Genomic DNA, 54,212 nt, shown 5'->3' with positions numbered 1-54,212 from the left:
AATGACGGATCAGATATTATATCAGTTCTGCTGATTTAACCGCTGAGAAGTTCGCCACAGCGATCCGAAATCACTGGCACGTGGAGAATAAGCTGCACTGGCGTCTGGACGTGGTAATGAATGAAGACGACTGCAAAATAAGAAGAGGAAATGCAGCAGAATTATTTTCAGGGATACGGCACATTGCTATTAATATTTTGACGAATGATAAGGTATTCAAGGCAGGGTTAAGACGTAAGATGCGAAAAGCAGCCATGGACAGAAACTACCTGGCGTCAGTCCTTGCGGGGAGCGGGCTTTCGTAATCTTGCCCTGCAACACCCACTCACCACAACCTAAACTCATCCGCATCCCGCCATGCCGGAAACTTTTCTCTATATTCCCGTAATGCCACCATCGACAGCTCCGCATCAATGCGTGTAGCCTGGTGCGGTTCGGCAGTAGCGATAATCTCGCCCTGTGGATTAATCACCCGGCTGTCACCGCGATAATGACAGCCGTTGCCATCGCTGCCGACGCGATTACATCCCGCCACATACGCCTGATTCTCAATCGCGCGGGCCGTCAGCAATGCCTGCCAGTGCAGAGAGCGCGGAGCAGGCCAGTTGGCGACGTACAGGGCGAGGTCGTAATCGTTGAGATTGCGCGACCACACCGGAAAACGTAAGTCGTAGCACACCAGCGGCAAAATACGCCAGCCGCGCCATTCCACAATCACTCGCGCATTGCCCGCTTTATAATGCAGATGCTCATCTGCCATTCGGAACAGATGACGCTTGTCATAAAAATGCACCTTGCCGTCAGGCTCAACCAGCAAAAATCGATTAACCGAACCAGACTCCGTTTGTAATGCAACACTGCCTGCAATCAGCGCATTGCACTGCTGCGCTTTGGCTGTCATCCAGTTCACTACGTCATCTTGTGCTAGCGACGAAGCTGCCGCTTCCATGGCAAAGCCGCTGGTAAACATCTCCGGTAGAACGATCACATCGCGCCCGGTAATACCTTCCAGTTGACGATCAAAATGACGCAGGTTGGCAGGACCATCCATCCACACCAACGGTTGCTGCAAAAGCGTAATCTTCAAACCAGGCACAGTGTACAACTCCTTTATGCGAAGGGTTTTATAACTTTAACACCTTATCAGGCTATTACCTTACTGCGGAATAAATTGATAACAAATGCTGATATTGGAAATATCTGATTTGCAAATTATCGTGTTATCGCCAGGCTTTAGGGCGTTAATAACATGGGCAGGATAAGCCCGGGAGGAATGATGTTTAAGGCAATTACGACAGTCGCCGCTCTGGTCATCGCCACCAGTGCAATGGCGCAGGATGATTTAACTATTAGCAGCCTGGCAAAGGGCGAAACCACCAAAGCTGCATTTAATCAGATGGTGCAAGGGCATAAGCTGCCTGCCTGGGTGATGAAAGGCGGTACTTATACTCCCGCACAAACCGTAACGTTGGGAGATGAGACGTATCAGGTGATGAGCGCGTGCAAACCGCATGACTGTGGCTCGCAACGTATCGCTGTGATGTGGTCCGAGAAATCTAATCAGATGACGGGGCTGTTCTCGACCATTGATGAGAAAACGTCGCAAGAGAAACTCACCTGGTTGAATGTGAACGATGCGCTTTCGATTGATGGTAAAACGGTGCTGTTCGCGGCGTTGACCGGCAGCCTGGAAAACCATCCGGATGGCTTTAATTTTAAATAATTAGCGGATAAAGAAACGGAGCCTTTCAGCTCCGTTATTCAATTACGCGGCTTCAACTTTTCGCACTTTCTCCGGCAACTTTACCGGCTTCGTCGCCAGCTCTTCCGGATCAAAGTCATCAACGTTAATACTACGCAGACGGCTTTCTTCAGCTTTCACCAGAATAGCGGCTTCATCTTTATCAATCAGCCCCTTCGCCAGCGCGTTGTGCGCCAGTTCATCCAGACGGGTAAATGGCAGGTTTTTACCCAGCTCTTTACAGATCCGCTGATGAATCGGGTCGGCGGCAATCACATCCACCAGCGCCTCTTCCAGTAAACCAACCGGGTTATGCTCGCTCGGCGTCAGGTACTGACCGCGACCAATGCGGGAACGGGTGGCGTTCGGCACTTGTAAAATCTTCGCCACCTTATGATCCAGCTTGTCAGAAGGTGCCAGATAATGACGTCCGGTCGGGAAGATCACCACATTCAGCAGCCCGGCAACCACGCGGTTCGGGAAGTTTTGCAGTAAATCATCCATCGCCTGTTCTGCCTGATACAGCGCATCCTGTACGCCCCAGTGCACCAGCGGCAGGTCGGCTTCATTACGGCCTTCGTCGTCATAACGCTTCAGAACGGCAGAGGCGAGGTAAAGCTGGCTTAAAATATCACCCAGACGGGCCGATATGCGCTCGCGACGTTTCAGGCTGCCGCCCAGCACCGCCATCGAGACATCAGAAAGCAGGGCGAGGTTGGCGCTCAGGCGGTTCAGGTGCTGATAGTAGCGTTTAGTGGCATCGCCGGTTGGCGTGCTGCTGGTTAAACCGCGCGTCAGGCCCAGCCAGAAGCTGCGAACTTTGTTGCTACCGACGTGACCGATATGTTTGAACAGCAGTTTATCGAACGCGTTGACGTCATTATTCTTCGCCGCTTCCATCTCTTCCAGCACGTACGGATGGCAACGAATCGCCCCCTGGCCGAAGATCATCATGCTGCGGGTCAGAATGTTGGCCCCTTCAACGGTGATGGCAATCGGTGCGCCCTGGTAAGCACGCGCCAGGAAGTTGCTCTGCCCGAGCATAATGCCTTTACCGCCGGTAATATCCATCGCATCAATAATCGACTGCTGCCCGCGGTGGGTACAGTGATACTTAACGATAGCCGACAGCACGGCAGGTTTCTCACCGAGCATAATGCCGTAGGTAATCAGCGATGCCGCAGCATCCATTACGTACGCATTACCGGCAATACGCGCCAGCGGTTCTTCAATCCCTTCCATCTTACCGATAGAGATTTTGAACTGACGGCGAATGTGCGCATACGCGCCCGTTGCCAGCGCAACCGACTTCACGCCGCCGGTTGAGTTGGAAGGCAGGGTGATGCCGCGGCCTACCGAGAGACACTCCACCAGCATCCGCCAGCCTTGCCCGGCCATTTTCGGCCCGCCGATGATGTAATCGATCGGTACGAACACATCTTTACCGCGCGTCGGTCCGTTCTGGAACGGTACGTTCAGTGGGAAGTGGCGACGACCAATTTCCACGCCCGGCGTGGTGGTCGGGATCAGCGCACAGGTAATACCTAAATCTTCTGCGCCACCCAGCAGTTTTTCCGGGTCGGAGAGTTTAAACGCCAGACCAAGCACGGTGGCAATGGGGGCCAGCGTAATGTAGCGTTTGTTCCAGGTCAGACGCATACCCAGCACCTGCTGGCCCTGCCACTCACCCATGCAGACAATCCCGGTGTCCGGAATCGCGCCCGCATCGGAACCCGCTTCCGGGCTGGTCAGTGCAAAGCAAGGGATCTCCTGACCACGCGCCAGACGCGGCAGATAGTGATCTTTCTGCTCATCAGTGCCGTAATGTTGCAGCAGCTCGCCCGGGCCTAATGAGTTCGGCACGCCGACGGTAATCGCCAGGATCCCGCTCACGCCGGAGAGTTTTTGCAGCACGCGAGACTGGGCATAAGCTGAGAACTCCAGCCCGCCGTACTCTTTTTTGATGATCATCGCGAAGAAGCGATGCTCTTTAAGGTACGCCCACAACTCCGGCGGCAGATCCGCCAGCTCATGAGTAATCTGGAAATCATTCGCCATCCGGCAGGCTTCTTCTACCGGGCCGTCGAGAAACGCTTGCTCTTCGGCAGTCAGGCGCGGCTGCGGATAGTTGTGCAGCTTTTTCCAGTCCGGCTTGCCCTGGAACAAATCGCCTTCCCACCATGTGGTGCCTGCGTCGATCGCTTCTTTCTCAGTGCGCGACATCGGCGGCATCACTTTACGGAAACCGCGAAATACCGGCGCGGAAATCATCGACTTACGCATAGGCGCAAAGTTAAATGGCACGAGGATAATGGCCAGAGGCACCAGTACCCACGCCGACCACAGACCAGCAACGCCGAGGGCGGCTGTCCAGGCGAGCAAAATCAGACTGCTGATAAATAAGCTCACGCGGTGATAGAACAACGCGCCGAGCAGGACAACCGTAGCGAGAATACTCAAAATCATCATAACGAAAAGCCCCTTACTTGTAGGAGGTCCGACCACTTGTGATGATATGGTTGTAGTGGATGTAAAAACATTTAGCAATGTGTTTACAATATAATTACAACGGAGCTCACATTGTTGCTGTTTTTATCCGCACTTCGGGTCAAAAAGTCCTGGTCATTCCACCGCGCTGGTCTTCTCGCTTTTGGTGGTATCCGGTACACTGCATTTTGTCTAATTCATTTATGCTGAAGGATATCCTCATGTACCAGGATCTTATTCGTAACGAACTGAACGAAGCGGCGGAAACGCTGGCTAACTTTTTAAAAGATGACGCCAATATTCACGCCATTCAGCGCGCGGCGGTCCTGTTAGCAGACAGCTTTAAAGCCGGTGGCAAGGTGCTTTCCTGTGGCAACGGCGGCTCCCATTGCGACGCCATGCACTTTGCAGAAGAACTGACCGGTCGCTACCGTGAAAACCGTCCGGGCTATCCGGCGATTGCCATTTCAGATGTCAGCCACATCACCTGTGTTGGCAACGATTTTGGCTTTAACGATATTTTCTCCCGCTACGTTGAAGCAGTAGGACGCGAAGGCGATGTGCTGCTGGGGATCTCCACCTCTGGTAACTCTGCAAACGTGATCAAAGCGATTGCGGCGGCGCGTGAGAAGGGGATGAAAGTGATCACCCTGACCGGTAAAGACGGCGGCAAAATGGCTGGCACGGCGGATATCGAAATTCGCGTTCCGCACTTTGGTTATGCCGACCGCATTCAGGAGATCCACATTAAAGTGATCCATATCCTGATCCAGTTGATTGAAAAAGAGATGGTTAAGTAAGTCTGGCGTAGGCCGGATAAGGCGTTTACGCCGCATCCGACCTGAAAATTCTTAAATCAATCTTCGCCGGGGGCCATGCGCTCCCGCTGTTGTGGAGGTTACCGATGTGTGAATTGCTCGGGATGAGCGCCAACGTCCCTACCGATATCTGCTTTAGTTTCACCGGGCTTGTGCAGCGTGGTGGTGGAACCGGGCCACATAAAGATGGCTGGGGCATCACCTTTTACGAAGGTAAAGGCTGTCGCACATTTAAAGATCCACAACCCAGCTTTAATTCCCCCATCGCCAAACTGGTCCAGGACTACCCGATAAAATCCTGTTCGGTTGTGGCTCATATTCGCCAGGCTAATCGGGGCGAGGTGGCGCTGGAAAATACTCACCCGTTTACCCGCGAGTTATGGGGACGCAACTGGACTTATGCCCATAACGGGCAACTGACGGGCTACAAATCACTGGAAACCGGCAACTTCCGCCCGGTAGGTGAAACCGATAGCGAAAAAGCCTTTTGCTGGCTGCTGCATAAATTAACGCAGCGTTACCCGCGCACGCCGGGCAACATGGCAGCAGTGTTTAAATATATCGCCTCACTGGCGGACGAACTGCGGCAGAAGGGCGTTTTCAACATGCTGCTTTCGGATGGGCGCTATGTAATGGCGTATTGCTCGACCAATCTGCACTGGATCACCCGCCGCGCGCCGTTTGGCGTGGCAACGTTGCTGGATCAGGATGTGGAAATCGACTTCAGCTCGCAGACCACACCGAATGATGTGGTCACGGTGATTGCGACACAGCCGCTGACGGGCAATGAAACCTGGCAAAAGATTATGCCAGGCGAATGGCGCTTATTTTGCCTCGGGGAGCGTGTAGTTTGATGCCAGCTGTGGTTGCACCACTTCGTGGCTCAACGGCTTGCTGACCACGTAACGACCATTGACCACAGAAACGGTCGGTGGCTTACGGGTCTGTTCAAAGTAGTCATAGCCCGGCTTCAGTTGCTCCCAGAAGTCCTTAAAGTTGGAATACTTATGACGCTGCATGTTGGCGTCGGTCATGCGAAATGGGTAAATGCTCACCTGCACACTTGACTGACCAAACACCAGCGCACCAGTAACGAACTGGAAGATCTCATCAATACCCTGATTGGTCATTGCGTAGCAGCCGATGGAAACACAATCGCCGTGGATCATCAGGTATTTCCCTTCATAACCATGCGCACGGTCATAGGCATTGGGGAAACCAATATTAATCGCTTTGTAGTAACGGCTGTCTGGTTTTAACTGATTACGCTGAACGCTATAAAACCCTTCCGGACTTTTAAAATCGCCCTGACGCTGTTTTGGTCCTAACCCGCCGGAATATTTACAGATTTTATAACTGTCGAGCAGCTGATATTGCTCGCCCATTTTGACGTAGAGATCGAGCGTACGTTCTTCCTTGAAGATCTGGATGTAGACAGGGGATCCCATCAACTGCTGCTTATACTCTTTGCTCACTGGCGTGGTAGAGCTACTGCTGCCCAGCAAACCGGCGAATGAAACGCACGGGATCAACAACATCGCAAGAATTAATGCGATTTTACGCATACTGCTTATTCCTTGATAAAACGGTTACACACGCCAGGACGGCAAAATAGATCCCAAATCGGAATAGTCTGGATTTGGAAGGCTCACATTATCACCAAAAGAGTTTTACGCAAGTCTGTCGGCGCTGGGTTTACAAATTTAGCATAAGTGGCGATTTTCAAAAGTCCGAAAAGCGCATGTAAAGCGGGTTTATTTCTTATTTCCTAAGGTTATGAAACCTCGATAGTAATATGCAAATAAGCAATTAATAATCCCGCTTCTCCTTCCTTTCCTCTAATATTCTCATCTTCATTCAGCCGGTTTATATCCTTCATGTATTTGTTCTCTCACGACAGATTGCTGCGCCTGGGCGTGTTTTCTTTGTCCCTTTTGCTTCCTTTACTTGCCAGCGCCACCACATCACATATCTCTTTCAGCTACGCCGCCCGCCAGCGGATGCAAAACCGTGCGCGTTTATTAAAACAGTACCAAACCCATCTGAAAAAACAGGCCAGCTATATTGTGGAAGGCAATGCCGAAAGCAGAAGGGCGCTACGCCAGCACAACCGGGAGCAGATAAAACAGCATCCAGAATGGTTTCCTGCGCCGCTAAAGGCGAGTGACAGACGCTGGCAGGCGCTGGCGGAAAACAACCACTTTTTAAGCAGCGATCACCTGCATAACATCACCGAAGTGGCGATTCACCGCCTGGAGCAGCAGATTGGCAAGCCTTACGTCTGGGGCGGTACGCGGCCCGATCAAGGCTTCGACTGTAGCGGGTTGGTTTTTTATGCCTACAACAAGATCCTCGATGCGAAGCTCCCGCGAACGGCCAATGAGATGTATCACTACCATCGGGCAACGATTGTGGCGAACAACGATTTGCGCCGGGGAGATTTGCTGTTTTTCCATATCCACAGCCGCGAGATAGCCGATCATATGGGCGTGTATCTGGGCGATGGGCAATTTATCGAGTCGCCACGTACCGGCGAAACCATTCGGGTAAGCCGGTTAGCCGAACCTTTCTGGCAGAACCATTTTTTGGGCGCGCGGCGGATTTTGACGGAAGAGACGATTTTGTAGGACGGATAAGGCGTTCACGCCGCATCCGGCGGTTGTACGCGGATGCCTGATGCGACGCTGGCGCGTCTTATCATGCCTACGAGTCCGCGAATATTTGCGAGCCGCTTTCCCGATATAAAACAACCTCATTGCCGACCTTTCCTTTTCTTCTTACCGTTGAGAAAAAGGAGTCGCTATGTCTGAATATCGTCGTTATTACCTCAAGGGGGGAAGCTGGTTTTTCACGGTGAATTTACGGAATCGTCGAAGCCAACTTTTGACTACCCAGTACCAGACGCTCCGTAACGCCATTATTAAAGTTAAGCGAGCCAGACCTTTTGAAATTAATGCCTGGGTCGTTTTGCCGGAGCATATGCACTGTATCTGGACATTACCTGAAAGCGATGATGATTTTTCCTCTCGCTGGCGGGAGATTAAAAAGCAATTCACCCATGCTTGTGGATTGAAAAATATCTGGCAACCACGTTTTTTGGGAGCACGCCATCCGCAATACCAAAGACTATCGCCATCATGTTGATTATATTTATATAAATCCAGTAAAACATGGCTGGGTAAAGCAAGTGAGTGATTGGCCATTCTCAACGTTCCATCGCGATGTGGCGCGAGGGTTATATCCCATTGATTGGGCGGGAGACATAACGGATTTTAGTGCCGGGGAGCGTATCATTTTATAATTGTGCGCTGGTGCCGGATGCGCTTACGCTTATCCGGCCTACGAATCGTGCCTTAACAGTAGGACGGATAAGGCGTTTACGCCGCATCCGGCGGTTATGTACCGATGCCTGATGCGACGCTGCGCGTCTTATCATGCCTACAAACCTGTGCCGGATCGGTAGGCCGGATAAGGCGTTCACGCCGCATCCGGCAGTTGTGCACCGATGCCTACATCAACGCCCCCATAATCTTCAACTCCAGCTCATCCGGCACTTCGTTATACGACAGCACATGCAGCCCCGGCGCAAACAACCTTGCATAACGCGCCAGCAAAGGACGCAACTGCGGTGGCACTAGCAGCACCGGATCTTTCCCCGCCGCTTTCATCTGCTCTTTTACCTGCGGCATCGTACTCTGGAACTGGTTGAGCATATTCGGGTCCACCGGCACGCTGTCGAGCATCACTTTCCCGCCCTGCTGCGCCTGATTCACCACATTGGTCAGCAGATTTTCCAGCTCATTATTCAGCGTATACACCGCCAGCTCCTGCTTGCGAACGAACGGATGGGTAATGCTGCGCCGCAGCGCCAGGCGTACATCGGCCGCCAGCAGAATATGATCTTTGGTCACTGTGCTACTGGCGACCAGCACGGTGGCGATGGTGACGATATCACGCAGGGAAACGCCTTCGGTCAGCAACGCCCGGTACACTTTCAGCAACTGGCTGTAATTCAGCGCCGCGCTCAAATCTTCCGCCAGACGCGGTGCCGTCGACGACAAACGGTTATGCAACTGCGTAATATCGTCATAGTTAAATAAATCAGGAATATAGCTGCGCACAATCTTGTTCACATGCGTGGCAATCACGCTGGCGCTGTCGATCACCTGATACCCCATATTCAGCGCCTTCGCTTTCTGCGCAGGCTGGATCCAGGTGACCGGCATCCCGTACGCCGGGTCGTTCCCCAGCACGCCGTCTATCTCGCCGTAGGTTTCGCTGGAGGGCAGGGCCATCAGTTTATCCGCCGGAATATCCGCTTCATCAGCCTTAATACCGTTGATGAAAATGGCGTACTGGCTGGGCTTGAGGCGGAAATTTTCCCGAATACGGATCTCCGGCAGCAGCACGCCGTTACCGTCGGATATCACCTGCCGCACGCCGCGAATACGCTGGGTGAGCGGGTTGCCCTGCGCTTTATCCACCAGCGCCACCAGCTTGTAGCCGAGGCTTAAGCTGATGGGCTCGATCAGCGGAATGGTTTCCCAACTGACCTGTTGCTCGCTGGTTTCGGTGATGGTGCGGGTCAGCGTTTCGAGGCTTTTCTCTTCCGCCTCCGCCGCCTGCGGTTGTTTGCTCATTCGCCAGCCGGTAAAACCCAGCAGGGCGCTGAACAGCAAAAACGGCAGGTGCGGCATCCCCGGCACCACCGCCAGCACAAACATAATCCCGGTGGCAGTGTAGAGTACCGACGGGCTTGCCAGCAACTGGTGGCGCACGTCATGGGCGATATCGCCGTTGTCGCTGACGCGGGTGACGATAATCGCCGCCGCGGTGGAGAGCAACAGGGAAGGGATCTGCGCCACCAGGCCGTCACCGATGGTCATCAGCACATATTGCTGGAAGGCGGCGTCGGCGCTCAGGTTGTATTTAAAGATCCCAATACAGACGCCGCCTATCAGGTTGATCGCCAGAATCATCATCCCGGCGATGGCGTCCCCGCGCACAAACTTCGATGCCCCGTCCATTGCGCCGTAGAAATCAGCCTCGCTGGCAACATCTTTACGCCGGGTTTGCGCCTGCGCCTGGTTGATCAATCCGGCGTTAAGATCGGCGTCAATCGCCATCTGTTTGCCGGGCATCGCGTCCAGAGTAAAGCGGGCAGAAACCTCGGAAATACGCTCGGCCCCTTTGGTGACGACGATAAAGTTGATTGTCAACAGCGTCAGTAAATCCGAGCGTGAAAGCATTATCGCCGCGCTGCACGGGCAGTCGATTTTTAACGGTGGTGGCTGTCGCCGTTAAATAAAATCAGCCCGTCTCATCCGCCAAAACCTGCCACCGTGGCGGTGCCGGAAGAGACGGAGAAAAAAGCGCGCGACGTCAACGAGAAAACGGCGCTGCTGAAGAAGAAATCCGCCACCGAGCTTGGCGAGCTGGCAACCAGTATCAACACCATTGCCCGTGATGCGCATATGGAAGCGAATCTGGAGATGGAGATTGTCCCGCAGGGATTGCGCGTGCTGATTAAAGATGACCAGAACCGCAATATGTTTGAACGCGGCAGCGCGAAGATTATGCCGTTCTTTAAAACGCTGCTGGTGGAGCTCGCGCCAGTGTTCGACTCGCTCGATAACAAAATTATTATTACCGGGCATACCGATGCGATGGCCTACAAAAACAATATCTACAACAACTGGAACCTTTCGGGCGATCGCGCGCTTTCGGCTCGTCGGGTGCTGGAAGAGGCCGGAATGCCGGAAGATAAAGTGATGCAGGTGAGCGCGATGGCGGACCAGATGCTGCTGGATGCCAAAAATCCGCAAAGCGCGGGCAACCGGCGCATTGAGATTATGGTGCTGACCAAAAGTGCGTCCGATACGCTGTATCAATACTTTGGTCAGCATGGGGATAAAGTGGTGCAGCCGCTGGTGCAAAAGCTGGATAAGCAGCAGGTGCTTTCGCAGCGAACGCGTTAAATGCTGAATCTTTACGCATTTCTCAAACCCTGAAATCACTGTATACTTTACCAGTGTTGAGAGGTGAGCAATGCGTAAAATCATTCATGTGGATATGGACTGCTTTTTCGCAGCGGTGGAGATGCGCGACAATCCCGCCCTGCGCGATATCCCTATTGCTATTGGCGGCAGCCGCGAACGTCGGGGGGTGATCAGCACCGCCAATTATCCCGCGCGTAAATTCGGCGTACGCAGCGCTATGCCGACAGGGATGGCGCTCAAATTATGCCCGCATCTCACCTTGCTTCCGGGGCGCTTTGACGCCTACAAAGAAGCCTCGAATCATATCCGCGAAATTTTCTCGCGTTACACTTCGCGCATTGAACCACTGTCGCTGGATGAAGCCTATCTCGACGTCACCGATAGTGTCCATTGCCATGGTTCTGCGACCCTCATCGCCCAGGAAATCCGCCAGACGATTTTCAACGAGCTGCACCTGACGGCGTCTGCGGGCGTTGCGCCAGTTAAGTTTCTCGCCAAAATCGCCTCCGACATGAATAAACCCAACGGCCAGTTTGTGATTACTCCGGCAGAAGTTCCGGCATTTTTACAAACCTTACCGCTGGCAAAAATTCCTGGCGTCGGCAAAGTCTCGGCGGCAAAACTGGAAGCGATGGGGCTGCGGACCTGCGGTGATGTACAAAAGTGTGATCTGGTGATGCTGCTTAAACGCTTTGGCAAATTTGGCCGCATTTTGTGGGAGCGTAGTCAGGGGATTGACGAGCGCGACGTTAACAGCGAACGGTTGCGAAAATCCGTCGGCGTGGAACGCACGATGGCGGAAGATATTCATCACTGGTCTGAATGTGAAGCGATTATCGAGCGGCTGTATCCGGAACTTGAACGCCGTCTGGCAAAGGTGAAACCTGATTTACTGATTGCTCGCCAGGGAGTGAAATTAAAGTTTGATGATTTTCAGCAAACCACTCAGGAGCACGTCTGGCCGCGGCTGAATAAAGCTGACTTAATCGCCACCGCGCGTAAAACCTGGGATGAACGTCGCGGCGGGCGCGGTGTGCGACTGGTGGGGCTGCATGTGACGTTGCTTGACCCGCAAATGGAAAGACAACTGGTGCTGGGATTATGAATAACATACAAATAAGAAACTATCAGCCTGGCGATTTTCAGCAACTATGCGCTATTTTCATTAGAGCGGTTACGATGACCGCCAGTCAGCATTATTCTCCACAACAAATTGCCGCCTGGGCGCAGATTGACGAATCTCGCTGGAAGGAGAAACTCGCGAAATCACAAGTGTGGGTTGCGGTCATTAATGCACAACCGGTTGGTTTTATTTCCCGCATTGAACGTCATATCGATATGTTATTTGTTGACCCTGAATACACCCGCCGCGGGGTTGCCAGCGCCTTGTTAAAACCTTTGATTAAGTCTGAATCCGAACTTACGGTGGACGCCAGCATAACCGCAAAACCCTTTTTTGAACGTTATGGTTTTCAGACAGTTAAGCAGCAGCACGTTGAATGCCGGGGAGCGTGGTTTACTAATTTTTATATGCGATATCAACAGCAATATTAAATCCAGCTTGCAATGAAAATAACGCCCGCCTAGTATGTGCGCGTTTTCTTATTCCACAAACTGCAAGGAGGTAAATCATGACAAATCCTTTATCAATGACTCTTTGCAGACCTTTCCAGGATTAATTCTTTTTTTCTTGCCCTGGATTCGTCTGCCATTTCTTGATTTTTATTCATAAATGGAATGGTACATGGGCAAATATATTCGTCCCTTATCCGATGCGGTATTTACCATCGCATCTGATGACCTGTGGATCGAGAGTTTAGCGATCCAACAATTACACACCACGGCAAATTTACCCAACATGCAGCGCGTAGTGGGGATGCCAGATTTACACCCCGGACGCGGCTACCCGATTGGCGCAGCGTTCTTCTCTGTTGGTCGTTTTTACCCGGCACTGGTCGGCAATGATATCGGCTGCGGCATGGCGCTATGGCAAACAGATATTCTCGCTCGCAAATACAACGCCGATAAGTTTGAAAAGCGATTATCAGCTTTGGATGAAGTTGCTGAAGAAAGCTGGCTGGAGGAAAACCTGCCGTCAGCATTTGCACAGCATCCGTGGCGCAGCTCGCTTGGCTCTATCGGTGGCGGTAACCACTTCGCTGAACTGCAACAAGTTGATCAAATCATCAACGCTGAGTTGTTTGCACTGGCAGGTCTGGATGCACAACATCTGCAACTGCTGGTTCATAGCGGCTCGCGTGGTTTGGGGCAGTCTATTTTACAGCGGCATATTGCCTCGTTTTCGCATCATGGTTTGCCAGAAGGCTGTGACGACGCGCTAAGGTATATTGCGGAACATGACGATGCGCTGGCGTTTGCGTGTATTAATCGCCAGATGATCGCTTTGCGCATAATGCAACAGGTGAAGGCCACCGGAAATTCGGTTCTGGATGTGGCGCATAACTTTGTTAGCGCGTGTCAAATCGGCGATCAACAGGGCTGGTTGCATCGTAAAGGTGCCTCGCCGGATGACAACGGTCTGGTGATTATTCCTGGTTCACGCGGTGATTACTCCTGGCTTGTACAGCCTGTTGCGAACGAAAAAACGCTTCACTCGCTGGCGCATGGGGCAGGGCGTAAATGGGGGCGCACCGAGTGTAAAGGGCGTCTGGCAGCGAAATACACGGCGACGCAACTCTCGCGTACTGAACTTGGCAGTCGGGTAATTTGTCGCGATAAACAACTCATCTTTGAAGAAGCGCCACAAGCCTATAAATCGGCAGAAAGCGTGGTGCAATGTCTGGTGCAGGCCGGTTTAATTATTCCTGTCGCGCGGCTGCGTCCGGTGCTAACGCTCAAAAACAGTGGAGGGAAAAAAGGATGATCTTGCTACAACTCTCCTCAGCGCAGGGGCCGGAAGAATGTTGTCTCGCAGTGAAAAAGGCGCTGGACAGGTTGATTAAAGAAGCTACCCGACAAGATGTCGCGGTAACGGTGCTGGAAACAGAAACGGGCCGCTACTCTGACACGCTGCGTTCGGCGCTGGTTTCTCTGGATGGTGACAACGCATGGGCATTAAGCGAAAGCTGGTGCGGCACTATTCAGTGGATTTGTCCGAGTCCGTATCGGCCTCATCATGGGCGCAAAAACTGGTTTCTGGGCATTGGGCGTTTTACCGCTGATGAGCAGGAGCAATCTGACGCGATCCGTTATGAGACGCTGCGTTCGTCGGGGCCGGGCGGTCAACATGTCAATAAAACCGACTCGGCGGTACGCGCCACGCATCTGGCTACCGGAATTAGCGTGAAGGTTCAGTCAGAGCGCAGCCAACATGCCAACAAACGGCTGGCGCGATTGCTGATTGCCTGGAAGCTGGAACAACAGCAACAGGAAAATAGCGCGGCGCTGAAATCACAGCGGCGAATGTTCCATCACCAGATTGAACGTGGCAACCCGCGACGAACGTTCACAGGGATGGCATTTATCGAAGGATAATGAAGGATGAAACTGCCGGAAGGCGATTAAACGCCATCCGGCAGCAAATCAAATAATTACTTCGCCGGAATTTCTTTCAGCAGTTCAGTCAGCAGTGTCCAGTAATGACCTACGCTTTCGATGTGAACTTGTTCATCCGGAGAGTGTGGACCGGTGATTGTTGGCCCGATAGAAACCATGTCCATTTCCGGATACGGTTTTTTGAACAGACCACATTCCAGACCCGCATGGATAATCTGGATGTTCGGCGTCTTGTTGAACAGACGCTGATAGGTTTCACGTACCAGATGCATCACCGGAGAATTAGCGTCCGGCTGCCAGCCAGGATATGCGCCTTTCGCTTCGGTTTTCGCGCCAGCCAGTTTACCCAGCGAATCCAGCATGCTCACCACGTAGTCTTTACCGCTGTCGATAAGAGAACGGATCAGGCAGTGAATTTCTACGTTGTTGTCGGTCATGGTCACCACACCGACGTTCAGGGAGGTTTCAACCACACCTTTGGCTACATCGGAGTTGCGGATCACACCGTTCGGGGTGGCGTTCAGCAGACGAATAAAGGTATCGCGAGATTGCGCAACCAAGGCAGCTTTATCGTTCGCAACAGGGTCCAGCAACAAGGCCAGGTTTTTCTCTTTCTCTGCCAGTTCGTTTTTCAGGATGTCCTGATAGGTATTCACCAGAGATTTCAGTGCGTCGACTTTATCAGCTGCGACAGCAATGGTCGCAAAGGCTTCACGCGGGATGGCGTTACGCAGTGTGCCGCCGTTGAAGTCGATAAGGCGCAGGTCCAGTTCTTCTGCATGACCCGCCAGGAAGCGAACCAGCAGTTTGTTCGCGTTACCCAGGCCAACGTGGATTTCGCCACCAGAGTGACCGCCTTTCAGACCTTTTAAGGTTAACTTGAAGGTTTCAAAGCCAGCTGGAACCGCTTCACGATCTAAATGCAGGTTGGAGGTGAAGTCGATACCCCCCGCGCAACCCATGTAGATTTCACCTTCTTCTTCGGAGTCGGTGTTAATCAGAATGTCAGCCTGCAACCAGTTGCTTTGTAAACCGAATGCGCCGTCCATACCGGCTTCTTCGGTCATAGTCAGCAGCACTTCCAGCGGGCCGTGAACCACGTTTTCGTCAGCCAGAACCGCCAGCGCAGACGCCATACCAATGCCGTTATCTGCACCCAGCGTGGTGCCGCGCGCTTTAACCCATTCGCCATCAATATAGGGCTGGATAGGATCTTTGGTGAAGTCGTGCACGGTGTCGTTGTTTTTTTGCGGCACCATATCGAGGTGAGCCTGCAGGACAACCGGTTTACGGTTTTCCATACCTGCGGTGGCAGGTTTACGAATCAGGATATTCCCCACTTGATCGCGTTCGACGTGGAAACCTTTTTCTTTTGCCCAACCTACAATGTATTCAGCGAGTTGCTCTTCATGATAGGACGGGTGAGGAATAGAACAGATTTTTGCAAAAATATCCCACAGCGGCTGTGGAGATAATTGAGACAGTTCAGACACGTTAAGTCTCCTTGTCGATCACCCGCAAAACAGTATTGCAGGTCACAGGGTTAGCAGAAAATGTTGTCAGCACAAGTCAGGCTTGCGAGATATGTTTGAGAATACCACTTTATCTAGCGACAGGTAGTAGCAGTGCGTAAAAAGACGCGGACTTATGTGAAATACTGGTTTTTAGTGCGCCAGATCTCTATAATCTCGCGCAACCTATTTTCCCCTCGAACACTTTTTAAGCCGTAGATAAACAGGCTGGGACACTTCACATGAGCGAAAAATACATCGTCACCTGGGACATGTTGCAGATCCATGCACGTAAACTCGCAAGCCGACTGATGCCTTCTGAACAATGGAAAGGCATTATTGCCGTAAGCCGTGGCGGTCTGGTGCCGGGTGCGTTACTGGCGCGTGAACTGGGTATTCGTCATGTCGATACCGTATGTATTTCCAGCTACGATCACGACAACCAGCGCGAACTGAAAGTACTGAAACGCGCAGAAGGCGATGGCGAAGGCTTCATCGTCATTGATGACCTGGTAGATACCGGTGGTACTGCGGTTGCGATTCGTGAAATGTATCCTAAAGCACACTTTGTGACTATCTTCGCGAAACCGGCTGGTCGTCCTCTGGTAGATGATTATGTGGTTGATATCCCACAAGATACCTGGATTGAGCAACCGTGGGATATGGGCGTTGTGTTCGTCCCGCCTATCTCTGGTCGCTAATCTTTTCAACGCCTGGCACTGCCGGGCGTTGTTCTTTTTAACGTCAGGCAGGTTACAATAGCTTCCAGTAAGTATTCCTGGAGGTTGCATCCATGACACAGGCTAACCTGAGCGAAACCCTGTTCAAACCCCGCTTTAAACATCCTGAAACCTCGACGCTAGTCCGCCGTTTTAACCACGGTGCGCAACCGTCGGTGCAGTCGGCCCTCGATGGCAAAAATATTCCTCATTGGTATCGCATGATTAACCGCCTGATGTGGATCTGGCGCGGTGTTGATCCGCGTGAAATCCTCGACGTCCAGGCGCGCATTGTGATGAGCGATGCTGAACGCACCGACAATGATTTATACGATACGGTGATTGGCTACCGTGGCGGCAACTGGATTTACGAGTGGGCCACCCAGGCGATGGTGTGGCAACAGAAAGCCTGTGCGGAAGAAGATCCGCAACTCAGCGGGCGTCACTGGCTGCACGCAGCTACGTTGTACAATATTGCCGCCTATCCGCACTTGAAGGGCGATGATCTGGCTGAACAGGTACAGGCGTTGTCAAATCGCGCGTATGAAGAAGCTGCGCAACGTCTGCCTGGAACAATGCGGCAAATGGAGTTTACCGTTCCGGGGGGCGCGCCCATCACTGGCTTTTTGCATATGCCAAAAGGTGATGGCCCATTCCCGACAGTATTAATGTGTGGTGGTCTGGATGCGATGCAAACCGACTATTACTCCCTTTATGAGCGCTATTTTGCACCGCGCGGCATTGCGATGCTGACTATTGATATGCCTTCGGTCGGTTTTTCCTCAAAATGGAAACTCACCCAGGATTCCAGCCTACTGCACCAACATGTCTTAAAGGCGTTGCCAAACGTGCCGTGGGTAGATCACACGCGCGTCGCAGCCTTTGGTTTCCGTTTTGGTGCTAACGTTGCTGTACGCCTGGCTTATCTCGAGGCATCACGTTTGAAAGCGGTGGCCTGTCTTGGCCCGGTGGTTCACACTTTGCTGAGTGATTTTAAGTGCCAGCAACAAGTGCCAGAAATGTATCTTGACGTTCTGGCAAGCCGACTGGGAATGCATGATGCTTCTGATGAAGCGTTGCGTGTTGAGCTGAATCGCTACTCATTAAAAGTGCAAGGATTGCTGGGGCGTCGTTGCCCAACGCCAATGTTATCAGGCTACTGGAAGAACGATCCGTTCAGCCCGGAAGAGGATTCACGCTTAATCACGTCGTCATCTGCTGATGGTAAATTGTTAGAGATTCCGTTTAACCCCGTGTATCGGAATTTTGACAAGGCGCTTCAGGAAATTACCAACTGGATCGAAAAGCGATTGTGTTAAAAATTTGCTAAATTTTGTCAATTTGGTAAAACAGTTGCATCACAACAGGAGATCGCAATGACGTTACCGAGTGGACACCCGAAAAGCAGATTGATCAAAAAATTTACCGCACTAGGCCCGTATATTCGTGAAGGTAAGTGCGAAGATAATCGATTCTTTTTCGATTGTCTGGCTGTATGCGTCAACGTGAAACCAGCGCCGGAAGTGCGTGAGTTCTGGGGCTGGTGGATGGAACTGGAAGCGCAGGAATCCCGTTTTACCTACAGTTACCAGTTCGGTCTGTTTGATAAAGCAGGTGACTGGACGCGTGTTCAGGTAAAAGATGCGGAAGTGGTTGAGCGACTGGAGCACACCCTGCGTGAGTTTCATGAGAAGCTGCGTGAATTGCTGACGACGCTGAATCTTAAGCTGGAACCGGCGGATGATTTTCGCGATGAGCCGGTGAAGTTAACGGCGTGAGTGAAATGTGCCGGATGCATCGCATCCGGCAATATTCATTAAAACTGATACGTCATCCCAACCGCGACAATATCATCATTGTTGATATTCAGCTTATTATCACTATCCAGTTGATTGATTTTATAATCAACAAACGCTGACATATTTTTGTTGAAATAATACGTAGCACCGACATCGATGTAATTGACCAGATCTTCATCGCCGATGCCTTCAATATCTTTCCCTTTCGATAAGACGTAACCCAGTGATGGACGCAGACCAAAGTCGAATTGATATTGTGCGACCGCTTCAAAGTTCTGAGTTTTATTGGCAAAGCCGCCAGAGATTGGCGTCATTTTGCGTGTTTCAGAATAGAAGGTTGCGAGGTAAATATTATTAGCATCGTATTTCAGGCCTGTTGCCCACGCTTCTGCACGCTTACCCGTGCCACGGCTTTGCAGGTTCTGCTCGTTGGTGCGATCGGAGTTGGTATAGGCCCCACTAATGGCGAAATCACTACCGCCGAAGTCATAGGTTAACGAGGAGCCGAAGCCATCGCCATTCTGCTTTTTCACATCGCGATTTTCGTTTTTTCCTTGATATTGCAAGGTTAAATTCAAGCCATCAATAACGCCGAAGAAGTCGGTGTTACGATAAGTCGCCAGCCCGCTGGCACGTTTGGTCATAAAGTTATCGGTCTGCGCCGAGGAGTCGCCACCAAATTCCGGGAACATATCGGTCCAGGCTTCCACGTCATACAGCGCGCCCAGGTTACGGCCATAATCGAAAGAACCCAAATCTTTATATTTCAATCCGGCAAAAGCGAGACGTGTTTTTTGCTGTGCGGTATCGCTCTCTGCTTTATTACCAGCAAACTCTGCTTCCCAACGCCCATAACCAGTCAGTTGATCGTTAATTTGTGTTTCACCTTTAAAACCAAAGCGGATATAACTCTGGTCGCCATCTTTACTGTCATTATCGCTCATATAATGCATGGCTTTAACTTTGCCATAAATATCCAGTTTATTACCGTCTTTGTTATATACTTCTGCGGCCTGTACGGATGCAGATGCCACAATGCCCATCACCACTAATGCCAGAGTGCTCTTTTTCATTTTCATTCCTGATTTTAATTAACGCGCGAATATTCTTCGGGAGAGTCCCGTTGAAAACAGGAAAGTTTTTAACGTGAAATTGTTAAAGATATATTACAGCTTAATAATATTCTTAAAATGTGCTAATTTATTAAATCTGTAATAAAAGCGTAAACAACTGCCGTTACGCTTGCTGATCCCGCGCAACAAAACGCCATGCTTTGCTCGCAGATGGTTGGCAACCGACGACAGTCCTGCTAAAACGTTCGTTTGATATCATTTTTTCCTAAAATTGAATGGCAGAGAATCATGAGTGACAGCCAGACGCTGGTGGTAAAACTCGGCACCAGTGTGCTAACAGGCGGATCGCGCCGCCTGAACCGTGCCCATATCGTTGAACTTGTTCGCCAGTGCGCGCAGTTACATGCCGCCGGGCATCGGATTGTTATTGTGACGTCGGGCGCGATTGCCGCCGGACGTGAGCACCTGGGTTACCCGGAACTGCCAGCGACTATTGCCTCAAAACAGCTGCTGGCGGCGGTAGGGCAGAGTCGATTGATTCAACTGTGGGAACAGCTGTTTTCGATTTATGGCATTCACGTCGGGCAGATGCTGCTGACCCGTGCCGATATGGAAGACCGTGAACGCTTCCTGAACGCTCGCGATACGCTGCGTGCGCTGCTCGATAACAACATCGTTCCAGTAATCAATGAGAACGATGCTGTCGCTACGGCAGAAATTAAAGTTGGTGACAACGACAACCTTTCTGCGCTGGCGGCGATTCTGGCGGGTGCCGATAAACTGCTGCTGCTGACCGATCAAAAAGGTTTGTATACCGCTGACCCGCGCAGCAATCCGCAGGCAGAACTGATTAAAGATGTTTACGGCATTGATGACGCACTGCGCGCGATTGCCGGTGACAGCGTTTCAGGTCTTGGAACCGGCGGCATGAGCACCAAATTGCAGGCCGCTGACGTGGCTTGCCGTGCGGGTATCGACACCATTATTGCCGCGGGCAGCAAGCCGGGCGTCATTGGTGATGTGATGGAAGGTATTTCCGTCGGTACGCTGTTCCATGCCCAGGCGACTCCGCTTGAAAACCGTAAACGCTGGATTTTCGGTGCGCCGCCGGCGGGTGAAATCACGGTAGATGAAGGGGCAACCGCCGCCATTCTTGAACGCGGCAGCTCCCTGTTGCCGAAAGGCATTAAGAGCGTAACCGGCAACTTCTCGCGTGGTGAAGTGATCCGCATTTGTAACCTCGAAGGTAGTGATATTGCCCACGGCGTCAGTCGCTATAATAGCGATGCATTGCGCCGCATTGCCGGACACCACTCGCAAGAAATTGATGCAATACTGGGATATGAATACGGCCCGGTAGCCGTTCACCGTGATGACATGATTACCCGTTAAGGAGCTGGCCGATGCTGGAACAAATGGGCATTGCCGCGAAGCAAGCCTCGTATAAATTAGCGCAACTCTCCAGCCGCGAAAAAAATCGCGTGCTGGAAAAAATTGCCGATGAACTGGAAGCACAGAGCGAAAGCATCCTCAACGCTAACGCCCAGGATGTTGCTGACGCGCGTGCCAATGGCCTTAGCGAAGCGATGCTTGACCGTCTGGCACTGACGCCCGCACGGCTGAAAGGCATTGCCGATGATGTGCGCCAGGTGTGTAACCTCGCCGATCCGGTGGGGCAGGTAATCGATGGTGGCGTGCTGGACAGTGGCCTGCGTCTGGAGCGTCGTCGCGTACCGTTGGGCGTGATTGGCGTGATTTATGAAGCGCGGCCGAACGTGACGGTTGATGTCGCTTCGCTGTGCCTGAAAACGGGTAACGCGGTGATCCTGCGTGGCGGCAAAGAAACCTGCCGCACTAACGCTGCAACGGTGGCGGTGATTCAGGACGCCCTGAAATCCTGCGGTTTACCGGCAGGTGCAGTACAGGCAATTGATAATCCTGACCGCGCGTTGGTCAGTGAAATGCTGCGTATGGATAAATACATCGACATGCTGATCCCGCGCGGTGGCGCTGGTTTGCATAAGCTGTGTCGCGAACAATCGACGATTCCAGTGATCACTGGTGGTATTGGCGTATGCCATATTTACGTTGATGAAAGTGCAGAGATCGCTGAAGCCCTGAAAGTCATCGTCAACGCGAAAACCCAGCGTCCGAGCACATGTAATACGGTAGAAACGTTGCTGGTGAATAAAAACATCGCCGATAGCTTCCTGCCCGCATTAAGCAAACAAATGGCGGAAAGCGGCGTGACATTACACGCAGATGCAGCTGCGCTGGCGCAGTTGCAGACAGGCCCCGCGAAGGTGGTGGCTGTTAAAGCGGAAGAGTATGACGATGAGTTTCTGTCATTAGATTTGAACGTCAAAATCGTCAGCGATCTTGACGATGCCATCGCCCATATTCGTGAACACGGCACACAACACTCCGATGCGATCCTGACCCGCGATATGCGCAACGCCCAGCGTTTTGTCAACGAAGTTGATTCGTCCGCTGTTTACGTTAACGCCTCTACGCGTTTTACCGACGGCGGCCAGTTTGGTCTGGGTGCGGAAGTCGCGGTAAGCACACAAAAACTTCACGCGCGTGGCCCAATGGGGCTGGAAGCACTGACCACTTACAAGTGGATCGGCATTGGTGATTACACCATTCGTGCGTAAATAAAAACGGGTGATGCAAAAGTAGCCATTTGATTCACAAGGCCATTGACGCATCGCCCGGTTAGTTTTAACCTTGTCCACCGTGATTCACGTTCGTGAACATGTCCTTTCAGGGCCGATATAGCTCAGTTGGTAGAGCAGCGCATTCGTAATGCGAAGGTCGTAGGTTCGACTCCTATTATCGGCACCATTTCAAACTCTTCCCAAGTCTATCTAAGTCAATTGACCCCGCACATACTACAGTTCACTGCCCGTTCCTTATCTTCCATTATCAACCGTATTTTCTTTAATGTGTTATCTGGTTACACAGGTAGTCTGCTGGTTGTTTTGGTGGCGAGATTGTTGATTATTACAGGTGTTCGAACCGGAGAGTGGAGAGCGGCGCTCTGGAGCGAATTCAACCTCGATAAAGCGATATGGGAGATCCCTGCGCAACGGATGAAAATGAGGCGGCCACATATTGTTCCGCTTTCAATTCAGGCAATTACAATACTCAAAACGCTTCAGATAATGACAGGAAATTATCCTCTAGTGTTTCCTGGTCGTAAGGATCCAAATAAGTGCATGAGTAAAGCGCCGGTGAAATAGCATGGAGCTACTGCCTGTAACTCCCGGAGCGGATACCGGGTTTTATGGTTGATACAATTCATATATCACAACTGACAGGATCATCACGTTCAATACGACGCTGATTGCGAAGTAGGTTCTGAATGGCTGTTTCTGTGTTTTATGTCGAAAGACCTGTTGACCAATAATTGCACCAACCCAGCCTCCGACAAAGCCAAACACCAGCAGAGTTGCTTCTGGCACTCTGCGCCAGCCTCTACGTGCAGCCAGCTTATCAGTACCATAAATTACCAGGGTGAGCAGGTTTACGCATGTAACCCACGCAGCAAACGGCTCCGCCAGTAACACACTGCTGGCAGCCGTTAAAAGGAGGAGCAAATAGCAAAAACGATTCAGATTCATGGCGTATTTTAGTCATACCAGGCATGCGCTTGCTATCATTTTTGTATATCTCCCTAAACGGAATGGACTCAATTTTGGGGATTATGATGTTGTGTAAGTATCCCGCATAATCGTGGCTAGTTTTTGTTGACCACTTCAATCCCTTGTATAACAGTTTCGATACGCTCTTTTATTTCCTCAAGTTGTTGCTGACGACCTTCAGGTGTTAATGTCTGATCTTCGTTAACATCCAAAACCCATCGACGAGGAAGCAATGCGCCAAAAACAATATCCATTAGCATTCCAGCGCAATTACCCGTATTTTTAACAGCAATACGCCCTTGAGCTTGCTGAATATCCAGCCATTCGATTAACAGTTCTCTTGAGCGAAGCGTTTTAGTGGCATATAAATAGTCTGAAAGCTCTGGAAAGAGAATTGATTCACGTGTCATTAATTTTAAGAGTGCTTCTCTCTCTTTAGCTTCTTCTTGACTTATATCTAATCGGAATATACGAAACAGAGTTTCATTAATGGGGAGCATCTCGTTTTCCGGTCTTGGGAGATCGAGGAACAGGGCTTTATATTCTTTAATTACTTCAGAAAAAATTTCCTTCTTATTACTGAATACCTCATAAATTGTTCTTTTTGATACTTTTGCCCGACGAGCAATTTCTGTGGTTGAGGTTTGGGCAAAACCAAGCTCAATGAAGGCACTATACGCGCCAATAACTATCGCTTTCTTACGCTCATCAAGCCCCGCACTTTTAGGTCTTCCCCGTCGCACCGGCGTCCTCACTTCGCTCTTGTTCATCAAAACATTTACTCCTGCATTCATTTTTGGTACTTGACCAGTACCAAAAATGGTATCACTATACCAACAACATAAGCAATGATCATAACATGGTGTATGAAAACAACCAGGTAACATCACTTCATAAAATACAGGTCCTTATTTATGAGTCGATTAAATAATAGTATCTGCCCCATTCGTGATCCCCAGGTTATACGTGTTCTGGAACGCATGAATAATGAACGCAAACATCCCCCGCAGGAACTGTTTCGCGAAGCTCCGGCACTTGATCCTGAAAAATTTTCCAGTTATGGCTTTTCCATAGCCCCAGAACAGGGGGAACTTATCTACTTACTGTGCCGGGCAATGAAAGCCACTCGCGTTGTGGACTTTGCAACTTCTGTAGGTATGTCAGCGCTCTATTTTGCCGCTGCGATGAAAGAGGACTGGTGATTGGTTCTGAAATGGTACGGGAAAAGGCTGAAGTCGCGTCTCGAAATCTGGCAGAGGCAGGCCTTACGTCTTTTGTTGATATTCGTGTCGGTGATGCGAGAGAAACGCTGAAAGATCTCGGTGGTCCTGTCGATTTTATTCTTATTGATGGTTTCCCTCTTGCGGATGGCCCAAGCCTCGCTCGTAAGGTTACTGAGATCGTTGCGCCGCAGTTACGAGTAGGAGGATATATATTAAATGATAACGCAGAACCAGATTTTTTATCTTATATTCGTGATCCACAGAATGGTTTTATTTCTATAACATTGCCGATAAAACGAGGTACAGAGTTAGCACTGAAGATAAGTTAAATACAAGTACGAATGATAAAGTTGAAAAAATATAGTCCTGGTATCATGCTGATATTCATTTAATTTTTATCAAAAGTAAAGAGGTCATTTATGCCGACGCGCAGAGAGTTTTTAATTAAAAGTGTTGCGGGTGCTTTAGTTGTTTCAATGCCTCGCATTGTATTCGCAAACACAAACAACAAGGCAATAAAGGCTACAGCTATTACACAAGTTTTTGGTGACGGAGTTCGACTTATTGCGATAGCTGTAGAATTTGAAAAGCCTATAAATAAGGAAGAACTTTCGTCAACAGAGTTTAGTGTAAAAAATTATCATATCAATAAAGTGTTTATCAGTCAGTCAACAGCTTTGGTTGAGGCAAAATCAGGTAAGTACGCGATTCTTGAACTGGACCACAGCAAACCACAAAATGAATGGCAAGAAACTATAACGGACCCAACAATACAAAAAGCAGTTCCCAAACAAGGGCAAGGTAAACCCTCCTGGGTTGCAGGAGAAAAACTAAACCAAACTATTAGATATAAAGATGCATCTACAACTGTGATTACACAAAATACCACGCTGGAAACTAACGCCGTTTCAAATCTGGTGGTTGATAGTTTTAGATATGGTAAATATAAAGACAATGAAAGCGGAAAAATACTAGAATATAATTTCTTTATTCCTGAAGAACAAAATAAAGCATTACCATTGGTTCTTTTTATGCATGATGCAGGGGCTACCAGTGCACAAATAACAACGACTCTGTTTCAGGGGCTAGGTGCAGTAATTTGGGCAGAACCGGAAGAACAACTGAAACGTCCCTGCTATGTTTTAGCTCCTCAGTATAATGAAATCATTGCTGATGATGACTGGCGTACATCTACATTGCTTGATACAACAATAAATCTTGTTCAGTCTTTGATGAAAGAATATAAAATAGATCCTGAACGTATTTATGTTACTGGTCAGTCAGGGGGATGTATGCTGGCCATCGCTATGAATATCAAATATCCTGACTTTTTCACAGCGAGTTACCTGGTTGCAGGAAAATGGGATGCGGAACAGGTTGCTCCAATAGCTAAAAACAAATTGTGGTTTATGGCCTCAGAAGATGATGCAGGGGCTTTTCCTAGCTTCAACGCGATTACTGAACGTCTTGAGCAGTTTGGGGGAAAAGTTTCTCGTGCAGCATGGAATGGTCAATGGGACCCTGAACAATATCGATTTGCTGCCGACACATTGTTTGAAGAACAAAGTAATATCCGTTATACCGTTTTTATAAAAGACAGTGTATTTGATGAATACTCTTCGCGAGAAGGTGCCAGCGGGCATCGTAACACATGGCGTATTGCTTACAGCATAGAACCAGTTCGTGAATGGTTATTTAACCAACACAAACAATAAAGTGTAGGCCAGACTGTCATCAGGTATCGTGTTGGCAGTCATTTTTACCGAGAGACAGAATGAAGGCGTTATTATTTGTAATTCTATTTTTTTTCTGCATCTGTATATGCAGATACTCCACCAAAAATGAATTTTGATGAAATAATAACGCGCTCTGCTCAGGGAGATGCAGAAGCGCAAGCCAGATTGGGGGAAGCATACCTGAATGGAAACTACAATCAAACGGTGAATTATACTGAGTCTTTTAAATGGTTGACGAAATCAGCAGCCAGCGGAAACCCCCGCGCGAAACTGGATTTAGGGATTTTATATCTTAATGGATATGGCGTACCGTTTGATTATGCAAAAGCCTTAAGCCTTTTTGAGCAAGCTGACCTGGCGGGAGAAATGAAAGCTGCACGTTATCTTGGGATTATTTATGAAAGAGGATTAGGCGTTCCTCAGGATTATAATAAAGCGGCGAAATATTATAAGAAAGGCGATAAAAATAATGATATTACAGCGCAGTATCGTCTGGCTAAACTTTATGAACAAGGTAATGGCGTAAAATGCGATTATCAAAAAGCGATAAACCTTTATCTTAAACATATCAGCAGAATGGATCATATCACTGCTCCCAGTTTTGTGGCTTTAGGTGATATTTATTCTTTGGGATTGGGCGTAGAGAAAAATCCACAACTGGCTAAAAAATGGTATCAAAAAGCGGTTGATGCGGCTCATACACAGCATCAGCAGGTAGCAAGCCATTAATGAGTAAGAAGATACGTTTGCAGGAAAGTTAATGCTGGCGTACTGAATACACCAGCGTTAATCAGGCATGATTATGCAGCCAGCCAGGTGTCGTTGAACCTTCAAACTCAGAGTTAACGCTTTTTCTTGCGCCTCTGAACAGCCTTAAAGCGGGGATTAGATTTGCAAATGACATATAGCCGTCCTTTTCGCTTCACAATCTGACAGTCTGGATATGTGGGATTCCCGCAGCTAACTGAACGTGCCGGAAGTGAGAGATGTTGTTGGCTATCGTTGGTGACGGCACTATTCAGTAGCCGAACTGCTGATTTATGTCACTACCCGCTGATCGGTATGAACGCATTGAGAATGTGGGTGAGCCTTGCTTTACCGGCTGATTATTTATCACGCAGCCAAAGTAACAATTTGGTAAACCAACATGCGCATTGGGTAACTAAAATGCTGACTCAATGCGCAATCTCTTTTAGTGCGGCACAAATACGGTTTCTTTAAACTTCCCTTCGAAACCGTACGAATATCCTTCCCCCCTGGCATAACTCTTACAAAGTAGGTGGAGGATACATATTTTAAATATCACCTAAGGGAATTGTTTTTAGATGTAATTAATAGTAATGGAGGAATAAATAAGCATATTCTACAACTGCAACCAAAACAACAATATTAATCAGCTTATTACTGATTTCTTGTATCTTATTCTCTTTCATTGGTATTTCCTCGCTTTAAAAAAGAGCGCACCTCATAAGCGCCTCTTATATAGATAACGAGTTTGGTCAACCAATTTTTTGAACTGTATCACAAATTTGGAAAGATGTATTACATCAATTATTACTAATCTCACACAAGTGATCCATAGTTTACGCTGAGATTGGCCCTGAGGATTACGCTGCTCTCCTTGTATGATCCCCGCATAATTGTGCTATTCACACTTAGAAATGTACCGTGTTTACAATCTGCTGAGACTGCATTTTCGTCGTAAGGACAAGCCATGGAACCGATGCTCATGATAAACAGTCCATGGCACATCATTTACTATTTACTTATAGATTTCAGCAACTCCGTGCAGTTTGTTATTCCCCGTGGTAGACAGGATTTTGAACGACGTTGCTCCTTGCTCATCAGCCTTACGAGAAAGCGCATTCGATAACTCATCAAGCGTCAAGGCATTGCTGGCTGAGATTACACCAATCTTTTCTTTGCCATCTGTATGATTAATTTCTTGCGCTGCAAATGCAACATTCACCGAAATAAAGCCCATGACTAATGTAGTAACAAGTAGTGTTTTCATAACTAATACCTAATCTAAGTTATATGTTTGAAAATGAATTAATATAGGAGAGAACGTCTCTTTCCTGATAATTGTACAGATTAAAGCTGTCATAATACTGACCGCTATATGATAAAATTGTCATATTTTAAAATTAGTTAACCTTGGTGTGCAGATTCAGGTCATTAATAATACATTCAGGTTCTTCATGCAGAGGCATATTGTCTATATCGAAAACCCCATCGTTTTTTTGAGGATTATCACTCTGCAGGTTTGCAAACAGAGGGGGCAGATCCTGCTGCGCTTCTCCTCGTTCTGCGACCAGTTCGAATGTTTTATTTTTAGCGGCGTCGTTGCTCAGGGTACTGACCAGATCCACGGGCTGATGACCCATTGCAATAGCGGTATTTACTACATGAATACCGATGCATCCTGTTGCTCCTGCAACGAGTATTTTCATGGTAAACCTCATGATAATTAATCTTTATTTTCGATACATACAGATTATCAATTATCATAATTGTCAGTAATGTGGCTAAAATAATTGTATCTATGAACGCCCTTCATGAGTGCGCATTGAAAAGTGTGGATAAGGATATGATTGCAGTGCGGATTGGACCAGAGATGCGGATGGCCGTGGTGGGGGCACCGGAGTATTTTGCCGCTAACGCCTTACCTGAAACGCCTCACGAGCTACAAAATCATCGCTGCATCAATATGCGTTTGCCAACCGCCGGTGGGCTTTACCACTGGGAGTTCGAGCGAGAAGGGAAACCACTTCGCGTCAAGGTTGAGGGGCAACTGACGTGTAGCCCATTGCCAGTAAGAATTGATGCCGCGTTATCAGGGTTTGGGATCGCTTTCCCTGAAGACATGGTTCAGAAGTATGTAAAGTCAGGCAAACTTATTCAGGTGTTGCAGGAGGGGGGCCAACTTTTCCCGGATATTACCTTTACTACCCCAGCCGCAAGCAGCATCCGCCAGCTTTTGCGCTGTTGATCGATGTACTTCGCTATTCAGAGTAACGGGTCCACATTTTGTTGTGGACCCGTTTGGGCATTAACGGCCTACGCGTGCCTGGTGCTCAGGCGAGTAACGTTCACCGACGATTTTAATTGTTTCCAGTGCCTCGGTTATCTGCTGCGTATCTTTCTGCGAAAGAACAATGTCGACAGCACCCAGGTTTTCTTCCAGCCGGTGCAGTTTAGTGGTGCCAGGGATGGGAACAATCCACGGCTTTTGTGCTAACAGCCATGCCAGTGCGATTTGTGCAGATGTTACCCCTTTCTCCGCGGCCAGTTCACCTAACAAGGTGACCAGTTTTTCATTGGCTTCAATGGCTTGTGCCGCGAAACGCGGTACGGTGCTACGGTAATCATCCTTGCCGAAAGTGGCTCCTGGCTTAATCGACCCCGTCAGGAAACCCTTACCTAGTGGGCTGAAGGGGACAAAACCAATCCCCAGTTCCTCCAGCAACGGCAGAATTTCCTGTTCAGGCTCACGCCACCACATGGAATATTCGCTTTGCAGGGCGGTGACAGGTTGTACCGCATGTGCACGACGAATGGTTTGTGCTCCCGCTTCAGACAGGCCGAAATGTTTGACCTTACCTTCTGCAATTAGGTCTTTCACCGTTCCTGCAACATCTTCAATAGGAACATCCGGATCAACACGGTGTTGATACAGAAGGTCAATAACATCTGTCTTAAGGCGGCGTAATGAACCTTCAACGGCTTCACGGATATGTTCCGGGCGGCTGTTTAAAATCTGCTGCTTATTATCATCGCCGAAGGTAAAACCGAATTTAGTGGCAATCACCACACGGTCACGAAACGGTTTTAAGGCTTCGCCGACCACTTCTTCATTCAGATACGGACCATACACTTCGGCGGTATCGAAGAAGGTGACGCCACGTTCAACCGCAGCACGAATAAGTTCGATAGCCTGACGGGTATCGGTCGCCGGGCCGTAGCCGTGGCTTAAGCCCATGCAACCGAGCCCAAGGGCGGAGACTTCGAGTCCGGATTTACCCAGATAACGTTTTTGCATTGAATGAATACCTCTTTTATCGCGGCTTAAACATCAAGTTTGCGGCCAGTCAGCCATTCCACCATTGCGGGATCGCGGTGAGAGAAGAACGCGCTGGTTGCGGTATCCAGGGCGGTAATTTGCAGCATATCTTCAGGGCTGAGTTCAAAATCGAGAATGTTGATGTTCTCTTCCATGCGTTCTTTTCGCACTGATTTTGCCAGTGAAACAATGCCTCGTTGGTAGATCCAGCGCAGAACAACCTGGCCCACGCTTTTGCCATACTTCGCGCCGATTGCCGTGAGAACAGGATGCTGGAACAGACCATTTTTCCCTTCCGCAAACGGTGCCCAGGCTTCTGGCTGAATGCCACGACTTTGCATCCACGGAACGGCCTGTAATTGCTGGTTGAAGGGGTTAACTTCAATCTGGTTTACCGCCGGAACGACGTTATTAAAGGCGATAAGGTCAGCCAGTCGGTCAGGATGGAAGTTACTGACGCCAATAGCGCGAATTTTACCGGCCTGTTGCAGCTCTTCCATGGCACGCCAGGCACCGTGGACATCACCGTAAGGCTGGTGAATCAAATACAGGTCAACGTAATCAAGTTGCAGTCGATTCAGAGAGCGTTCGAACTGGGCTTTGGCCCCTTCGTAACTGGTATCCTGCAACCAGAGTTTCGTGGTGACAAAGAGCTCGTTACGCGCAATGCCGCTTTGTTTCAGTGCGTTCCCGACTTGGGTTTCATTTTGATAGGAGGCGGCGGTGTCAATCAGTCGATAACCGGTGTTAATAGCGTCAATGACCGCTCTTTCGCATTCGGCGGCATCGGTCATCTGAAATACACCAAAGCCCAGCAGAGGCATTTCAATACCGTTGTTCAGTTTTACTTTTTGCATGGTGTTATCCTTCCGTTATCGTTCATGAGAAGCATAACGTAAAGGGAAGAGCTCGATTAGACGGCAGGATTTGTCAGGGGTTATGAACGAAATTCATAAATCTGTTTGAGTGTTGAGATGAGTCGTGCAAGTTCGATATCCCCGGAATTTACAGTCCGATGAAGGAAAATGAATATCCATAAAAAATATATTGGTTTATCCTGGCGTATATACCTACTTCGACGTATTGCCAATCGTGGCAAATTAAAGACAGGTCATTATTATTCACTCTGAATAATGAATTATTCACTCTGAATAATGAATTATTCACTGTCCGCAGAGTAAGAAATATAACTTATGGAGCTATTTAATGACTTGCACAAAAAGCTAAATTTTCACCCATAAATAAAAATATAATCCCGCGCCCAACCACCTGATGAGTGGCTACAGGCACTGGATATATTAGGTGGCGGTGTACTTTCTTACATAAAGGTATTTCCTTTTCTGCGGAAAAGGAAACCGGGAAATCCCCGGTTTTTCTGACAAGCAGACGCCATTATTTGTGTCTGCCTATGTTCGTTAATTCGTTCATCAGGAAATTATCTCAATGTCACGTTATAAAACAGGTCATAAACAACCACGATTTCGTTATTCAGTTCTGGCCCGCTGCGTGGCGTGGGCAAATATCTCTGTTCAAGTTCTTTTTCCACTCGCAGTCACCTTTACGCCAGTAATGGCGGCACGTGCGCAGAATGCGGTTCAGCCACGGTTGAGCATGGAAAATACCACGGTAACTGCTGATAATAATGTGGAGAAAAATGTCGCGTCGTTTGCCGCAAATGCCGGGACATTTTTGAGTAGTCAGCCAGATAGCGATGCGACACGTAATTTTATTACCGGGATGGCCACCACTAAAGCTACCCAGGAAATCCAGGAGTGGCTCGGGAAATATGGTACTGCGCGCGTTAAACTGAATGTCGATAAAGATTTCTCGCTGAAGGATTCTTCGCTGGAAATGCTTTATCCGATTTATGATACGCCGACAAATATGTTGTTCACTCAGGGGGCAATACATCGTACAGACGATCGTACTCAGTCAAATATTGGCTTCGGCTGGCGTCATTTTTCAGGTAATGAATGGATGGCGGGAGTGAACACCTTTATTGACCATGATTTATCCCGTAGTCATACCCGTATTGGTGTTGGTGCGGAATACTGGCGCGATTATCTGAAACTGAGCGCCAATGGTTATATCCGCGCTTCTGGCTGGAAAAAATCGCCGGATATTGAGGATTATCAGGAACGCCCGGCGAATGGTTGGGATATCCGCGCAGAGGGCTATTTACCTGCCTGGCCGCAGCTTGGCGCAAGCCTGATGTATGAACAGTATTATGGCGATGAAGTCGGGCTGTTTGGTAAAGATAAGCGCCAGAAAGACCCGCATGCTATTTCTGCCGAGGTGACCTATACGCCAGTGCCTCTTCTGACACTGAGCGCCGGGCATAAGCAGGGCAAGAGCGGTGAGAATGACACTCGCTTTGGCCTGGAAGTTAACTACCGAATTGGCGAACCTTTGGCGAAACAACTCGATACGGATAGCATTCGCGAGCGTCGGGTACTGGCAGGCAGCCGCTATGACCTGGTTGAGCGTAATAACAATATCGTTCTTGAGTATCGCAAATCTGAAGTGATCCGTATTGCTCTGCCTGAGCGCATTGAAGGTAAGGGCGGGCAGACGGTTTCCCTGGGGCTTGTGGTGAGCAAAGCAACTCACGGTCTGAAAAATGTTCAATGGGAAGCGCCATCTTTGCTGGCCGCAGGCGGAAAAATTACCGGGCAGGGCAATCAGTGGCAAGTGACGCTCCCGGCTTACCAGGCAGGCAAAAACAATTATTATGCGATTTCTGCGGTTGCCTACGATAACAAAGGCAATGCCTCAAAACGCGTGCAGACAGAGGTGGTCATTACCGGAGCAGGTATGAGTGCCGAGCGCACGGCGTTAACGCTTGACGGTCAGAGCCGTATCCAAATGCTTGCTAACGGTAGTGAGCAAAAGCCACTGGTGCTTTCTCTGCGCGATGCAGAGGGGCAGCCAGTCACGGGTATGAAAGATCAGATCAAGTCTGAGCTGACGTTCAAGCCAGCTGGAAATATTGTGACTCGTACCCTGAAGGCCACTAAATCACAGGCACAGCCAACACTGAGTGAGTTCACCGAAACTGAAGCTGGGGTGTACCAGTCTGTCTTTACTACCGGAACGCAATCAGGTGAGGCAACGATTACGGTTAGCGTTGATGGCATGAGCAAAACCGTCACTGCAGAATTGCGCGCCACGATGATGGATGTGTCGAAGTCTACTCTGAGCGTGAATGAATCTTCAGGAGACGTGGTTGCCGATGGTCAGCAATCCCACACGCTGACGCTGACTGCGGTGGATACTGATGGTAACCCGGTGACGGGAGAGGCCAGCCGCTTGCGATTTGTTCCGCAGGATAGCAGCGGTGTCACCATTGGTACCATTTCGGAGGTAAAACCAGGCGTTTACAGCGCTACGGTTTCTTCGACCCGTGCCGGAAACGTTGTTGTGCGTGCCTTTAGCGAGCAGTATCAGTTGGGCTCATTACAACAAACGCTGAAGTTTGTCGCCGGGCCGCTTGATGCAGCACATTCGACCATCGCCCTGAATCCGGATAAACCGGTGGTTGGCGGTACAGTTACGGCAATCTGGTCGGCAAAAGATGCTAATGACAACCCTGTAACTGGCCTCAATCCGGATGCACCGTCATTATCGGGCGCAGCCGCTGCAGGTTCTAAGGCCTCAGGCTGGACGGATAATGGCGACGGGACCTGGACTGCGCAGATTACTCTCGGCACTACGGCGGGGGAATTAGAGGTTATGCCGAAGCTCAATGGGCAGGACGCGGCAGCAAAGGCGGCGAAAGTAACCGTGGTAGCTGATGCGTTATCTTCGAACCAGTCGACAGTCTCTGTGGCAAAAGATCGCGTAAAAGCAGGCGAAAGCACAACCGTGACGCTTATTGCAAAAGATGCGCATGGCAACGCTATCAGTGGCCTTTCCCTGTCGGCAAGCCTGACGGGTGTTGCATCTGAAGGGGCGACTGTATCCAACTGGACCGAGCAAGGCGATGGTTCCTATGTCGCTACGCTGACCACAGGCGGAAAGACAGGTGAGCTTCTCGTCATGCCGCTATTCAACGGCCAGCCAGCAGCCACCGATGCTGCGCATTTGACTGTCGTCGCCGGGGATATGTCATCAGCGAACTCTACGCTTGTTGCGGATAATGATGCTCCGACCGTCAAAGCGACGACGGAACTCACCTTCACCGCGAAGGATGCGTACGGGAACCTTGTCACCGGGCTGAAGCCAGATGCACCGCAGTTTAGTGGTGCCGCCAGCACGGGGACTGAGCGTCCTTCAGCAGGAAACTGGGCAGAGAAAAGTAACGGGGTCTATGTGGCGACCTTAACTCTGGGCTCTGCCGCGGGTCAGTTGTCTGTGATGCCGCGAGTGAACGGCCAAAATGCCGTTGCTCAGCCACTGGTGCTGAATGTTGCAGGTGACGCATCTAAGGCTGAGATACGTGATATGACGGTGAAGGTTGATAACCAAGTGGCTAATGGACAGTCTGCTAACCAGGTAACCCTGACCGTTGTGGACAACTATGGCAACCCGTTGCAGGGACAAAATGTGACGCTGACTCTGCCGGAAGGAGTGACCAGCAAGACGGGGAATACGGTAACAACCGATGCGGCAGGTAAAGCCGACATTGAGCTGATGTCAACGGTTGCCGGGGAACACAGCATCGCGGCTTCGGTGAATGGTGCTAAGAAGACGGTTACGGTGAAATTCAAGGCGGATTTCAGTACCGGTCAGGCGACCCTGGAGGTTGATGGCGCTGATCCAAAAGTGGCAAACGACAAAGATGCCTTTACGCTGACGGCAACGGTTAAGGATCAATACGGCAACATTCTTCCTGGCGCTGTGGTCGTCTTTAATCTGCCTCGGGGCGTCAAACCGCTTGCAGACGGTAATATCATGGTGAACGCCAACGAGGAGGGTAAAGCGGTACTGAAAGTGGTTTCCGTGACTGCCGGAACGTATGAGGTCACGGCGTCGGCAGGAAATGACAAGCCTTCGGATGCGCAGACTATAACGTTTGTGGCCGATAAGGCTACCGCAACCGTCTCCGGTATTGAGGTGATTGGCAACTATGCACTGGCGGACGGCAAAGCCAAACAGACGTATAAAGTTACGGTGACTGATGCCAATAACAACCTGCTGAAAGATAGCGACGTGACGCTGACTGCCAGCCCGGCAAATTTAGTTCTGGATCCGTCTGGCACAGCGAAGACCGATGAGCAGGGGCAGGCTATTTTCACCGCCACGACCACTGTCGCAGCGAAATATACACTCACGGCGAAAGTGGAACAGGCCAACGGTCAGGTATCGACGAAAACTGCCGAATCTAAATTCGTCGCGGATGATAAAAACGCGGAGCTCGCCGCATCATCTAATGTAGATTCTCTGGTGGCGGATGGGGTACAGACCGCAACAATGACGGTTACCCTGTTCTCGGCAAAAAACCCCGTAGGAGGAACTATGTGGGTCGACATTGAGGCTCCGCAAGGGGTGACAGAGGCGGATTATGAGTTCTCGCCGTCGAAGGCCGACCATTTCTCGAGCGGGAAAATTACGCGTACATTTAGTACCAAGAAGCCGGGTCTCTATACGTTCACATTCCACGCACTGACGTATGGCGGGTACGAAATGACGCCTGTGAAGGTGACAATTAACGCCGAGGCTGCAGATACTGAAGACGCGGAGGAGAAATAAAAGCGGCGATGTAGTAAAGAATAATGGTGTTGATATGTTCAACGCCATTATTCACTGAATACCTGGCCTGATACTGATTAAACAGTAGCAGGCCAGGATAAAACTCAATAAGACATAGCGACAAACTAAACCGGACGAACGGGGATAAAAATTTCGCAAACAACATCATTGCCATCCTTTTCTACGAAATCTTCATTGTAATAAAAGCGCTCAATATCGCTGCCGTTCACTCTGGCTAACCCCCTGGCAGGCAACTCTATCAGATAGATGTTCCGCACCCAGTCAGGATAATGTTCCCAGTTTCCTTCATAACGGAAAGATGCATAAAGTCCTCGGGTCGTTGTCCACTCTTTCGGCATGTCAGCATATTCACATACCGTACCAGCAAAGGTTTCAACTGTGAGTAAATCGACCGACTTTGTTGATGGTTTAAACGTTGAGACGAAATAGATATCCGTCTTAAAATCCTTCATACACCGGGCTAAATGATGACGTCGCAATTTGACTTCTTCATCCGGTGATTTATTCGATATTTCAGTATCATACTTAAATGAATTGCCAAAAATACGTGTTTCAGGGAAATGAATTAATGTGCAATCAATTTTTGTATGTTGGCGTGCTAAAAATGGAGGGAAGATATTTTCCAGATCCCAATAATCACGGAGCCGGTATTCTCGGGGAGAGCATCCGAACAATTTTTTAAATTCGCGACTGAATGACTGCTGTGAATCAAAATGCAAAGATAGTGCAATATCAAGCATAGATTTCGCTGTGAGTCGGACAAGAATAGCTGCCCGGCAAAGTCTTCGTTTGCGAATGTATTCTCCCAGCGGCACATGCATGAAGTTTCTGAACAGGAGCTGGATATTGCGTCTACTGTAGCCAGATTTCTGTGCGATATCTTCGATTGAGATAGGGTTACCGAGATTGCACTCAATCCACTCCAGGAGCTGCTGTAGAATCTTCTGCCTGATCATCACATTCTCCATTAATTCTTCGTCATATCGCACATTTTTTGTTATGTCCAGGGCCCTAAGTGTATCAAAAACAGCAAGGCACGAGGCAAAAGCACTGATAGCGTCTGCTTCATTGTCCCCGAAAATAGAGAAATTACAGTCCCCTATTATTAATGAAATTTTTACATAAGTGATATCAAAATCCACATACTAATCTGCGGTCATGTTTTAACGTAGACTAATGATTCATACGTAATGGAGGGACTGCTAGTGGAATTTTCCGTATTAAGCAACAATCTGAAAATGCCGATGATGGGATTTGGTGTTTTTCAGGTTACCGATAAAGAAGTATGTAAACAATCAGTGTTGAATGCTATCCGAACCGGTTATCGACTCATCGACACTGCAGCGGTATATGGTAATGAAGACGCCGTCGGCGACGCTATTCGTGAAGCCATTTCGGAAGGTTTCTGTACCCGCGAGGAGTTATTTATTACGTCTAAATTGTGGGTACAGGACATGGTTGATCAGGATACGGCAAAAGCAGGTATTGAAGCGTCATTAAAAAAAATCGGGACTTGAATACTTTGATCTCTATTTATTGCACCAGGCAATGCGCGATTATTTCAGTGCATGGCGTGCACTGGAAGAGGCCTATGAAGAGGGCAAACTGAAAGCGATTGGGGTTTCCAATTTCTATCCTCATGTTCTGGCAAACTTTTGTGAAACAGTCAGAATTAAGCCAATGGTCAACCAGGTTGAGTTGCATCCCTATTTTGCCCAACCAGAAGCGCTGGCAACCATGAAGTACTACAACGTGCAGCCTGAAGCATGGGCACCATTAGGTGGGGGAAGACATAAACCATTTGAAAACAGCCTGCTTCAGGGTATTGCAAATGCCCACCAAAAATCGATTTCTCAGGTAATTCTACGCTGGAATATTCAACGGGGAGTGGTTGTTATTCCAAAATCGACTCATCAGCATCGTATTGAAGAGAACTTCGCTATCTGGGATTTTTCACTGACAGAGAAAGAAATGGCGCAAATAAGCTCACTTGATCTGGGGTATGTTGGCGAATCCGTAAAACATTTTAATCCTGAGTTTGTTCGTGGCTGTCTTGGTGTAAAAATACATAACTAATTAGACTTATCAGGATGCTACCTGACCGGCACTCTGAAAATATAACTTATAGCAGATGTTATTATATATTTTCCGAAGGCGGAAGCTCATTATAAAAGTAAAAATACACACTGAATCGCTTCAGTAAGATAAAATTACAGTTATTAATGGTTGTGAAATTATTGTTAATAATTTCATTTATACTCATTTGGGGGACTGTTCTAATAGATACCAAATGAGTATCTTTAAATAGGTATTTAAGATAAATCCAATGAAATTCAATACGTTATTGTATCGAATGCATGATTCCGTGTTGTTAGTGGCGATCATTATAAAAATGTGAGCGACGCCGAAAGAAATAAAATTAGCTATTGCATCCAGGTATCCAATGATGGATTATTGATTTGTCATACAAATCAGTTTGAATTTGTATTCTGCTACCCAATAAAAAAGCCGCCATTTTTATTGATGTCTGATAACCCGGAAGGAGTGGTTGCGATCAGGCATAAATAGAAATGAAGCAATGGAGTATTGGTTGTGAATGTAAATTTCTTTGTTACCTGTATCGGTGATGCCCTGAAATCAAGGATGGCACGCGACTCCGTGCTGCTCCTGGAAAAACTCGGCTGTCGCGTAAATTTTCCTGAGAAACAGGGATGCTGCGGTCAGCCTGCGATCAATAGTGGTTATATCAAAGAAGCGATCCCAGGAATGAAAAATCTGATCGCTGCACTTGAAGATAACGACGATCCCATTATTTCTCCCGCCGGTTCCTGCACTTACGCCGTAAAAAGTTACCCAACATATCTGGCTGACGAACCAGAATGGGCAACACGTGCAGAAAAGGTCGCCGCACGTATGCAGGATCTCACTTCTTTTATTGTCAATACATTAGGGGTAGTCGATGTAGGCGCCAGCTTGCAAGGGAGGGCGGTATATCATCCATCCTGTAGTCTGGCCCGTAAGCTGGGTGTGAAGGATGAACCACTTACGCTGCTAAAAAATGTACGTGGACTGGAGCTGTTGCCCTTTGCCGAACAGGATACTTGCTGCGGGTTTGGCGGTACGTTCTCGGTCAAAATGGCCGAAATTTCCGGCGAGATGGTGAAAGAAAAGGTTTCACACCTGATGGAGGTCTGTCCTGAGTATTTAATTGGTGCCGACATTAGTTGCTTGCTGAATATAAGTGGGCGATTACAACGGGAAGGGCAGAAAGTCAAAGTGATGCATATTGCTGAAGTGCTGATGAGCCGCTGAGGGTATAAAGATGTCGATCAAAACCAGTAATACAGAATTCAAGAAACGCATCCGTCAGCAAATTGAAGATCCGATCATGCGCAAAGCGGTGGCAAACGCGCAGCAGCGTATTGGAGCAAATCGGCAAAAATGGTCGATGAATTAGGTCACTGGGAGGAGTGGCGCGATCGTGCCAGCCAGATACGTGATCATGTTCTGAGTAATCTCGACGCTTATCTGTACCAGCTCTCCGAAAAAGTGACGCAAAACGGCGGTCACGTCTGGTTTGCAAAAACCAAAGAAGACGCTACCCGCTACATTTTACAGGTCGCCCAACGCAAAAATGCCCGGAAGGTGGTGAAATCTAAATCGATGGTGACCGAAGAGATTGGCGTCAATCATGTGTTGCAGGATGCTGGCATTCAGGTGATTGAAACCGATCTGGGTGAATACATTCTTCAGTTGGATCAAGATCCGCCATCTCATGTTGTGGTTCCGGCTATCCATAAAGATCGCCACCAGATCCGCCGGGTGCTACACGAACGTCTGGGCTATGATGGCCCGGAGACGCCTGAAGCGATGACCTTATTCATTCGTCAAAAGATCCGTGAAGATTTCCTCAGTGCCGAAATCGGTATAACCGGCTGTAATTTCGCGGTAGCAGAAACCGGTTCGGTATGCCTGGTGACCAATGAAGGCAATGCGCGAATGTGTACCACGCTACCTAAAACGCACATCGCGGTGATGGGGATGGAGCGTATTGCCCCCACGTTTGCCGAGGTTGATGTATTGATCACCATGCTGGCGCGTAGTGCCGTTGGCGCACGTTTGACGGGATACAACACCTGGCTGACAGGGCCGCGCGAAGCGGGGCATGTGGACGGGCCTGAAGAGTTTCATCTGGTTATTGTTGATAACGGGCGTTCTGAGGTGCTGGCCTCTGAATTTCGGGATGTGCTGCGCTGTATTCGCTGCGGAGCCTGTATGAATACTTGTCCGGCATATCGCCACATTGGAGGTCACGGATACGGCTCAATTTACCCAGGGCCAATCGGCGCGGTGATTTCTCCGTTACTTGGCGGCTATAAAGATTTTAAAGATTTACCTTACGCCTGCTCTTTATGCACGGCCTGTGACAGCGTGTGTCCGGTGCGTATTCCTCTGTCGAAACTGATTTTGCGTCATCGTCGGGTGATGGCTGAAAAAGGGATCACCGCAAAAGCAGAGCAACGGGCGATCAAAATGTTCGCTTATGCCAATAGCCATCCAGGATTGTGGAAAGTTGGAATGATGGCAGGCGCTCATGCGGCAAGCTGGTTTATCAGTGGTGGCAAAACACCACTCAGGATCGGTGCGATTAGCGACTGGATGGAAGCCCGCGATCTTCCTGAAGCTGACGGCGAGAGTTTCCGTAGTTGGTTTAAGAAACATCAGGCGCAGGAGAAAAAAAATGGATAATCGAAGCGAATTCTTGCAAAACGTTGCTCAGGCACTGGGCCGCCCGCTGCGACTCGAACCGCAAACGGAAGATGTGCCGCTTAACAACTATGCAAACGAGCGTCTTACTGAACTTAACCCGCAACAGCGCTGTGACGCGTTTATCCAGTTTGCCAGCGATGTTATGTTGACGCGTTGTGAACTGACCAGCGAGGCGCAGGCCGCGGATGCTGCATTACGCCTGTGTAAAGAGCTGGGAGAGCAGTCGGTGCTGATTAGCGGTGACAGGCGACTGGAAGAGCTGGGGATCCGTGAGCGTTTACAACAGGAATGCAATGCCGCCGTGTGGGATCCGCTGAAAGGTGCCGAGAATATCTCGCAGGCAGAGCAGGCTAAAGTTGGCGTAGTGTATGCTGAATATGGCTTAACAGAATCGGGAGGCGTGGTGCTTTTTTCCGCTGCTGAGCGTGGGCGCTCGTTGAGTTTGCTCCCTGAGTCCTCAATTTTTATCCTGCGTAAAAGCACCATCCTGCCACGTGTGGCGCAACTCGCAGAAAAATTGCATCAGAAAGCGCAGGCCGGTGAACGAATGCCGTCCTGCATTAACATCATTAGCGGCCCTAGTTCAACGGCGGATATTGAGCTTATCAAAGTCGTCGGGGTTCATGGCCCGGTGAAAGCGGTATACCTGATTATTGAGGATTGCTGAGAGGGAGTAGCATGAGAGTTACCTCACGTTTTTTATAGCAGGATTCGGTCCCATATCAAAACGGTAACTCTCAACCTTGCAAAGCCTACAGTCAAATCAAGTCGCGACTGAATTTTTAGCTCGCAGCAGTATTCTATTCACCACAAAATACGCAGCCGTGCTTCTCTCCAATCATAATTGATGCCTCCACCACGCGCAGGCCTTCCAGTTCGTATACGGCCCGCCGTCTCGTCGTAGTCTGTTCTGTACGCATCGCACGGGGGAAAGGCGGTTTCGGTGTAATTACGCACAAGTTCGTTGAGCTGTTTATTGACCTGACAATCGACGCACAGGGAATAGTGTGATGTTCCAGGACGTGCATAAAACTGCGCCATGTCTGCATATGGTGCGAGGATCATTGATTCGTTGTAGAAATTTATGCATATATAATATATGGTTGTAATTTCATATCTTGTAATTCCTCTTAGTCACTTGTAAATCTTATATTCTATTAATTAACGGTTTTATATGAATGAAAGCTGAATGGATTCAGTCTTATGCGCATATATATTTATTAATAAGACAATTCTTATAATTAAATACCTAATAAGAGTTATCACCTTTGTCGGTTATATATTAAATGTGTAATGCCTGCTTCTTGTTTATATTTTGAGTTGATTTGAGCTCTTAGATACATATAATGCGCATATGTTCGAGACTGGGGGCTAATGTAAGGATTAAGTTAAGATTGTTAATTTGAAATAGGTGTCCGGTAGTAAGTTAATCTATTATTACTCTCTGAACTGCATACCCAGGTATGTGGTTATCAATGTTATGCGATTTTTTTGAATTTATATATGCCATGAGCAGCAACCGGGATGGCATTTTATGCGTTGCTGTTTATGCAATCTTGGTTTTATTTGGATGTATTGCTGGAGATTGTGATGAATAAAATATATCGGCTAAAGTGGAACAGGTCCCGTAACTGTTGGAGCGTCTGCTCTGAACTGGGAAGCAAAATAAAAGGAAAAAAGTCCCGGGCTGTTTTAATTAGCGCGATAAGTTTATATTCATCTCTGGCGTTCTCTGGTGATTTTACCGTGAACCAGGATAAGACTGTTGATTACGGCAAAGATGACCAGCTCATCGATTACCGTATTACGGTGACTGATAATGCTAATCTGGTTATAAATGTAACAGATACTTCCCGTCCTCGTTTTACTCTCGCTTCTAATGGTGGGCTGGATATAACCGGAGGGAAAGTCTATATCAATGGTCAGCTTGACGTCCTGCTGAAAGGGACGGGTTTTCTAAACGTTTCAAATGCTGGTAGTGAGTTGTATGCTGATGATTTATATGACTCAAACTCCGGCTCCTGGCATGATAAAGGCTATTTCAATGTCTCCAACGGCGGCAAAATCCATGTTAAGGGCACCAGTCGTCTGACTTATACGCAGGGAAATGTCAGTGGTGAAGGCAGCCAGGTAAATTCTGAAACCTTCTTTATGGGCGTTTTCAGCAGTTACGGTGGTGATCAGTATCTGTCAGTTAATAACGGCGGTGAAGTTAATGCCAGTAAGCAAATTAGCCTGGGCTATTATAATCAAAACTCCGATACAACACTTGCCGTTTCAGAAGGTGGTAAAATTTCTGCGCCGACTATTAGTTTAAGCACCAACTCTGAGTTAGCGTTAGGTGCACAGGAAGGAAGTGCTGCGAAGGCGGCAGGGATTATTGATGCCGAAAAAATTGAGTTTGTGTGGGCTTCGACATCCGATAAGAAAATCACCTTAAACCACACGGATAAAGACGCGACTATTTCCGCGGATATTGTCAGTGGCAGCGAGGGCCTGGGCTATATCAATGCGCTCAATGGCACGACTTACTTAACCGGTGATAACTCTGCCTTTAGCGGTAAAGTCAAAATTGAGCAAAATGGCGCTTTAGGGATCACCCAAAATATAGGTACAGCAGAAATCACCAACCGCGGGAAATTACACCTGAAGGCTGATGATAGCATGACCTTTGCCAATAAGATTTCCGGCAACGGTACAATAAGTATCGACAGTGGGACGGTGGAGTTGACTGGCAATAACTATGCATTCTACGGATATATTGATGTCGCTTCCGATGCTGTAGCGGTTATTTCTGAAGATAAGAACATCGGCCGTGCAGAACTGGATGTTGATGGCAAACTGCAAATCAATGCCAATAAAGATTGGGTATTTGATAACGATCTTGAAGGTAGAGGCATTGTTGAAATAAACATGGGGAATCACGAATTCTCCTTCGATGAGTTTGCTTATACAGACTGGTTCCAGGGTTCACTGGCGTTCCAGAACACGACATTTAACCTGGAAAAGAATGCTGAGTTTCTGCAGAAAGGCGGGATCACTGCGGGTCAGGGAAGCCAGGTAACAGTGGGTAAGGGCGCTCACTCCATTAGCACTTTGGGATTCTCCGGCGGAACGGTTGATTTTGGTGCCCTGGCAGCAGGTGCACAGATGACAGAAGGGACCGTCAAAGTCAGCAAAACGCTGGATTTGCGCGGCGAGGGTGTGATTCAGGTTTCTGACAGTGACGTTGTCCGCTCAGTATCTCGTGATATTGACTCTGCGTTATCGCTCACTGAAGTCGATGATGGTAACAGCGCCATTAAGCTGGTTGATGCGCAAGGTGCGGAAGTTCTGGGCGATGCGGGCAATCTGCAATTGCAGGATAAAAATGGGCAAATCCTCTCCAGCAGCGCCCAACGTGATATTCAGCAGAATGGACAAACAGCGGCCGTCGGCACTTACGACTATCGTCTGACGAGTGGGGTAAACAATGACGGTCTGTATATCGGTTACGGCCTGACCCAGCTTGATTTACACGCTACCGACAGCGATGCCCTGGTGCTGAGCTCTAACGGTAAAAGCGAGAATGCCGCCGATCTCAGCGCAAAGATTACCGGCAGTGGTGACCTGGCATTCAGCAGCCAGAAAGGTCAGACCGTATCGCTTTCTAACAAAGACAACGACTATACCGGTATTACCGATCTGCGCAGCGGGACGCTCTTGTTGAATAACGATAACGTGTTGGGTAATACCCAGGAACTGCGTCTGGCGGCGGAGACTGAACTGGATATGAATGGTCACAGCCAGACCGTGGGTACGCTCAATGGCGGCGCCGATTCGCTGCTGAACTTAAACGGCGGCAGTCTGACGCTTGCCAACGGGGGGACTTCAGCAGGTTCGTTAACGGGGAACGGAGAGCTGAATATTCAGAGCGGCACGCTGGACGTCGCGGGCGATAACAGCAACCTGACGGCTAATATGAATATTGCCAGCTCGGCTAAAGTGCTGGTAAGTCATGCACAGGGATTGGGGGGCGCAAACGTTGAGAACAACGGTACCCTGGTGTTGAATAATAGCGCTGAAAAAAGAGCGGCTGTGCCTGTGAATTACACCCTGGGCGGCAATCTGACCAACAACGGTACGCTGATGACCGGAGAGTCTGGACAGCAAGCGGGCAACGCGTTAGTGGTGAAGGGGAACTACCATAGTGATAACGGCCGACTGGTGATGAATACGGCACTGAATGGCGATGATTCAGTGACGGATAAACTGGTTGTTGAGGGCGATACCAGCGGCACGACCTCCGTTACGGTGAATAACGCTGGTGGTACAGGTGCTAAAACGCTTAACGGCATTGAACTTATCCATGTTGATGGTAAGTCTGAGGGGGAATTTGTTCAGGCGGGACGTATCGTTGCGGGCGCATATGACTACACTCTCGCGCGTGGTAAGGGGGCAAACAGCGGAAACTGGTATCTGACCAGTGGTGGTGATTCAGCTGAACCGCAACCGGAGCCAGAGCCGATGCCGAACCCGGAGCCAAACCCGAATCCGGAGCCAACCCCGAATCCAGAGCCGAACCCTAACCCGACACCTACGCCGGGTCCGGATCTGAATGTGGATAATGACCTGCGACCGGAGGCGGGTAGCTACATCGCGAACCTTGCAGCAGCGAATACCATGTTCACCACGCGTCTGCATGAGCGTCTGGGTAATACGGACTATACCGACATGGTGACGGGTGAGCAGAAACAAACCGCTATGTGGATGCGCCATGAAGGTGGTCATAATAAATGGCGCGATGGCAGCGGCCAGCTGAAAACCCAAAGCAATCGCTATGTTCTGCAACTGGGAGGCGATATCGCGCAGTGGAGCCAAAACGGCAGCGACCGCTGGCATGTTGGGGTCATGGCGGGATATGGCAACAGCGACAGCAAAACCATTTCCTCGCGAACCGGTTATCGTGCAAAAGCGAGTGTGAACGGATATAGCACCGGCCTGTATGCCACCTGGTATGCCGATGACGAATCGCATAATGGCGCGTATCTCGACAGTTGGGCGCAGTACAGCTGGTTTGATAACACAGTGAAAGGGGATGACTTACAAAGTGAATCCTATAAATCAAAAGGATTTACCGCTTCACTGGAAGCTGGATACAAACACAAATTAGCTGAATTTAATGGCAGCCAGGGAACGCGTAATGAATGGTATGTTCAGCCACAAGCACAGGTTACCTGGATGGGAGTCAAAGCCGATAAGCACCGCGAAAGCAACGGAACCCTCGTTCATAGCAACGGTGATGGCAACATTCAGACTCGACTTGGTGTAAAAACCTGGCTGAAGAGTCATCATAAAATGGACGACGGTAAATCCCGCGAGTTCCAGCCGTTTGTAGAAGTGAACTGGTTGCATAACAGTAAGGATTTCAGCACCAGCATGGATGGCGTGTCAGTCACTCAGGATGGAGCCCGAAATATTGCCGAGATAAAGACGGGTGTTGAAGGACAGCTAAATGCCAACCTGAATGTCTGGGGAAATGTGGGCGTTCAGGTTGCTGATAAGGGATATAATGACACCTCTGCAATGGTTGGCGTTAAGTGGCAATTCTGATCTGAATAATAAGTAAAAGGAGAGAGCCGAATGGGTGCTAATTCGGCTCTCTGTGTCATTTTCTTGCAGCCAGCTTTTCCTGCCAGAGTGAAGACAAGCAGATTAAGCTGGCGCACAAGATTTAATCAAGGTGTGTTAAATGGCTTCGCATGATTTGAGTGTTTTTTTGGAAGAGTTCGGCGCAACGGTGAATTTGACGTTGCCTGGTATTGTGTCCGAAAAAGAACGGCTTTTACTCAAGCTGCTAATGGAGGGGATGTCGGTTACAGAAATCTCACAGTACAGAAATCGCAGTGCAAAGACAATTTCACATCAAAAGAAGCAGTTGTATGAGAAATTAGGCATCCAGAGTGATATTACCTTCTGGCGGGATATCTTTTTTCAGTATCACCCGCAGGTAACCACTGCTACGGGAAATAAAAATAAAATTTATCTTCCTGACAACCGTTGTCACCATATTGTCACACCTGAAGCCATCAGTCTGGCGCTGGAAAACCATGAATTCAAACCGTGGATCCAACCGGTATTTTGTGCTCAGACAGGGGTACTGACAGGTTGTGAAGTGCTTGTTCGCTGGGAACATCCGCAAACGGGAATCATCCCGCCGGATCAATTTATTCCTCTGGCGGAGTCATCTGGTCTTATCGTCATAATGACCCGCCAGTTGATGAAACAGACTGCGGATATTCTGATGCCGGTAAAACATTTGCTGCCGGACAACTTCCATATTGGTATCAACGTCTCGGCGGGCTGTTTTTTGGCTGCGGGATTTGAAAAAGAGTGTCTGAACCTGGTTAAGAAATTAGGTAACGATAAAATCAAACTGGTTCTTGAGCTGACGGAACGTAACCCCATTCCGGTAACGCCAGAAGCCAGAGCGATATTTGATAGCCTTCATCAGCACAATATTACCTTTGCGCTGGATGACTTTGGTACGGGTTATGCGACCTATCGTTACTTGCAGGCGTTCCCGGTCGATTTTATTAAGATCGATAAGTCATTTGTGCAAATGGCGAGCGTGGACGAAATCTCCGGTCATATTGTCGACAATATTGTCGAACTGGCGCGTAAGCCTGGTCTGAGTATCGTCGCGGAAGGGGTAGAAACCCAGGAGCAGGCGGATTTAATGATCGGTAAAGGCGTTCACTTTTTGCAGGGCTATTTGTACTCCCCGCCAGTTCCGGGTAATAAATTTATCTCTGAATGGGTAATGAAAGCAGGTGGTTGATGTAAACCGCTATTCACAGCGCATCGGGAGGTTGGCAGCGATTAATTCTCCCGATGCAGTAAATCCTGATAGATCCCCGTTAATATGCCATTTGGCGCAAATTGTTTTTTAATCCACTGCGTCACCTGACCCGTAGCAGAATGCTGAGTCGCCAGTAACATGCGCGAATCCTGGCGCGGATTATGGATTTGTCGGGTAACCAGCAGGGATTGCGTCATCGCCTCACGGACCATGTAATCCGGCAAAAAACCAATCCCTTCACCTAAAATCTGGCACTGACATTTGGTATTGAAATCTGGCACCAGAATTGACTCCTGCCCGTGCAGCAACCAGCCCACTTTTTTATTAATCGTATGCGCGGTGTCCTCCACCATGATATTAGGATAGAGACGCAGTTGGCTTTCGGCGATGGGTTCCGGCACAAAGGCTAACGGGTGATCCGGGGCGATGGCAAAAGCCCAGCGAATCGCGCCAATCTCCGTGTAATCAATGCCGCCACCGTCCAGCAGCGTGTCGGGCGCGCCGATGGCGATATTTGCCTGATTATTAATAATTGCATCCCAGACGCCGTTATATACTTCGGTCGTCACGGTAATCTGGCAGGTAGGAAACTGCTTTTTCAGCACCTGTAATAAGCGTGCGGTGTGCTTGGGCGTATAAAGCAGCTGATTAATACAAATGCGCACACGCGCTTCTATGCCCTGCGAAATAGTATCGATACTGCGTTTAATGGCGTGAAAATCATTCAGCAGGTCGGTAGCTTTGCGGAAAAAATAACGCCCGGACTCGGTTAACTCAATGCTGCGGGTGTTGCGAGTGAACAGCACCACATCCAGCCCCGTCTCCATACGCTTGATGGTGTAGCTAATGGCGGAAGTGGTTAAACCCAACTCTTCTGCCGCTTTACTGAAGCTGCCAAAACGCGCAGCGGTAGTAAATGCCAACAGGTTTTCTTCGGTAAAAATTGAGTTCATTAAACCATTCCCGCCATTATCTACTATGAATTTCTCCAGCTATGACTGTAGAGGTATCGGTTAAAGATAGATAATCATTTTTGAATAACTTTTAATACCCGTCGCGTTTAGTCGTCGCTTCGCTTAATTTTTGTCCACCATATTCTGAAATTATCCCCACGCAGTTACCCGCCAGAAAACCCAGTAATGTCACCGTCCAGTTCATCCCGCTGGCAAAAAACAGCGTCATGCCGAGAAAGCCACCGGGAATAAATGACAGTAACCAGAAACGCCCTTGCCAGACCACCACCGCCGAGAAGGGTACGGTAGTAATTACGCTCGCCCAGAACGCGGACAGTCCACTTACAGAGGCCAGCCAACCAGCAGCCAGCGCGGCGAAAAAACGCCCACACCATCCCGGAATAATTAACCGCCAGACTTCTGATAAACCCCGATTTACCGCCGCCTGCGGCATAAAAACTGCAAAAGGCGACGAAGCCAATGGTTCCTAATAATTCCCATCCCTGAGAGAGCCCGACATGTGAAGACACTAACTGCCAAAGCCCTGCACAAATACCGACGGTGACACCCGTTGCCGTGAGTCCGTTCATCTTGTTCCCCTCTGGTTAGACATGGACGAAAGCTACTCTTACATGTGCAGACTATAGAGAAATAAAACCTGATTGAGTGAAAGGGTATCGGGTCAAAGAAACAAATATTGCACTACCGCACACTACGAAAAGATTGTTGAACATCATTCAACAAAAAGGCGAAATACGGCGAATTAAATTTAAGCGGGTTCTTTTATCAGATTATCGTTGCTATTCTCAATTCATCGAAAACAGCCACAAAAACCAGGGGAATGTGAATGACTATAAAAAATCTACCTGCCGACTATTTATTGGCTGCACAACAGGGCGATATCGATAAAGTAAAAACCTGTCTTGCGCTGGGTGTCGATATTAATACCTGCGATCGCCAGGGGAAAACGGCAATTACGCTGGCAAGTTTATATCAGCAATATGCTTGCGTTCAGGCATTAATTGATGCCGGAGCGGATATTAATAAACAAGACCTGACATGTTTAAATCCTTTTTTAATGAGTTGCCTGAACGGTGATTTAACGCTGCTACGAATTATTTTACCGGCTAAACCAGACCTTAATTGCGTCACCCGTTTCGGTGGTGTCGGCCTGACGCCTGCCTGTGAAAAAGGCCATTTAAGTATTGTAAAAGAGCTTTTGGCACATACGGAGATTAACGTTAACCAGACCAACCATGTTGGCTGGACGCCGCTACTGGAAGCGATTGTGCTTAACGATGGCGGGATTAAACAGCAGGCGATTGTCCAGCTATTGCTGGAACACGGGGCCAGCCCGCATCTGACCGATAAATATGGCAAAACGCCACTGGAACTGGCGCGGGAACGGGGTTTTGAAGAGATTGCGCAGTTGCTGATTGCCGCAGGCGCATAAACCAGGAGGCTTGCTATCAACACACCAGAAAGACGGTGTGTGTGGGCGCTAACTGCGGATGCGGATTTTCTGGCGCAGCGGGGGAAAGGACAGGTTGAACAGGTCTTTGCCAGAGCGGTAAATATCGCACTCCCGGCCCGCCAGCAGTTGCTGACGCTGCTTTGTGAAGAGTACGACAATGCGCCAAACAGTTGTCGGTTGGCACTCACTCACTTTGATGATCTGTTCCGGCATGGTGATAAGGTTCAGTTTGACGATCAAGGCATTACGGTTGGTCAACATCTTCATATAGAGATGAGTCGTTGTCGGCGTTGGCTGTCCCCAACCTTGCAAATGACCGCTCTGAATTTTCACCTTATCGCCTGGCAACAGTGGCACGACATTATTCATCAGCACCTGGGGGAAAATGAAACCCTGTTTAATTATCGCGGCGATAATCCGTTTTATCAGGCTTTAAATAAAGAACTACATATTAAACGACAAGCAGTTATTCAGGCCGTAAACGAAAAACAAAATATCGCCGCAGCGGTCGCCAGTATGATGGGCTTAGGGATTGGCCTTACGCCATCAGCTGACGATTATTTAACAGGACTGGCGCTTATTTTATTTATATCCGGGCATCCGGCGGAAAAATACAAAGAGGAATTTTATCGCGGCCTGCAACGCGGCAGAAAAAATACCACGTTATTAAGTGCTATTACGCTGGAGGCCGCATTACAACAACGCTGCCGGGAAAATATTCATCGTTTTATTCACAATATTATTTATGACATCCCTGGGAACGCAACTCAGGCAATAGAAAAAATTAAACATATTGGCTCCAGTTCCGGCTGCGACATGCTGTATGGCATGGCCGATGGTTGTGCGCTGAGCCAAACCTACGGAGGGAATTATGTCAGTTAAAATAGTCATTAAACCGAATACCTATTTTGATTCTGTCTCGCTGATGTCTATCTCCACGCGTGCAAATAAACTCGACGGCGTCGAGCAGGCATTTGTGGCGATGGCGACCGAAATGAACAAAGGTGTGCTGAAAAATTTAGGATTGCTGACGCCGGAGCTGGAACAGGCGAAAAACGGCGACCTGATGATTGTCATCAACGGCAAAGCGGGCGCGGACAACGAGCAGTTGCTGGTGGAGATTGAAGAGTTGTTCAACACCAAAGCGCAAAGCGGCTCGCACGAGGCACGTTACGCCACGATTGCCAGCGCCAAAAAGCATATCCCGGAAAGTAACCTGGCAGTGATTTCGGTCAACGGCCTGTTTGCTGCGCGCGAAGCGCGTCAGGCGCTGCAAAACGACCTTAACGTGATGCTGTTTTCCGATAATGTCTCGGTTGAAGATGAACTGGCGCTCAAGCAGCTGGCCCACGAAAAAGGGCTGCTGATGATGGGGCCAGACTGCGGCACGGCGATTATTAACGGCGCGGCGCTCTGTTTTGGTAACGCCGTGCGTCGTGGCAACATCGGTATTGTTGGCGCATCTGGCACCGGCAGCCAGGAACTGAGCGTCCGTATCCATGAATTTGGCGGCGGCGTTTCGCAACTGATTGGCACCGGCGGGCGCGACCTGAGCGAGAAAATCGGCGGCCTGATGATGCTCGACGCTATCGGGATGCTGGAAAACGATCCGCAAACTGAAATCATTGTGCTTATCTCCAAACCGCCCGCGCCTGCGGTGGCCCGCAAAGTGCTGGAACGCGCACGCGCCTGCCGCAAGCCGGTGGTGGTCTGCTTCCTCGGTCGTGGCGAAACGCCAGTGGATGAGCAGGGGCTACAGTTTGCTCGCGGCACCAAAGAAGCGGCGCTGAAAGCGGTAATGCTCTCCGGCGTGAAACAAGAACATCTCGACCTGCATACCCTGAACCAGCCGTTGATTGCTGACGTGCGCGCTCGCCTGAAGCCGCAACAGAAATACATTCGTGGCCTGTTCTGCGGCGGTACGCTGTGCGACGAAACCATGTTCGCGGTGATGGAAAAACATGGCGATGTCTACAGCAACATTCAGCCCGATCCTGAATTCCGCCTGAAAGATATCAACCGCAGCATCAAACACACCTTCCTCGACTTTGGCGATGACGACTTCACCAACGGCAAGCCGCACCCGATGATTGACCCGACCAACCGTATCAGCCGCTTGATCGAAGAAGCGCGCGATCCAGAAGTGGCGGTGATCGTGATGGATTTTGTGCTCGGATTTGGATCGCATGAAGATCCGGTCGGCTCCACCATCGAGGCGATCAAAGAAGCGAAAGCGATCGCCGCTGCCGAAGGACGCGAGTTGATCATTCTCGCCTATGTGCTGGGTACCGATCTCGATACGCCATCGTTAGAACAACAAAGCCAGATGCTGCTTGATGCCGGAGTGATTCTGGCGAGCAGCAGCACCAATACCGGATTGCTGGCGCGTGAATTTATCTGCAAAGGGGAGGAAGCCTGATGAGCCAGTCACTGTTTAGCCAACCGTTGAACGTTATTAACGTCGGCATCGCCATGTTTAGCGATGACCTGAAAAAGCAGCATGTAGAAGTGACCCAACTTGACTGGACGCCGCCGGGGCAGGGCAATATGCAGGTGGTACAGGCGCTGGATAACATTGCCGATTCGCCGCTGGCAGACAAAATCGCCGCCGCTAACCAGCAGGCGCTGGAGCGCATTATCCAGTCGCATCCGGTGCTGATTGGTTTTGATCAGGCGATTAACGTGGTGCCGGGCATGACGGCGAAAACCATTCTTCACGCCGGGCCGCCCACCACCTGGGAAAAAATGTGCGGCGCGATGAAAGGCGCGGTCACCGGGGCGCTGGTGTTCGAAGGGCTGGCGAAAGATCTCGATGAGGCGGCTGAACTGGCGGCCTCCGGGGAGATCACCTTCTCGCCGTGCCACGAGCACGACTGCGTGGGATCGATGGCGGGCGTTACCTCTGCCTCGATGTTTATGCACATCGTGAAAAACAAAACCTACGGCAACATCGCTTACACCAATATGAGCGAGCAGATGGCGAAGATATTGCGTATGGGCGCTAACGACCAGAGCGTGATTGACCGCCTGAACTGGATGCGCGATGTGCAGGGGCCAATGCTGCGCGACGCGATGAAAATTATCGGCGAGATCGATCTGCGCTTAATGCTGGCGCAGGCGCTGCATATGGGCGATGAATGCCATAACCGCAATAACGCCGGGACGACGCTGCTGATTCAGGCGCTGACGCCGGGGATTATTCAGGCAGGTTATTCCGTCGAGCAACAGCGCGAAGTGTTTGAGTTTGTCGCCAGCAGCGACTACTTCTCCGGCCCGACGTGGATGGCGATGTGTAAAGCGGCGATGGATGCGGCGCACGGCATCGAATACAGCACCGTGGTCACCACCATGGCGCGTAACGGCGTCGAGTTTGGCCTGCGGGTCAGCGGATTACCGGGGCAATGGTTTACCGGCCCGGCGCAGCAGGTCATCGGCCCGATGTTTGCCGGTTATAAGCCGGAAGATTCGGGGCTGGATATCGGCGATAGCGCCATCACCGAAACCTACGGTATTGGCGGATTTGCTATGGCGACCGCGCCCGCTATCGTCGCGCTGGTGGGCGGCACGGTGGAAGAAGCTATTGATTTCTCCCGTCAGATGCGCGAAATCACCCTTGGCGAAAACCCCAACGTCACCATTCCGCTGCTCGGTTTTATGGGCGTGCCGTCGGCAATCGACATCACCCGCGTGGGCAGCAGCGGCATTCTGCCGGTGATCAACACCGCCATCGCCCATAAAGATGCGGGCGTCGGCATGATTGGTGCGGGTATTGTGCATCCACCATTCGCCTGCTTCGAGAAAGCCATTCTTGGCTGGTGCGAACGTTACGGCGTCTGACTTACATGTTTATGCCGGATGCGGCGTGAACGCCTTATCCGGCCTATGAATGGCCCGAGAATTGTAGGCCTGATAAGCGTAGCGCATCAGGCATTTGTCACCATTGCCGGATGCGACGTGAACGCCTTATCCAGCCTACGGATGGCGCAAGAATCTGTAGGCCTGATAAGCGTAGCGCATCAGGCATTTGTCACCACTGCCGGATGCGGCGTGAACGCCTTATCCGGCCTACGAAGTGGCCNGNGAATGATTNTGNCGCTGATAAGCGTAGCCGCATCAGGCATTGTCAGCCA

The 54,212-nt window shown here is 49.5% G+C and carries 41 protein-coding genes, 1 tRNA gene and 10 pseudogenes; 34 read left to right on the top strand and 18 right to left on the bottom strand.

The genetic code is table 11. The features are described from left to right. Positions 1–8: 8 nt before the first annotated feature. A pseudogene (locus CRI63_RS05385) lies at positions 9–305 on the top strand (ISAs1 family transposase); the annotation flags it as partial. A 20-nt stretch (positions 306–325) separates the two neighbouring features. Here CRI63_RS05385 and yafV read toward each other — a convergent pair. Beyond that, positions 326–1,096, bottom strand: a complete 771-nt coding sequence (gene yafV / locus CRI63_RS05380; RefSeq protein ID WP_135518749.1) for a 2-oxoglutaramate amidase — start codon at positions 1,094–1,096, stop codon at positions 326–328. Between the two features lie 180 nt (positions 1,097–1,276). On the opposite strand from yafV, the gene ivy reads away from it, so the two are divergent. After that, positions 1,277–1,723, top strand: a complete 447-nt coding sequence (gene ivy, locus CRI63_RS05375) for an Ivy family C-type lysozyme inhibitor (protein WP_001308392.1) — start codon at positions 1,277–1,279, stop codon at positions 1,721–1,723. A gap of 42 nt (positions 1,724–1,765) precedes the next feature. Here the strand turns inward: ivy and fadE are convergent, their stop codons facing one another. Then, positions 1,766–4,210 (bottom strand): acyl-CoA dehydrogenase FadE, encoded by a 2,445-nt coding sequence (fadE, locus tag CRI63_RS05370; RefSeq protein ID WP_000973081.1) that lies wholly within the window; start codon positions 4,208–4,210, stop codon positions 1,766–1,768. Positions 4,211–4,449: 239 nt separating this feature from the next. On the opposite strand from fadE, the gene lpcA reads away from it, so the two are divergent. Then, a complete protein-coding gene (gene lpcA / locus CRI63_RS05365; protein ID WP_016159301.1) occupies positions 4,450–5,028 on the top strand; it encodes a D-sedoheptulose 7-phosphate isomerase in 579 nt (192 codons plus the stop codon). A 104-nt stretch (positions 5,029–5,132) separates the two neighbouring features. Continuing rightward, entirely contained in the window at positions 5,133–5,900 is a 768-nt protein-coding gene (locus CRI63_RS05360) for a class II glutamine amidotransferase (RefSeq protein WP_000333380.1), read from the top strand. Here CRI63_RS05360 and dpaA read toward each other — a convergent pair. Continuing rightward, the gene (gene dpaA / locus CRI63_RS05355) at positions 5,871–6,611 is read right to left on the bottom strand and encodes a peptidoglycan meso-diaminopimelic acid protein amidase (RefSeq protein ID WP_001225684.1); all 741 of its coding nucleotides are present in this window, start codon (positions 6,609–6,611) and stop codon (positions 5,871–5,873) included. The two genes, CRI63_RS05360 and dpaA, sit on opposite strands and share 30 nt — an antisense overlap. Before the next feature lie 312 nt (positions 6,612–6,923). Here dpaA and CRI63_RS05350 point away from each other — a divergent pair, with 312 nt between their 5' ends. Both CRI63_RS05350 and rayT read left to right on the top strand, forming a co-directional pair. Further along, positions 6,924–7,673 (top strand): C40 family peptidase, encoded by a 750-nt coding sequence (locus CRI63_RS05350; protein WP_135518747.1) that lies wholly within the window; start codon positions 6,924–6,926, stop codon positions 7,671–7,673. Positions 7,674–7,848: 175 nt separating this feature from the next. Beyond that, positions 7,849–8,347 (top strand): annotated as a pseudogene (gene rayT, locus CRI63_RS05345) (REP-associated tyrosine transposase RayT). A 208-nt stretch (positions 8,348–8,555) separates the two neighbouring features. On the opposite strand, the pseudogene CRI63_RS05335 reads toward rayT, so the two are convergent. Next, positions 8,556–10,268, bottom strand: a pseudogene (locus CRI63_RS05335) (flagellar biosynthesis protein FlhA); the annotation flags it as partial. On the opposite strand from CRI63_RS05335, the pseudogene lafU reads away from it, so the two are divergent. The 5 genes and pseudogenes from lafU (at position 10,240) to prfH (ending at position 14,540) form a co-directional block, all read left to right on the top strand. Continuing rightward, positions 10,240–11,024: pseudogene (gene lafU / locus CRI63_RS05330) on the top strand (putative lateral flagellar export/assembly protein LafU). The pseudogenes CRI63_RS05335 and lafU sit on opposite strands and share 29 nt — an antisense overlap. A 70-nt stretch (positions 11,025–11,094) precedes the next feature. Then, on the top strand, positions 11,095–12,150 hold the full coding sequence (gene dinB, locus CRI63_RS05325) for a DNA polymerase IV (RefSeq protein ID WP_135518740.1): 1,056 nt from the start codon (positions 11,095–11,097) through the stop codon (positions 12,148–12,150). Next, on the top strand, positions 12,147–12,599 hold the full coding sequence (locus CRI63_RS05320) for a GNAT family N-acetyltransferase (protein WP_135518738.1): 453 nt from the start codon (positions 12,147–12,149) through the stop codon (positions 12,597–12,599). Before dinB ends, CRI63_RS05320 begins: the two co-directional genes overlap by 4 nt. 190 nt (positions 12,600–12,789) lie before the next feature. Further along, entirely contained in the window at positions 12,790–13,929 is a 1,140-nt protein-coding gene (locus CRI63_RS05315) for an RNA ligase RtcB family protein (protein ID WP_205713390.1), read from the top strand. Then, the gene (gene prfH / locus CRI63_RS05310) at positions 13,926–14,540 is read left to right on the top strand and encodes a peptide chain release factor H (protein ID WP_135518735.1); all 615 of its coding nucleotides are present in this window, start codon (positions 13,926–13,928) and stop codon (positions 14,538–14,540) included. The genes CRI63_RS05315 and prfH overlap by 4 nt, the downstream gene beginning before the upstream one ends. Before the next feature lie 56 nt (positions 14,541–14,596). On the opposite strand, the gene pepD is transcribed toward prfH, so the two are convergent. Then, a complete protein-coding gene (gene pepD, locus CRI63_RS05305) occupies positions 14,597–16,054 on the bottom strand; it encodes a cytosol nonspecific dipeptidase (RefSeq protein ID WP_135489814.1) in 1,458 nt (485 codons plus the stop codon). A 260-nt stretch (positions 16,055–16,314) separates the two neighbouring features. Between pepD and gpt the strand changes: the two genes are divergently transcribed. From gpt to crl, 3 genes are all read left to right on the top strand, one after another. Next, complete coding sequence (gene gpt / locus CRI63_RS05300) at positions 16,315–16,773, top strand: xanthine phosphoribosyltransferase (RefSeq protein ID WP_001291990.1); 459 nt, start codon at positions 16,315–16,317, stop codon at positions 16,771–16,773. A gap of 92 nt (positions 16,774–16,865) precedes the next feature. Further along, the gene (gene frsA, locus CRI63_RS05295) at positions 16,866–18,110 is read left to right on the top strand and encodes an esterase FrsA (RefSeq protein WP_135518733.1); all 1,245 of its coding nucleotides are present in this window, start codon (positions 16,866–16,868) and stop codon (positions 18,108–18,110) included. Between the two features lie 57 nt (positions 18,111–18,167). After that, complete coding sequence (crl, locus tag CRI63_RS05290) at positions 18,168–18,569, top strand: sigma factor-binding protein Crl (protein ID WP_135404391.1); 402 nt, start codon at positions 18,168–18,170, stop codon at positions 18,567–18,569. A 38-nt stretch (positions 18,570–18,607) separates the two neighbouring features. Here the strand turns inward: crl and phoE are convergent, their stop codons facing one another. Continuing rightward, positions 18,608–19,663: a phosphoporin PhoE gene (gene phoE / locus CRI63_RS05285; protein ID WP_135518731.1), complete on the bottom strand. Its 1,056-nt coding sequence runs from the start codon at positions 19,661–19,663 to the stop codon at positions 18,608–18,610. Between the two features lie 288 nt (positions 19,664–19,951). On the opposite strand from phoE, the gene proB reads away from it, so the two are divergent. The 3 genes from proB to CRI63_RS05270 all read left to right on the top strand — a co-directional run bounded on the left by proB (position 19,952) and on the right by CRI63_RS05270 (position 22,510). After that, positions 19,952–21,055, top strand: a complete 1,104-nt coding sequence (gene proB / locus CRI63_RS05280) for a glutamate 5-kinase (protein WP_135518729.1) — start codon at positions 19,952–19,954, stop codon at positions 21,053–21,055. Between the two features lie 11 nt (positions 21,056–21,066). Further along, complete coding sequence (proA, locus tag CRI63_RS05275) at positions 21,067–22,320, top strand: glutamate-5-semialdehyde dehydrogenase (protein ID WP_135518727.1); 1,254 nt, start codon at positions 21,067–21,069, stop codon at positions 22,318–22,320. 114 nt (positions 22,321–22,434) lie between these two features. Then, positions 22,435–22,510, top strand: a tRNA-Thr gene (locus CRI63_RS05270). 440 nt (positions 22,511–22,950) lie between these two features. Here the strand turns inward: CRI63_RS05270 and CRI63_RS05260 are convergent. Together CRI63_RS05260 and CRI63_RS05255 are read right to left on the bottom strand one after the other, a co-directional pair. Continuing rightward, positions 22,951–23,289: a DUF1294 domain-containing protein gene (locus CRI63_RS05260; protein ID WP_130210782.1), complete on the bottom strand. Its 339-nt coding sequence runs from the start codon at positions 23,287–23,289 to the stop codon at positions 22,951–22,953. Between the two features lie 116 nt (positions 23,290–23,405). Continuing rightward, complete coding sequence (locus CRI63_RS05255) at positions 23,406–24,080, bottom strand: TetR/AcrR family transcriptional regulator (protein WP_130210784.1); 675 nt, start codon at positions 24,078–24,080, stop codon at positions 23,406–23,408. A 144-nt stretch (positions 24,081–24,224) separates the two neighbouring features. Between CRI63_RS05255 and CRI63_RS24235 the strand changes: the two genes are divergently transcribed. The 4 genes from CRI63_RS24235 (at position 24,225) to CRI63_RS05240 (ending at position 26,998) form a co-directional block, all read left to right on the top strand. Next, a complete protein-coding gene (locus tag CRI63_RS24235; RefSeq protein ID WP_240782722.1) occupies positions 24,225–24,512 on the top strand; it encodes a hypothetical protein in 288 nt (95 codons plus the stop codon). Beyond that, positions 24,509–24,862 (top strand): class I SAM-dependent methyltransferase, encoded by a 354-nt coding sequence (locus CRI63_RS24230; protein WP_240782721.1) that lies wholly within the window; start codon positions 24,509–24,511, stop codon positions 24,860–24,862. Before CRI63_RS24235 ends, CRI63_RS24230 begins: the two co-directional genes overlap by 4 nt. A gap of 90 nt (positions 24,863–24,952) precedes the next feature. Continuing rightward, entirely contained in the window at positions 24,953–26,248 is a 1,296-nt protein-coding gene (locus CRI63_RS05245) for a PHB depolymerase family esterase (RefSeq protein WP_135518723.1), read from the top strand. A gap of 126 nt (positions 26,249–26,374) precedes the next feature. Continuing rightward, entirely contained in the window at positions 26,375–26,998 is a 624-nt protein-coding gene (locus CRI63_RS05240) for a tetratricopeptide repeat protein (RefSeq protein ID WP_135518721.1), read from the top strand. Between the two features lie 113 nt (positions 26,999–27,111). Here the strand turns inward: CRI63_RS05240 and rpmJ are convergent. From rpmJ to CRI63_RS05220, 4 genes and pseudogenes are all read right to left on the bottom strand, one after another. Next, positions 27,112–27,213: pseudogene (rpmJ, locus tag CRI63_RS05235) on the bottom strand (50S ribosomal protein L36); the annotation flags it as partial. Between the two features lie 387 nt (positions 27,214–27,600). Continuing rightward, entirely contained in the window at positions 27,601–27,702 is a 102-nt protein-coding gene (gene ykgR / locus CRI63_RS05230) for a small membrane protein YkgR (RefSeq protein ID WP_064530486.1), read from the bottom strand. 329 nt (positions 27,703–28,031) lie between these two features. Beyond that, positions 28,032–28,283 carry a DUF1471 domain-containing protein gene (locus tag CRI63_RS05225; RefSeq protein ID WP_130210792.1) on the bottom strand — a complete coding sequence of 84 codons (252 nt, stop codon included), beginning with the start codon at positions 28,281–28,283 and terminating at the stop codon, positions 28,032–28,034. Between the two features lie 133 nt (positions 28,284–28,416). Continuing rightward, positions 28,417–28,722, bottom strand: a complete 306-nt coding sequence (locus CRI63_RS05220) for a hypothetical protein (protein ID WP_130224185.1) — start codon at positions 28,720–28,722, stop codon at positions 28,417–28,419. Between the two features lie 119 nt (positions 28,723–28,841). On the opposite strand from CRI63_RS05220, the pseudogene CRI63_RS05215 reads away from it, so the two are divergent. Beyond that, positions 28,842–29,287, top strand: a pseudogene (locus tag CRI63_RS05215) (LysR substrate-binding domain-containing protein); the annotation flags it as partial. Positions 29,288–29,321: 34 nt separating this feature from the next. On the opposite strand, the gene CRI63_RS05210 reads toward CRI63_RS05215, so the two are convergent. Together CRI63_RS05210 and CRI63_RS05205 are read right to left on the bottom strand one after the other, a co-directional pair. Further along, entirely contained in the window at positions 29,322–30,311 is a 990-nt protein-coding gene (locus tag CRI63_RS05210) for an aldo/keto reductase (RefSeq protein WP_135486629.1), read from the bottom strand. 26 nt (positions 30,312–30,337) lie between these two features. Next, positions 30,338–31,189 carry an aldo/keto reductase gene (locus CRI63_RS05205; protein ID WP_135518719.1) on the bottom strand — a complete coding sequence of 284 codons (852 nt, stop codon included), beginning with the start codon at positions 31,187–31,189 and terminating at the stop codon, positions 30,338–30,340. A gap of 586 nt (positions 31,190–31,775) precedes the next feature. Here CRI63_RS05205 and fdeC point away from each other — a divergent pair. Further along, on the top strand, positions 31,776–36,023 hold the full coding sequence (gene fdeC, locus CRI63_RS05200; RefSeq protein WP_135518717.1) for an inverse autotransporter adhesin FdeC: 4,248 nt from the start codon (positions 31,776–31,778) through the stop codon (positions 36,021–36,023). 125 nt (positions 36,024–36,148) lie between these two features. Here the strand turns inward: fdeC and CRI63_RS05190 are convergent, their stop codons facing one another. Further along, positions 36,149–37,000: a helix-turn-helix domain-containing protein gene (locus tag CRI63_RS05190; protein WP_135518751.1), complete on the bottom strand. Its 852-nt coding sequence runs from the start codon at positions 36,998–37,000 to the stop codon at positions 36,149–36,151. Positions 37,001–37,249: 249 nt separating this feature from the next. On the opposite strand from CRI63_RS05190, the pseudogene CRI63_RS05185 reads away from it, so the two are divergent. The 4 genes and pseudogenes from CRI63_RS05185 (at position 37,250) to CRI63_RS05170 (ending at position 41,481) form a co-directional block, all read left to right on the top strand. Continuing rightward, positions 37,250–38,120, top strand: a pseudogene (locus CRI63_RS05185) (aldo/keto reductase). Between the two features lie 516 nt (positions 38,121–38,636). Then, positions 38,637–39,356 (top strand): (Fe-S)-binding protein, encoded by a 720-nt coding sequence (locus tag CRI63_RS05180; protein WP_135518713.1) that lies wholly within the window; start codon positions 38,637–38,639, stop codon positions 39,354–39,356. A gap of 10 nt (positions 39,357–39,366) precedes the next feature. Further along, positions 39,367–40,793 (top strand): annotated as a pseudogene (locus tag CRI63_RS05175) (LutB/LldF family L-lactate oxidation iron-sulfur protein). After that, a complete protein-coding gene (locus CRI63_RS05170; protein ID WP_135518709.1) occupies positions 40,786–41,481 on the top strand; it encodes a lactate utilization protein C in 696 nt (231 codons plus the stop codon). Before CRI63_RS05175 ends, CRI63_RS05170 begins: the two are co-directional and overlap by 8 nt. Positions 41,482–41,577: 96 nt before the next feature. Here the strand turns inward: CRI63_RS05170 and CRI63_RS24225 are convergent. Next, positions 41,578–41,807, bottom strand: a pseudogene (locus tag CRI63_RS24225) (choline dehydrogenase); the annotation flags it as partial. 597 nt (positions 41,808–42,404) lie between these two features. Here CRI63_RS24225 and CRI63_RS05165 point away from each other — a divergent pair. Together CRI63_RS05165 and CRI63_RS05160 are read left to right on the top strand one after the other, a co-directional pair. Continuing rightward, positions 42,405–46,406, top strand: a complete 4,002-nt coding sequence (locus CRI63_RS05165; protein ID WP_135518707.1) for an autotransporter outer membrane beta-barrel domain-containing protein — start codon at positions 42,405–42,407, stop codon at positions 46,404–46,406. Positions 46,407–46,545: 139 nt separating this feature from the next. Further along, the gene (locus CRI63_RS05160; protein WP_130209778.1) at positions 46,546–47,634 is read left to right on the top strand and encodes an EAL domain-containing protein; all 1,089 of its coding nucleotides are present in this window, start codon (positions 46,546–46,548) and stop codon (positions 47,632–47,634) included. Between the two features lie 41 nt (positions 47,635–47,675). Here the strand turns inward: CRI63_RS05160 and CRI63_RS05155 are convergent, their stop codons facing one another. Continuing rightward, the gene (locus tag CRI63_RS05155; RefSeq protein ID WP_063069923.1) at positions 47,676–48,608 is read right to left on the bottom strand and encodes a LysR substrate-binding domain-containing protein; all 933 of its coding nucleotides are present in this window, start codon (positions 48,606–48,608) and stop codon (positions 47,676–47,678) included. 91 nt (positions 48,609–48,699) lie between these two features. Then, positions 48,700–49,198 (bottom strand): annotated as a pseudogene (locus CRI63_RS05150) (DUF1097 domain-containing protein). 257 nt (positions 49,199–49,455) lie between these two features. Here CRI63_RS05150 and CRI63_RS05145 point away from each other — a divergent pair. The 5 genes from CRI63_RS05145 to CRI63_RS24665 all read left to right on the top strand — a co-directional run. Further along, the gene (locus tag CRI63_RS05145) at positions 49,456–50,061 is read left to right on the top strand and encodes an ankyrin repeat domain-containing protein (RefSeq protein WP_000153100.1); all 606 of its coding nucleotides are present in this window, start codon (positions 49,456–49,458) and stop codon (positions 50,059–50,061) included. Between the two features lie 39 nt (positions 50,062–50,100). Continuing rightward, on the top strand, positions 50,101–50,964 hold the full coding sequence (locus tag CRI63_RS05140) for a DUF2877 domain-containing protein (RefSeq protein WP_135518705.1): 864 nt from the start codon (positions 50,101–50,103) through the stop codon (positions 50,962–50,964). Continuing rightward, positions 50,954–52,501, top strand: coding sequence for an acyl-CoA synthetase FdrA (gene fdrA, locus CRI63_RS05135; RefSeq protein WP_130224209.1), 1,548 nt, complete (start codon positions 50,954–50,956; stop codon positions 52,499–52,501). Before CRI63_RS05140 ends, fdrA begins: the two co-directional genes overlap by 11 nt. Beyond that, positions 52,501–53,919 carry a DUF1116 domain-containing protein gene (locus tag CRI63_RS05130; protein WP_130259198.1) on the top strand — a complete coding sequence of 473 codons (1,419 nt, stop codon included), beginning with the start codon at positions 52,501–52,503 and terminating at the stop codon, positions 53,917–53,919. Before fdrA ends, CRI63_RS05130 begins: the two co-directional genes overlap by 1 nt. A gap of 45 nt (positions 53,920–53,964) precedes the next feature. Beyond that, positions 53,965–54,212: hypothetical protein (locus tag CRI63_RS24665; protein ID WP_276606363.1), on the top strand; the 248-nt coding region annotated here is incomplete at its 3' end.

The sequence above is a fragment of the Escherichia sp. E2661 genome (genome assembly GCF_004745185.1).
In the GTDB taxonomy this organism is placed as follows: domain Bacteria; phylum Pseudomonadota; class Gammaproteobacteria; order Enterobacterales; family Enterobacteriaceae; genus Escherichia.
Note: the sequence above shows the minus strand (reverse complement) of the source record. Positions and strands in the feature narration are given on the sequence as shown.

Bases quoted from the DNA above. Each gene is read 5' to 3' on its own strand.
- ivy (WP_001308392.1), top strand. From the start codon at position 1,277: ATGTTTAAGGCAATTACGACAGTCGCCGCTCTGGTCATCGCCACCAGT.
- fadE (WP_000973081.1), bottom strand. From the start codon at position 4,210: ATGATGATTTTGAGTATTCTCGCTACGGTTGTCCTGCTCGGCGCGTTG.
- lpcA (WP_016159301.1), top strand. From the start codon at position 4,450: ATGTACCAGGATCTTATTCGTAACGAACTGAACGAAGCGGCGGAAACG.
- CRI63_RS05360 (WP_000333380.1), top strand. From the start codon at position 5,133: ATGTGTGAATTGCTCGGGATGAGCGCCAACGTCCCTACCGATATCTGC.
- dpaA (WP_001225684.1), bottom strand. From the start codon at position 6,611: ATGCGTAAAATCGCATTAATTCTTGCGATGTTGTTGATCCCGTGCGTT.
- CRI63_RS05350 (WP_135518747.1), top strand. From the start codon at position 6,924: ATGTATTTGTTCTCTCACGACAGATTGCTGCGCCTGGGCGTGTTTTCT.
- dinB (WP_135518740.1), top strand. From the start codon at position 11,095: ATGCGTAAAATCATTCATGTGGATATGGACTGCTTTTTCGCAGCGGTG.
- CRI63_RS05320 (WP_135518738.1), top strand. From the start codon at position 12,147: ATGAATAACATACAAATAAGAAACTATCAGCCTGGCGATTTTCAGCAA.
- CRI63_RS05315 (WP_205713390.1), top strand. From the start codon at position 12,790: ATGGGCAAATATATTCGTCCCTTATCCGATGCGGTATTTACCATCGCA.
- prfH (WP_135518735.1), top strand. From the start codon at position 13,926: ATGATCTTGCTACAACTCTCCTCAGCGCAGGGGCCGGAAGAATGTTGT.
- gpt (WP_001291990.1), top strand. From the start codon at position 16,315: ATGAGCGAAAAATACATCGTCACCTGGGACATGTTGCAGATCCATGCA.
- frsA (WP_135518733.1), top strand. From the start codon at position 16,866: ATGACACAGGCTAACCTGAGCGAAACCCTGTTCAAACCCCGCTTTAAA.
- crl (WP_135404391.1), top strand. From the start codon at position 18,168: ATGACGTTACCGAGTGGACACCCGAAAAGCAGATTGATCAAAAAATTT.
- phoE (WP_135518731.1), bottom strand. From the start codon at position 19,663: ATGAAAAAGAGCACTCTGGCATTAGTGGTGATGGGCATTGTGGCATCT.
- proB (WP_135518729.1), top strand. From the start codon at position 19,952: ATGAGTGACAGCCAGACGCTGGTGGTAAAACTCGGCACCAGTGTGCTA.
- proA (WP_135518727.1), top strand. From the start codon at position 21,067: ATGCTGGAACAAATGGGCATTGCCGCGAAGCAAGCCTCGTATAAATTA.
- CRI63_RS05260 (WP_130210782.1), bottom strand. From the start codon at position 23,289: ATGAATCTGAATCGTTTTTGCTATTTGCTCCTCCTTTTAACGGCTGCC.
- CRI63_RS05255 (WP_130210784.1), bottom strand. From the start codon at position 24,080: ATGAACAAGAGCGAAGTGAGGACGCCGGTGCGACGGGGAAGACCTAAA.
- CRI63_RS24235 (WP_240782722.1), top strand. From the start codon at position 24,225: ATGAGTCGATTAAATAATAGTATCTGCCCCATTCGTGATCCCCAGGTT.
- CRI63_RS05245 (WP_135518723.1), top strand. From the start codon at position 24,953: ATGCCGACGCGCAGAGAGTTTTTAATTAAAAGTGTTGCGGGTGCTTTA.
- CRI63_RS05240 (WP_135518721.1), top strand. From the start codon at position 26,375: ATGAATTTTGATGAAATAATAACGCGCTCTGCTCAGGGAGATGCAGAA.
- ykgR (WP_064530486.1), bottom strand. From the start codon at position 27,702: ATGAAAGAGAATAAGATACAAGAAATCAGTAATAAGCTGATTAATATT.
- CRI63_RS05225 (WP_130210792.1), bottom strand. From the start codon at position 28,283: ATGAAAACACTACTTGTTACTACATTAGTCATGGGCTTTATTTCGGTG.
- CRI63_RS05220 (WP_130224185.1), bottom strand. From the start codon at position 28,722: ATGAAAATACTCGTTGCAGGAGCAACAGGATGCATCGGTATTCATGTA.
- CRI63_RS05210 (WP_135486629.1), bottom strand. From the start codon at position 30,311: ATGCAAAAACGTTATCTGGGTAAATCCGGACTCGAAGTCTCCGCCCTT.
- CRI63_RS05205 (WP_135518719.1), bottom strand. From the start codon at position 31,189: ATGCAAAAAGTAAAACTGAACAACGGTATTGAAATGCCTCTGCTGGGC.
- fdeC (WP_135518717.1), top strand. From the start codon at position 31,776: ATGTCACGTTATAAAACAGGTCATAAACAACCACGATTTCGTTATTCA.
- CRI63_RS05190 (WP_135518751.1), bottom strand. From the start codon at position 37,000: ATGATCAGGCAGAAGATTCTACAGCAGCTCCTGGAGTGGATTGAGTGC.
- CRI63_RS05170 (WP_135518709.1), top strand. From the start codon at position 40,786: ATGGATAATCGAAGCGAATTCTTGCAAAACGTTGCTCAGGCACTGGGC.
- CRI63_RS05165 (WP_135518707.1), top strand. From the start codon at position 42,405: ATGAATAAAATATATCGGCTAAAGTGGAACAGGTCCCGTAACTGTTGG.
- CRI63_RS05160 (WP_130209778.1), top strand. From the start codon at position 46,546: ATGGCTTCGCATGATTTGAGTGTTTTTTTGGAAGAGTTCGGCGCAACG.
- CRI63_RS05155 (WP_063069923.1), bottom strand. From the start codon at position 48,608: ATGAACTCAATTTTTACCGAAGAAAACCTGTTGGCATTTACTACCGCT.
- CRI63_RS05145 (WP_000153100.1), top strand. From the start codon at position 49,456: ATGACTATAAAAAATCTACCTGCCGACTATTTATTGGCTGCACAACAG.
- fdrA (WP_130224209.1), top strand. From the start codon at position 50,954: ATGTCAGTTAAAATAGTCATTAAACCGAATACCTATTTTGATTCTGTC.
- CRI63_RS05130 (WP_130259198.1), top strand. From the start codon at position 52,501: ATGAGCCAGTCACTGTTTAGCCAACCGTTGAACGTTATTAACGTCGGC.